The sequence below is a fragment of the Mesorhizobium sp. B2-4-2 genome, assembly GCF_006442845.1.
GTDB lineage: Bacteria > Pseudomonadota > Alphaproteobacteria > Rhizobiales > Rhizobiaceae > Mesorhizobium.
Genome location: NZ_VFVM01000015.1, coordinates 1 through 55023 on the forward strand (window position 1 = coordinate 1; position 55023 = coordinate 55023).

Sequence of the window (55023 nt, forward strand, 5' to 3'; positions counted from 1 at the left end):
TTGTCGCTCTTGATCGTCCTGCTTCAACTCCGGTCGAAGCAGTGCGCCGCTTAGGGCTCGGATTGTTCACGGTCGACTGACCCGCTCTCCCGTTTTTGGGACGAGAAACTTCTAGGTAGTTTTCCTGGAATGGATTTAGGCGGCGGTGGCGAGGAATTCCGGGTTCTGCTTCACCAGCGCCACTTTCAGCTTTTCCATGGCGCGGGCCTCGATCTGGCGCACGCGTTCCTTGGAAATGCCAAGCGTCTCGCCGAGCGCTTCGAGCGTCGCGCCCTCGTCGCTCAGCCGACGCTCCTCGATGATGCGCAGCTCACGCGCGTTGAGTGCGGCAAGCGCCGCCTTCAGCCATATCGAGCGGCGTTCGATATCGATGGTGTCGCTGACGACCTCGTCGGGCAAGGGATCGTCCGACACGAGGAAGTCCATCCGCTCGGTCGCGCCCCCATCGTCGGCAAGCGGGACATTGAGGGAGGAGTCGGGCGCCGAGAGCCGCGAATCCATCAGCGCGACATCGGCTTCGGAGACGCCGAGGGCCGCTGAAACCTCACGGTACAGCGTCCTATTCGACAGCGGCTCCGCGGCGCCGTTCGCCAGCCGGGCGCGCAGGCGCCGCAGGTTGAAGAACAGAGCCTTTTGCGCCGAGCTGGTGCCGCCGCGCACGATCGACCAGTTGCGCAGGATGTAGTCCTGCATCGAGGCCCGGATCCACCAGGTCGCATAGGTCGAAAACCGCACTTCGCGCTCCGGCTCGAAACGGGCCGCAGCCTCGAGCAGGCCGACATGGCCCTCCTGGACCAGATCGCCAAGCGGCAGGCCGTAATGACGGAATTTGGAGGCCATGGAAATGACCAGGCGCATATGCGCCACGGTGATGCTGTGCAGCGCGTTCTGGTCGTTGTCCTTTTTCCAGCGCAGCGCCAGCCGCAACTCCTCGTCGCGTTCGAGATAGGGAGCCCTCATTGCCGCGCGGACCATGATCCGTCCTGCCGTGTCTTCCATCATGAGGCACTCCCTGGCTCTGGCGATACGGATGTCATTTCGAAACCCGGCAGCCGCTCGACTTGAAATGACGGCTTCCTGCCCTACAACGAACGCAAAACGTGCCATGCGCGGGAAAGGTTCCGCCGCCGGCGGCGCGGCGTGGAGGCTGCGCGAAAAAACTCCGGGCGGGTTCGAGGCACCGCCAGAAACGTCAGTGGTAGAATCCGATTCCGAATAATGGATGTTTTTGAAATCTCATTCCTTATTTTTTCAACTCACATCTGTCAATTTCCAGCGCTCACACACCATGCCGGATATCAGGCCAGGACGGGATCACAGAAAAATGAAATGGCTCAAGTCGCTCATCGTCGCCGGAACTTTGCAGGTTCTGGCTGTTACCGCAGGCTATGCCGGCGCCAATCTCGACCAGATCAAGCAGGCCGGCGTCATCAAGGTCGGCACGGAGGGCACCTACGCACCCTTTACCTATCATGATGCCGGCGGAGCGCTGGTCGGCTTCGATGTCGAAATCGCCAAGGCGATCGGCGACAAGCTCGGCGTGAAGGTAGAGTTCCTCGAGGGCAAATGGGACGGGCTGATCGCGGGCCTCGATGCCAACCGCTATGACGCGGTCATCAACGAAGTCGGCATCACCGACGCCCGCAAGGCGAAATACGATTTCTCCGACCCCTACATCGCCTCCAAGGCAGTGCTGATCGTGCGCGGCGACAATACCGACATCAAGAGTTTCGCCGATCTCAAGGGCAAGAAGTCGGCGCAGTCGCTGACTTCGAATTTCGGCAAACTGGCCGAGGCCAACGGCGCCGAACTGGTCGGCACCGACGGGTTCGACCAGTCGATCCAGCTGCTTCTGACCGGCCGCGCCGACGCAACCATCAATGACAGCCTGTCCTTCCTCGACTTCAAGAAGCACAAGCCGGATGCCAATGTGAAGATCGCGGCCCAGGAAGAGAACGCCGACTATTCCGGCGTCATCGTTCGCAAGGGCGACCCGGAACTGGTTGCCGCGATCAACAAGGCGCTGGCCGACATCAAGGCAGACGGCACCTATCAGAAGATCGCAGACAAGTATTTCGGCCAGGACGTTTCGAAGTAATTTACGGCCGGGCCGTTGGCGGCCCGCGCGACATCGCCCGGCGGCGGACCGTTTTGACGGCCCGCCGCCTTTCGCGTGATATACGGCAGTCGCAAGAAGGAGCCTTTCGTGCCGCACTGGCTGCAACTCATGCTGGAATCGCTGCCTTCGCTGCTATGGGCCGCGTTGATCTTCACCGTACCGCTGACGCTCCTGTCCTTTGTGCTTGGCTTGAGCGTCGGTCTCGGAACCGCGCTGATCCGGCTCTTCGGGCCAATGCCCCTGGTCGCGGTGGCGCGCTTCTACGTGTGGATATTCCGCGGCACGCCGCTCCTGGTGCAGCTGTTCCTGATCTTCTACGGCCTGCCCTCGGTCGGCATCCTGCTTGACGCGTTTCCCGCGGCGTTGATCGGCTTCACGCTCAATATCGGCGCCTACTCGTCGGAAATCGTTCGCGCGGCGATAGGCGCGGTGCCAAAGGGGCAATGGGAGGCGGCCTATTCGATCGGCATGACCTGGAGCCAGGCGATGCGCCGCACCATCTTGCCGCAGGCCGGGCGCGTGGCGGTGCCGCCGCTCTCTAACACCTTCATCTCGCTGGTCAAGGACACGTCGCTGGCCGCCGCCATCACCGTGCCGGAAATGTTCCAGGCCGCGCAGCGCATCGTCGCCACCACCTATGAGCCGCTGATCCTCTATGTCGAGGCGGCTATCCTCTATCTGGCGATGAGTTCGGTGCTGTCGGCCTTGCAGACGCGGCTGGAGGCGCGGCTCAATCGCTATGGCGGGTTCCTGGAGGCGCGCTCGTGATCGACCTTGCCAACATCGAAAAGCGCTTCGGGGACAATCTCGTGCTGAAGGGCGTGACGGTTACCATCGCCGAAGGCAGCGTCACCGCGCTGGTCGGTCCTTCGGGTGGTGGCAAAAGTACGCTGCTGCGCTGCATCAACCTGCTTGAGATCCCAACTTCGGGCACAGTGCGTATCGGCGATCAGGCGCTGGAGTTCCATCCGGGAGCGAAGGTGGCGGCCCGGGACATTCAGCGGCTGCGGCTGCAGACCGGCATGGTGTTCCAGAACTTCCAACTGTTCCCGCATCGCACCGCGATCGAGAACGTCATGGAAGGGCTGGTGACGGTGCTGAAGTGGCCCCAGGCACGGGCGCGCGAACGGGCGCTCGCGCTGCTGGAAAAGGTCGGCATGGCGCACAAGGTCGATGCCTGGCCGGCAACGCTGTCGGGCGGCCAGCAGCAGCGGGTAGCGATCGCCCGGGCGCTGGCGCCGTCGCCAAAGGTGCTTTTGTGCGACGAGCCGACCTCCGCGCTCGACCCGGAACTGGCGCAGGAAGTCGTAGACGTGCTCGGCCGGCTCGCCAGCGAGGGGACGACGATGGTGATGGCCACGCACGATCTGCGGCTTGCTTCAAAGATCGCTCGCGAGGTGGTGTTCCTCGAGGCCGGCATTGTCGTCGAAAAGGGCCCCGCGGCGGTGCTGTTCGGCAATCCGGAGCGCGAACGGACAAGACGGTTCATCGCGACGCTAAAGCAGGAAATGGCGGAGAAGGAGGGTGGGGGAGAAGGCGGCAATTTCTCGTCCTAGGCCTGCGCTGCGCTTGCTCCCTGCCGGGCATTTATCCTCGTGAGCCGCCGTCAGGCACGGTGTTTCTATTTCGATGGACGGGCGTGTCCATGCGCTGCAATAGTGGGGCCGATGGTTCGCAACGTTGCTCTTGTTCTCGGTGGTGGCGGGGCCGCCGGAAATGCCTGGCTGATCGGCATCATCGCGGGCCTCGCCGAAGCTGGTGTCGATCTGACCGAGGCCGCCGATCTGGTGATCGGAACCTCGGCAGGCGCCAATGCGGCAGTGCAGGTGCGCAGCGGCATACCGCCGGGCGAGCTGCTGGCGGCGGTGCTGTCCCCGCTGCCGGTTCAACCGGCCGGACCGAGCCGTCAACCGCCATTCCCGTCGATGGATAGTGTGTTCGAGCGGATGCGTTCCATTTCCGCCGCCGCTACCTCGGCAGCCGATCTGCAACGGGCGATGGGCGCATTCGGATTGGAGAGCGATGCCAAATTCGGACCTGAAGTGGCCAAACAGCGGCGCGCGCTGGTCGCCGCCAGATTGCCTCGCCATGAATGGCCGGAAAGGCCGATGATCTTGGTGGCCGTCGACGCGCTTACCGGTGAACTGGCTGCGTTCGACCGCGATTCCGGCGTCGATCTGGTTGACGCGGCCACCGCGAGCACCGCGCTGCCCGGTGCGGGGCCAACGCACAGCATCAATGGCGTCCGCTACATCTCCGGTGGCGTGCGCTCCGCCGATAATGCCGACCTTGCCTCGGGCTATGCGAACGTGATCGTGCTCTCGCCGTTCAGCGGACGGAGCGGGCCGCTACCGGAAGGCCAGTTCGAGGGCCTGCGCAGACCGCCGGGCGCGGACCTTGCAAGCGAGGTCGAAGCCCTGCGCCAGCAGGGCAGCGAGGTGGTGGTGATCACGCCTGACGTCGATTCCCGCGCCGCAATGGGCACCAACCAGATGGATCTGGCGACCCGCATCCCCGCGGCCCGTGCCGGTTTCGCCCAAGGCAAGAAGGAAGCGACCCGCGTAACGTTCCTGTGACGATTGCACGCCGAGGGCGTGCACCAACTTTCCAAATATTGCCTGCAACAAAAAACCCGGCGCAAGACCGGGTTTTTCAAAAACTCAAAAGGCGCAAGGCCTCAAGCAGCTTCTTCCTGCTCGGCTTCCTCATTGTCGGCCTTGGCGCCGCGCTTAGGGCCCTTGTTGAGATTGACCTCGATCAAACGCACGGCTTCGGTTTCCGACATGCGGTTGACAGCGGCGATCTCGCGGGCCATGCGGTCGAGCGCGGCTTCGTAGAGCTGGCGTTCGGAATAGGACTGCTCCGGCTGGTTGTCGGCGCGGTAGAGGTCGCGAACAACTTCCGAGATCGAGATCAGGTCGCCGGAATTGATCTTGGCATCATATTCCTGCGCGCGACGCGACCACATGGTGCGCTTGACGCGGGCGCGGCCTTGCACGACCTTCAGTGCGCGTTCGACATAATCCTCTTCCGACAGCTTGCGCATGCCGATCGAGGTTGCCTTGGCGACCGGCACCTTGAGGCGCATCTTGTCCTTCTGGAAATCGATGACGAACAGTTCCAGCTTGTGCCCGGCCACTTCCTGCTCGTCGATCGAGACGATCTGGCCGACACCATGCGCCGGATAGACGATGTACTCGCCGGTCTTGAAACCGTGACGTGCAGCGGTGGACTTCTTCTGCGGGGTGATCGTTGCCATTACGCCCTGAACTCCTTGTTGTGGGCCGGCGGCGGTGCCGGCTGAACTCGCGCGATCGGGTTACCGATCATTAGCCGCACAACAGATGAACCCACCGGAAAAGCCGGGACCGGCAAACCGCACGATTGCGATCGCCTGGCCCAGATCGCTCTGGTCCGATATGGGATTTTTCACCTTTCAGTGATTTGGGGCGTTAGCGCCATAAATCGACGTTGTGTCACCGGCATGTTTCGCTCATGTAACACAAAAAGTCGGAAGAATCAAGGTTTTGCTGCATAAGCGAAGGCCACAGGTTCACGCCGCCTGTCAAGGCGGTTAATAGGCCGTACCTCTTACGCCGCGTCATGCCGGTTGAAACGGCAGCGCTGTCAGTCGCCTTCTCCGGGTTCAGCCGAGAAATATTTCTCGAACTTGCCGGCCTCGCCATCGAAGGCCTTGGCGTCGGCCGGCGGCTCCTTCTTGGCGGTGATATTAGGCCATTTCTCAGCGTATTCGGTGTTTATCTGCAGCCATTTGTCGAGGCCCGACTCAGTATCGGGCTTGATCGCGTCGGCGGGGCATTCCGGTTCGCAGACACCGCAGTCAATGCACTCGTCGGGATGGATGACGAGCATGTTCTCGCCCTCGTAGAAACAGTCGACCGGACAGACCTCGATGCAGTCCATATATTTGCATTTGATGCAATTGTCGGTCACGACATAGGTCATCGATCTGCTCCGGGACGTCCCGTTTTTGTTGGCTTTTTCCGTGAGGTAACGCCTTTGGCGCTCGCTTGCAAGGGCGGCCATTCCGGCCATGTCCGCATTGCCGGAATGGAATTCCAACGGGTCGGCAATGGCGGGCATCGGTCATGTGCTCGGACCGTTGTGTCGGCGGCGTGGAAGAACATACATGCCTCCGTGCACCGGCGGTCAGTCGTCGCCAAGCAAGCGGTCGGTCTCGCGGCGCTCCTTCTTCGTCGGGCGGCCGCTTCCGGCCTCGCGCAGCCTTGGGATCGCGTCGGGAGGCGCCTCGCCCGTCGGTGCGGCAGGCGGCGACATGTCTTCGTAGAGCGTGCGTGCCTCCACGGCGGGGCCGCGCCGGCTTCCCGCATCGAGCACCTTCCAGATGAAGATGCGCCGCTCCAGCGTGATGGTCAGGACGTCGCCAGGCTTGACCAGGTCGGAGGCCTGCGCTGCTTTGTCGCGATTGATGCGCACCCGGCCGGCCACGACCAGTTTGGCGGCCAGCGAGCGCGATTTCACCGCGCGCGAGAAGAACAGCCATTTGTCGATACGCTGGCGGTCGGTGGCCATCGGGGCGACCATCGGATCCTGTGCGGCTATTTCTTCAGCTGGTCGCGCAACGCGGCGAGCTTGGCGAAGGGAGAGTCGGGATCGAAGCGCGCCGGGCGCTCCTCGCGCGGTTTTGCCTGAAACGAGGGTTTGCCGCCTTGCGGGCCGCCCTTGCCTTCCGGCCTGCCGCCCGGCCGGCCCTCACGGCGGTCAGAACGCTCGCCCTGCGGCTTTCCCTCCCGCCGTTCCCCGCCTTCGCCTTGCGGCCTGGGCTTGAACTTCGAGCGATCGAAACGCGGCTTGCCGGCGCCATCGCGGCGCCCTTCATGGGCGGGCCGGGTGCCGGGCTGGCCGACAGCGGCATCCGCCGGGGCATCGGAGCGCGCCGCCTGGCCGTTGCGCGGCCGGGCGCGGTTCTCGTGGTGACGGTGACGAGGCCGCTGGTCGAAGCGGCCCTGCCGCCACAACAGGATCGGCTTAGGCTCTTCGGCTTCCGCAGCGGGCACGCCGGCTTCATCCTGTCCCTGTTGGGGAGCGTCGGCGCTGTCACCCCCCTCGCTTCGCTCCGCGACCTCCCCCGTCGAGGGGGAGGCGAGAGCGTCGGCGCTTTCGGCGGCAGAAGTCTCAGGCACGGCTTCTGCTACAGGCGCAAGCTCTTGCGTAGCTTCGGCTGGAACTTCGGGTTGTTCTTCCGCAACAGTTTCGGCCGCTTCCGCAATGGGTTCAGCAGGAATTTCGACGGCGGTCTGGGCAGTCGCAGTTTGCGGATCTTCCGCCGATGTCTCCTCAGGCGTGTCCGTCGCAGCCGCCTCCGCCGCCTTGGCCTGCTCGGTGCGCGCGGCCTCTTCCGCTGCCAGCTTGGCCGCCACGGCTTCCCGGGCGGCATTGTCCTGCGCTTCCAGCCGTGCCTTGACTTCGGCCGCCGGCTTCGGCTCGGCACGGTAGCCAAGACCTTTCAGGATTTCTTCCATGTCATCGGCCGTGGCGCCGAGAATCGACATCATCGGCGGCGTCACCATGAAAGACTGGCCGTCATAGGCGCCATCCGGACGCTGGCCGAGGCCGGGCTTCCAGTTGGTCGCCGGGCGGATCAGGTCGGCCAGCCGTTCCAGAATGTCGATGCGCACGGCGCGGCGGCCGAGATTGCGGTAGCCGGCAAGCTTGTAGAAGGCCTTGTCGAAAGCCGGATCGATGACCACCGAGGTGCGGCCCGATGCCAGCGCATGGACGACGTCGCCGAAGCCGGGCTTGTCCTTGCCGTCGTTTTTCAGCGCCCACAGCAACGTCACCAATCCCGCGGGCGCCGGCTTGATCAGCGCCGGCACGAAGACATGATAGGCGCCGAAGCGCACGCCCAGCCGGCGCAATGCCGCGCGGCCTTCCTGGTCGAGCGACTTCATCTCCTCGGCGATGTCGCGGCGATTGATAAGGCCGAAATTCTCGACCAGCTGGAAGGCGATGCCGCGGCCGATACCCGATATCTGCTCGGCATTCTTCAAATCGACCAGCGGCTTCAGCAGGGATTCGATCTGGAAATTGACGAAGCGCTCGGCACGCGCCGCGACCTTGTCACGCGCCGGGCCGGTCAGCTGTTCATCGGCCAAAAGCACCAGGCGCGGCTTCAGCGCGTCCTCGCCGGCAACAAGCGTGCCGATCGGCGCGCCGATCCAGCGCAGCGTGCCGTCGGAACCGAGCGCGATGTCGCCATTGGCGCAGGCGCCGAAGCGTTCGGCGCGTGCCTCGAACTCCGCCGCCAGCGCCTTCTGGGCGGCCGCGCGCACGGCCTTGGCGTCTTCGCCGCCAGCGCTCTGATCGGCGGTGAAACGGAACCCCTGCAACTCGCCGACATGGTGGCCTTCGACGAGGACGGTTCCGGTTGGGCTTATTTCGGCTTCAGGCATGGTATTTTCTCTAAGGCGCCGCATGAGGACGGAAGTCCTGCGGTCTACGAAGCGTTTCGTCAACCGCTCATGCAGCGCATCCGACAATCTGTCTTCGATTTCGCGCGTCTTTTCCTGCCAGTGTGCCTGATCGGCCAGCCAGCCGGGCCGGTTCGACACGAATGTCCAGGTGCGGATCTGGGCGATGCGATGCGACAGCGTATCGATGTCGCCCTCGGTGGTGTCGGCGCGGCGCACCTGCTCGGCCATGTAATTCTCGTCGACATGGCCATGCCTGGCGAGGTCCATGTAGATCGACGCAATGAGGTCGGCGTGCTGGGCCGGCGCTATCTTGCGGTAGTCGGGGAGCGCGCAGGCCTCCCACAGCAGCGCGACGCGCCTTGCGTCGGTGGCGAGCGCCCTGATGTCCTCGTCACGCGACAGGTGCTCGAGCGCCTGCGCATCGACTGCCGGCAGCGCACGGGTCAGGCCCTCCACCGGGGCATTGGTCTCAATCGAGCGCTTCAGCGCGTCGAGGCTGGCGAAATTGAAACGCGCTGTGCGCCATTGCAGAACCTTCACCGGGTCGAAGTCGTGGCTTTCGATCTTCTTGACCAATTCCTCGTCCAGCGGGTCGACCTGGCCGGTGACGCCAAACGTGCCGTCGCGCAGGTGCCGGCCGGCGCGCCCGGCGATCTGGCCAAGTTCGGCCGCCGTCAGGTTGCGATACTGGTAGCCGTCGAACTTGCGGTTCTGGGCGAAGGCGACATGGTCGAGATCGAGGTTAAGGCCCATGCCGATGGCATCGGTGGCGACGAGATAGTCGACGTCGCCCGACTGAAACAGCGCCACCTGGGCGTTGCGGGTGCGGGGCGAGAGCGCGCCAAGCACGACGGCCGCACCGCCCTGCTGGCGGCGGATCAGTTCGGCGATGGCATAAACCTCGTCGGCGGAGAAGGCGACGATCGCTGTGCGCCGGGGCAAGCGGGTCAGCTTCTTCGAACCGGCATAGGCGAGGTGCGACAGCCGCGGCCGCGTCACCACCGAGACGCCTTTCAAAAGGCGCTGCAAGATGCCGTGCATGGTGGCGGCGCCGAGCAGCAGCGTCTCCTGGCGGCCGCGCAGATGCAGGATGCGGTCGGTGAAGATATGGCCGCGCTCGAGATCACCGGCAAGCTGCACCTCGTCGATAGCGACGAAGGCGGCATCGGTCTCGCGCGGCATGGCTTCGACGGTACAGACCGAATATCTGGCGCCTGGCGGCTGGATCTTCTCCTCGCCGGTGATGAGCGCCACCTTGTGGGCACCGACCTTTTCGCAGACGCGGGTGTAGACCTCTCGCGCCAAGAGCCTGAGCGGCAGGCCGATGATGCCGCTTTCATGCGCCACCATGCGCTCGATGGCGAGATGGGTCTTGCCTGTGTTGGTCGGCCCAAGCACGGCAGTCACGTCGCGACCCGATAGGATCAGCGGCTCGGTGGGTTTCGGATGGATGTTCATCGGCTCGGAAATAAGGCTTTCTGGCCTCTCATTGTCGGGAGCACGCCTCGGGTGGCGCGTATGACAGGCGACACATAGGGATTTCAGGCGCGAAGCGAAAGCGGAATGTTCCGCTGGCGGTTCGAAGTCACCTCCGTCGAGCTTCGGTTCGGCTGCTGATTAAGGGTTGGAACGAGTCTGGAACGAATCGGCGACGAATCGCTGACTCGCCCGGATTCAGGTTTTGTTCACGGCTAGATGTGGAGTTTTGGCTGATGATCCTTACCACATGCTGAATCACGGAATTGGCCCGTTTCATGCTAGGCGAGAGCTGCCGTTAACTTTCGCTGGCAAAGCCGTGTGGCAGCCCGCCTTGCTTCATCCAAGCTTATGAAATTGTTGAACTTTCTTAATAGAAATTAACAGTTTGATAGGCGATTGCAACTGCTCTCGTTAACATTGCGGCCAAACATGGAACGAAAGGGCGACGAATCGGCGATGTCGGGATTTTCCCTGTTTGTTCACGACAAGATGTAGTGTTACGCACAGGTTTTCCACCGACAATGCACAGCTTATCCAAGCAGTTTTGCACAATACCCGCTGCCGCGATTAACCTTTGCGTGCCGGATTGGAACAGCAGGCCGACAGCCGTCATCGGACGGCGTCACGGACATCCGAAGCGGATGGCGAACGAGCCCTCCTTCAATCGGCACCGGGAAGCCGGCAGCCCGGCGAGACCTCAGGCGAAGTACTGGCCGCCATTGGCGGTGATGGTCGATCCCGTGATGAAGCCGGCGTCCTCGGAGGCGAGGAAGACGACGCAGCGCGCGATCTCCTCCGGCTCGCCGAGGCGCCCGACCGGGATTAGCGGGATGATGCGTTCGTTGAGCACCTTCTCATCGATCGCCCGGACCATTTCGGTGGCGATATAGCCTGGGCAGATGATGTTGACGGTGATGCCCGCGCGGGCTCCTTCCTGGGCCAGAGCCTTCGAGAAACCGATGTCGCCGGCCTTGGCCGCGGAGTAGTTGACCTGCCCGGCCTGGCCCTTCTGGCCATTGATGGAGGAGATGGTGATGACGCGGCCGAACTTGCGGTCGCGCATGCCGCTCCACAGCGGATGCGTCATGTTGAAAACGCCGGAGAGATTGGTGTCGATGACCTCCTTCCACTGCTCACGCGTCAGCTTGTGGAACATTGCGTCGCGCGTGATGCCGGCATTGTTGACCAGCACCGCGACCGGGCCCAGATCGGCCTCGACCTGCTTGATGCCGGCGGCGCAGGCGTCGTAGTCGGCGACCGACCATTTGTAGGTCTTGATGCCGGTTGTGGCCGTGAACTTGCTCGCCGCCTCATCATTGCCGGCGTAGTTGGCGGCAACCGAATAGCCGGCTTCCTTCAGCGCCATCGATATTGCCGCGCCGATGCCGCGCGATCCGCCCGTGACGATTGCAACCTTGGTCATGCGCTCCCTCCCTTTGGTTGGGAGAGTGAACAGGGAGCAGCGAATAACGAGCAGGGATCAGATATCCCATTGCGCCGACGCCGTTCTTCCCTATTCGCTACTCCCCATTCACTTCTCTTTTAGAGTCTTTTAGAGCGCTTCGACGCACATGGCGACACCCATGCCGCCGCCGATGCACAGGGTGGAGAGACCCTTCTTGGCACCTCTTCGGCGCATCTCGTGGACCAGGGTGTTGAAAATGCGCGCGCCAGAGGCGCCGATCGGATGACCGATGGCGATGGCGCCGCCATTGACGTTGACGATCGAGGGATCCCAGCCCATGTCCTTGTTGACCGCGCAGGCCTGCGCGGCGAAAGCCTCGTTGGCCTCGATCAGGTCGAGATCGCCGACCGACCAGCCGGCCTTTTCCAGCGCTTTTCGCGAGGCGGGAATCGGACCGGTGCCCATGATCGCCGGGTCAACGCCCGCGGTCGCCCAGGAGACGATGCGCGCCAGCGGGGTGATGCCCCGCCTGGCAGCTTCCGCTTCGCTCATCAAAAGCGCGCCGGCGGCGCCGTCGTTGATGCCGGAGGCATTGGCGGCGGTCACAGTGCCGTCCTTGTCGAAGGCCGGCTTCAGTTTGGTCATGGCATCCAGCGTCGCGCCATGGCGGATGTATTCGTCCTGGTCGACAATTGTATCGCCCTTCTTGCCCTTGATGGTGAAGGCGACGATCTCGTCCTTGAACCGGCCGGCCTTCTGCGCGGCCTCGGCCTTGTTCTGCGAGGCCAGCGCGAACTGGTCCTGGTCCTCGCGGGTGATCTGGAACTGGCGGGCGACGTTCTCGGCCGTGTTGCCCATGTGATAGCCATTAAAGGCATCCCACAGTCCATCCTTGATCATGGTGTCGATCATCTTGTAGTCGCCCATCTTGACGCCAGCGCGCAGATGCTGGGCGTGCGGCGACATCGACATCGATTCCTGGCCGCCGGCGACAACCACCTTGGCATCGCCGGTGGCGATCTGCTGCATGCCGAGCGCGATGGCGCGCAGGCCCGAGCCGCACACCTGGTTGAGGCCCCAGGCGGTGGTCTCCCTGGGCAGCCCGGCGAGGATCGAAGCCTGGCGGGCGGGGTTCTGCCCTTGGGCCGCGGTCAGCACCTGGCCAAGAATGACCTCGTCGACTTCGGCCGCCTCGACGCCGGCGCGCGACAACAATTCCCTTACGACGACGGCGCCAAGCTCGTGAGCCGGGGTGGCGGCGAAAGCGCCGTTGAAGGAACCGACCGGTGTGCGCGCCGCGCTGGCGACGACGATGGCATTGGAAGCGGGCATTCTGTTCTCCAAACTTCAAGCTGATGTTCTGTCATTGAAGACTTTTCTTGCCCTTTCCCAACCCCGAGTCAAACCGGAAATCGGCAGGGCACCCATGCGTCGCAAGCAAGCTGCGCATGGCCGCGACATCAAGCTGTCCGCTGCTGCGCAGCATATTTCACCGGCCATGCAGCGATAATTAATCCCGCACTGCACAAACTGCTTGGAATTGTGACGCTTTTGCGCATATCCTTTGAACGGGCGCAATCGTTACCGGCGGCTTACTCAGGCGCGCCGGTGTCCGGGGAGGATGCAGATGGCTGCGAAAGACGATCCGATCGTCATCAAGAAATATGCCAATCGCCGGCTCTACAACACCGGCACCAGCACCTATGTGACGCTCGAGGACCTGGCCGAAATGGTCAAGAAGGGCGAAGAGTTCACGGTGCAGGACGCCAAGACCGGCGACGACATCACGCATCCGGTTCTGACCCAGATCATCTTCGAATTGGAGAACAAGGACGGGCAGAACATGCTGCCGATCCCGTTCCTGCGCCAGTTGATCGCCTTCTACGGCGACCAGATGCAGATGATCGTGCCGAGCTTCCTCGAACAGTCGATGATCGCCTTCTCCAAGGAACAGGAGCGCTTCCGCGAGCAGATGAAGGGCGCCATCGGCAAGTCACCACTCGACATGATGAAGATGGCCACGCCGATCAAGGCGCTGGAGGAGCAGACGCGCCGCAACATGGAAATGTTCCAGAATGCCATGCGGCTGTTCACGCCTTTCCCGCCGGCAGGCTCGGCACCTGCGGCGGCCCCCGCCGAACCGGCCAGGAAGGAAACGCCGGAAAAACCCGACGATCTGCAGCAGTTGAAGGACCAGATCGCGGCCATGCAGCGCAAGCTCGACACCATGTCGTGAGCGCGCAGCGCTTTTCTTCCGATCCTACGGCAATAATCCCTCATAGCGACCGCGCGGCCTGATGCTGCCGCCGCTCATTGCCTGTTCGACCATGTGGGCGGCCCAGCCAACGCTGCGCCCAAGCGCGAACAGCTGGAACGGCGCATCGCGCGGCAGGTCGAGGCTGCGCGTCAGAACGGCCAGGGCAAAGTCGACGTTCGGGCGGGCGCCGGTCGCGGCAATGGCGGCGATTTCCAGCGATCGCAATGTTCTGTCGGTGTTCTCGATGGCCGCCAAAAGCGCCGTGGCGCGGGGATCGCCTTCGGGATAGAGCGGATGGCCAAACGCTGGCAAAGGCCTGTCATGGCCGAGCCAGCGCCGGATCGCCGCATCGGCGCCGTGCCGCGCCGCATCGTCCGCGAGTTGCATCACCGCCTCGCCGGCGCCACCGTGCCGCGGACCGGAAAGTGTCGCCAGACCCGCGAGCAGGCAGGCGGCGGGCGAGGCTCCGGTCGAGGCCGCGACGCGCGCCGCGAAGGTCGATGCGTTGAGTTCGTGATCGGCAAGCAGCACAAGGGCGCGCCGGATAGCCTGCGCCCCGCCTTCATCCACCGACCAGCCTCGCGCCAACCGCATGTGCACCGGATCTGATCCCGCCGAGGCGCCAAGAGCGCCGGCTAGCACGCCGATCGCGCGCGCGGCGTCGGCGCACAGCGAGGCGGCGCCGCGCCCTAGTGAAGGCCGCGCCTGGCCGGCGAGCATGGCAAGTTGCATGAAGGCCGTGGCTCGGCCGAGTTGTTGGGATTGATCCGAGGCCGGAGCCTCGAAACCCACCGGCTCAGGCAGGGCCCACAGCACGGCGGCGGTCTCTTCGAGCGTGGCATGTTCGGACAGCGCAACGGCGTCGCGGCCCCGATAGACAAGGTGGCCGTGCGAAACGGTCGAGATCGAGGTGACGAGCGAGGGTTCGCCCCAGGCGATGGCGCTTTCGGCGATGGCCGATGGGCTGCGTCCGCGCTCTCTTCGCATCATCAGGGCCGCGATATCGTCGACGCGATATTGGCTGCGGCGTGGATCGGCACTGTCCGGGCGCATGCCGATGCGCCCGCGACTGACATAGGCGTAGAGCGTCTGCGGCCGCACCTTGAGCCGTTCCAGTGCCTCGTCCCGCGACAGCCATTCGGACATGTCGGTCCCATATTGATTATGTTGATCAAGATTGATGCGCGTGTTGCCCATCCTTATCCTTAGTGTCGGAAAAGCTCAAGGAGACAAAGCCATGGCGAACGGGCTCGATGATGTGGTGGCGGCGGAAACGGTGCTGTCCGACGTGGATGGGCTGGGCGGCCGCTTGACGATCCGGGGGTACTCCCTGCCGGAACTGGCCGGGCGATGGAACTATCCGCAGGTCGTTCGCCTGCTTCTCGACGGCTTCTTCTACGACCTTCCCGGAGACGCGGAACTGGCCGCGAGACTGGGCCAGGCGCGCGTCGAGGTGTTCGACCGGCTCTTGTCTTGCCTGCCCCTGCTGGCGCCGCTCGACGTCTATAGCGCCATGCGTGCCGGCATGGCGTTGCTGCCTGACGGCGAGACGCTGACGGACGCGCTTGGGCTGATCGCGGCGCCCGCCGTGCTGACGCCGGCGCTGTTGCGCCTGCGGCGCGGCGAGCAGCCGGTCGCGCCGGATGGGAGGGCCGATCATGCCGCCGATATGCTGAGGATGCTCGACGGTTCCGTGCCGACGCCGGCTCTGGCAAGGGCACTCGACACTTACCTCGTGACCGTCTGCGACCACGGCCTCAATGCCTCGACCTTCGCCACGCGCATCGTCGCCTCGACGCAGGCCGGGCTGACATCGTCGGTGCTGGCTGGCCTCGGCGCGCTTAAGGGGCCGCTGCATGGCGGCGCGCCCGGCCCTGTCATCGAGATGCTCGACGCCATCCAGGCGCATGGCGACGCCGCCGGCTGGCTGCGCGGCGAGATCGCGCGTGGTGAACGCATCATGGGCTTCGGCCACCGCATCTACCGCGTGCGCGATCCGCGCGCCGATGTGCTGAAGGCGGTGGTGCGGCAGCTCGGCGGCGAGGGCGAGACCGGTCGCCGGCTGGCCTTCGCCGAGACAGTCGAACAGACGGCGCTCCATGTGCTTCGGATTGCCAAGCCGCAGCGCTCGCTGCAGACCAATGTCGAGTTCTACACCGCGCTGGTGTTGGAAGCGGCGGGTTTTCCCAGCCAAGCCTTCAGCAATGTCTTCGCGGCCGGGCGCGTCGCCGGTTGGGTCGCGCATGCGCGCGAGCAGCAGACGACGGGACGGCTGATCCGGCCGCTGTCGCGCTATGTCGGACCGATGCCGGACCTCGTCGCCTGAGCATCAAACCTGTTTGGAAGATACACCGCGCCCTCCGCCACAAGGCGGAGGGTGTTTCCGCATGATCGAAATTTCATGCGATCACGCGACCGTGCTCGTGTTCTTGCCTTGGTGTGTCCTTATATGCTGCACTGCAACATAGGTCTGCCGTGACGGTGACGCCCCGATTCCCGGGCGCGCGCAATAAGTCAGGCACCGGATCGACAGGAACGCCATGACGAAGAACGGCGAGGCGGAGGAAAAGAAGAAGATCAACATCGCGCTTCAGGGCGGCGGTTCCCACGGGGCTTTTTCCTGGGGCGTGCTCGACCGGCTTCTGGAGGATGGCCGGCTGGAGATCGCAGCGGTGTCCGGCACAAGCGCGGGCGCGATGAACGCGGTGGCGCTGGCCGACGGCTTCGTTCGCGGCGGCGTCGAAGGCGCGCGCAAGAAGCTCGACGACTTCTGGCATGCGGTGGCGGCGAAGGGCCGGTTCAGCCCGGTGCAGCGCATGCCGTGGGACGTCGCCTGGGGCAATTGGTCGATCGAGAACACGCCGGGTTATGTCTTCTTCGACACCATGTCGCGCGTGTTCTCGCCCTATGTCGCCAACCCGCTCGGCCTCAATCCGCTGCGCGACGTCGTTGCGCAGGAGATTGATTTCAAGAATGTGCATGCCTGCAAGTCGATGGAACTGTTCATTTCCGCCACCAATGTCGAGACCGGACAGCTACGGGTGTTTTCCGATGGCGAGATCGACCTCGACACAGTGATGGCCTCGGCCTGCCTGCCGCAACTGTTCCGCGCCGTCGAGATCAAGGGCGTGCCCTATTGGGATGGCGGTTATGGCGGCAATCCGGCGCTCTATCCGTTCTTCAAGACGGCTGCCACCGAGGACGTGCTTTTGGTGCAGATCAATCCGGTCGTGCGCGAGGGAACGCCCAAAAGCGCCAACGAGATCCAGAACCGCATCGACGAGATCACCTTCAACGCCGGGCTGCTGCGCGAATTCCGTTCGATCGCCTTCGTCAAGGAACTGATCGCCGCCGGCCGCCTGCCGCGGGGCGAGTACCGGGACATCCGCATGCACCGCATTGACGCCGATGAGGCCTTCAAGGACCTGTCGGCATCATCGAAGGTCAATGCCGAATGGGCATTCCTGGCCTATCTGCGCGATCTTGGCCGCACCGCTGCCAGCGATTGGCTGGAGGAGAACTACGATGCCGTCGGCAAGCGGCCGACGCTCGACCTCTCCGGCGAGCTCGACGACGGCTTCAAGCCGGTGCGGGGTCCGGCACCTGGCCGACGGGTGAAGGAATTCCTGGCCGCGCGCAAGAACCCCGAAGCGGAGCGTCGCCGGGCCTGAACCCGCATCCGTCACACGGGCGTGATCTGCCGCGCGGTGCCAGCAAGTTCCTTCCGGCGCCAGCAACAACCATCGCGTGTGAGGCGCGCATCATCATGCTGACGCCTGCTGCCAGTGTCGTGCGGGCGCCGCTGTTGGGCGCCATCCCTCGACCGTATCCGGAACGGTGACTGGCGGGCGAGGAATACTGCCACGAACAGCACCAGCAGGCGTTTTGTTCGAGGCTATATCATGTCTCAAGCCTAGACGGCGGAACGCGATGGAGCAGACGCATCGAGGCGACCCGTCCTCGCTCCTGGAGCATCCGGCTTGACCAGGGAACGACGATCTGGATCAGAGTTGAACGGTCCGTTCTTCAAGCAATTCCAGTGTGTTGCGTGAAATGTCGCACGCCGGGATGGTCCGTCAGGCCGAGGTTATCATCGTGCTCGAAACCCGCGCCGGGTTGAAAATCGCTCCGCGCCGGCATCGTGCCTGCGAGAGCGGACGCCGGCCTTGCGGCGTCGGACCTTTCACGGCCGATCATCGGTCGCCAGCAAGCCCGCCAAAGCCGCACCGCCTCTGGGCAAAAAACGTTTCGCGGCACTCACGCCCCGTCCGGCTTCGAAATGCTGCTGCAACTTTCCGACTATATTGCGTTGCAAACTTGATGTAGAAGCGCGCTTCGCCGATCACGGCAATTTGAACACGGCCTGGCGCGCACCCATATCGGCGACGCGCTCCTCGAGGAGGACGCAGTCCCGGCCAAACCCCGCAGTGGAAAAAACGACGATGCCGAAAATCAGGTTTCACAAGCTTGCTGCCATTGTTGTGCTCATCGGTTTCGCCGCCTGGATGGCGACGGGCGAGTTTTCATCCGTTGGCAGTGCCGCCGCCGACGCCCAGAGGGCGGCAGAGGCCGAAAAGGCCAAGACGCCGGAGGCCGGCAAGCCGAACACGGCGCAAGCCGAGCCGAAAGCCGCGCCGCGCACCGTCGCGGTGGTGACGCCGCCGCGCAAGACCTATGCGCGCGCTATCCGCATTTCGGGGTTGACCGAGGCCGACAAGCGGGCGGTGCTAGCAACGCGCGTCGCCGGTGTCATCGACAAACTGCCGGTCAGCCAAGGCCAGCACGTCAAGACGGGCGATCTGGTTCTGATGCTGGCGGCCGAAGAGAAAATCTCGAATGTCGACAACGCCAAGCAGTTGCTGGCGCAACGCAAGGCCGAGCTCGACGCCGCCGAACGGCTGGCCAAGACCGGCAATCTGCCGAAGCTGCAGCTCGACACGGCGCGCTCGAATTTGACCTCGGCGCAATCGATGCTGGAGACCGCGCAGGCTGAGCTCGACCGCAACGAGGTCAAGGCGCCGTTCGACGGCGTCATCGACAGGGTGCCGGTGGAACTCGGCAGCTCGGTCATGCAAGGCGGCGAGGTGGCGACCATCCTCAAGCTCGATCCGGTGATCGCCCGCGGCGAAATCAGCGAACGCGACCTGCGCTACATCAAGATCGGCGAAGAGGCCAATGTGCGCCTGGTCAACGACCAGAAGGTCACCGGCACCGTGCGGTATATCAGCCGCGACGCCTCCTCCCAGACCCGCACCTTCCGTGTCGAAGTGGCGATCCCAAATGCGGATGGCAGCATCCCCGCCGGTATGACGGCCGAGATCACGCTCAGCGCCGAGCCGACCGACGCGGTTCTGCTGCCGCGTTCGGTGGTGACGCTGGGTGACAAGGGCGATCTCGGCATCCGCGCCGTCGGCAGCGACGACAAGGTGGCCTTCTACCCGATCGACCTGGTGGACGACATGCCGAACGGTCTCGTGCTCGGCGGAATTCCGAAAGATGCGCGCATCATTGTCGCCGGCCAGGAACTGGTGAAGGAAGGCGATATCGTCAAGCCCGTCGAGGCCGACCAGGCGACCATCAACAAGCTGATCGGCGAAGCCACCGCCGGTACGCAGTAGCGCAAAGCCCGGCGTCGGGATCTCCGGCGCCTCCCGCCAGTTCGCCGCTTCCGAAGAAACAGCAGGCATCAAGTCATGGATATCGTCAGACTCGCAATCCACAACGCCCGCCTCACAATATCCGCCCTGCTGTTCCTGCTGGCGGCGGGCTGGGTCGCCTATCAGTCGACGCCCAAGGAAGCGGAACCCGACGTTCCGATCCCGATGATGTATATCAGCCTGATCTACCAGGGCATTTCGCCGGAGGATTCGGAACGCCTTCTCCTGCGGCCGATGGAAAGCAAGCTGAAGAGCCTAAAGGGCCTCAAGGAGATGCGCTCGGCCGCCTTCCAGGGCGGCGGCTACGTGCTTGTCGAGTTCCAGCCGCAGACCAATCTGGCCACGGCGCTCCAGGACACGCGCAGCAAGGTGCAGGACGCCAAGGCCGACCTGCCGCAGGCGGCCGAGGAGCCGACGGTCAACGAGGTCAACGTTTCCGAGTTTCCGGTCCTCGTCGTCACTCTGTCGGGCGACGTGCCGGAGCGCGTGCTGACGGCGGCTGCGCGCGAACTGCGCGACCGTATCGAAGAGGTACCGGGCGTGCTGGAAGGCTCGCTGCAGGGCGCGCGCGACGATCTGGTCGAAGTGGTCATCGATCCGGTGAAGCTGTCCTCCTACGGGCTGCAGCTCGACCAGCTGATGCAAGGCGTCGGCGCCTCCAACAGCCTGGTCGCCGCCGGCAATCTCGAAGGCTCGGAAGGCAAATACGCGGTCAAGGTGCCGTCGCTGATCGAGACGCCCGAGGACGTGGCCAACCTGCCGGTCGTCGCCACACCCAACGCCGTGGTGCAGGCCAAGGACATCGCCACCATACGCTCGACCTTCAAGGACGCCGAGACGGTCACTCGCCTCGACGGCAAGCCGGCCATCGCCATCGAGGTGAAGAAGCGCATCGGCGCCAACCTGATCGACACGCTGAACCATGTCAGGGAGGTGTCCGACACCTTCATCAAGACGATGCCCGAAGGCATGCATGTCACCTACACGCAGGACAAGTCGGTCTTCGTCAACCAGCTCTTGGGTGACCTCCAGAACCACGTCATGATCGCCGTGATCCTGGTGTTCATCGTCATTCTCTACGCGCTGTCGGGCCGCGCCTCGCTGCTCATCGGGCTGGCCATACCATCGTCCTTCCTGATCGGCATATTGCTGCTTGCCATGATGGGCTACACGATCAACATGATCGTGCTGTTCAGCCTCATCCTGGCTGTCGGCATGCTGGTCGACGACGCCATCATCGTCACCGAGTTCGCCGAGCGGCGCATGAGCGAAGGCATGCCGAAGGCGGATGCCTTCGCGCTCGCCGCCAAGCGCATGGCCGGCCCGGTCATCGCGGCGACGATGACGCGCATCGCCGCGTTCTCGCCGCTGCTGTTCTGGCCCGGCATCATCGGCGACTTCATGAAATACATGCCGATCACGCTGATCGTCACGCTGTCGGCCTCGATGCTCTATGCGCTGGTGTTCGCGCCGACGCTGGGCGCGATCTTCGCCAAGGCGCCGAAGCATCACGAGGACGACAACCGCGACGGCTGGTACATGGCCATCGTCAAGCAGGCGGTGCGCTTCCCGATCACCGTCCTGGTGCTCACCGTGGCGCTGCTGTTCGGCGTCGGCTACGCCTATTCGAAATACGGCGCCGGCGTCGAGTTCTTCCCCAGCGTCGAGCCGGACTACGGCCTGCTCTACGTGCATGCGCGCGGCAATCTTTCGCTGGCCGAGATGGATGCCGCCACCAGGACGGCGGAGAACAGGCTGCTCGGCTGGCCGGGCGTAAAATCGGTCTATACACGCGCCGGCAAGACTCAGGGCGGCGGCCAGGACATTCCCGAGGACGTCGTCGGCGTGATCCAGTACGAGTTCGTCGACTGGCGCGAGCGCAAATCCGCCAACCAGATCCTCAGCGACCTGCGCGGCGTCATGGCCGGCATTCCCGGCGTCGACGTCGAGGTGCGCGTGCCGGAGGCCGGCCCGCCGACCGGCAAGCCGATCCAGATCAGGCTTTCGGCCGCCGATCCCGCCGGGCTCGACGACAAGGCGCGCGAAGTGGCGGCGCGGATCGCCAAGGTGCCCAACGTCATCGACATTTCGGACGGCCTGCCGCCGCCCGGCGTCGACTGGGCGCTCGAGGTCGACCGCGCCAAGGCCGCCCAATACGGCATCAGCCCGACCTCGGTCGGCACCGTGGTGCAGCTGGTGACCAACGGCTTGAAGCTGTCGGAATACCGGCCGGCGGGCGCGGACGATGCCGTCGACATCCGCCTGCGCCTTCCGGAAGACCGGCGCACGCTGTCGACGCTCGACGAACTCAGGGTGCAGACGTCGCAAGGGTCGGTGCCGATCTCGAACTTCGTCGTGCGCAAGCCCGAGCCGACGGTCGGCATCCTCAACCGCATCGACGGCGCGCGCACCGTCGTGGTGCAGGCCAATGTCGCCGCCGGAGCGCAGGTCGCCGCCGTACAGGAGCAGGTGACCAAGGCGGTCTCGGACATGGATCTCGGCAGCGGCATCCGCTGGAAGCTCGCCGGCTCCAACGAGGACAGCGCGGAAGCGAGCGCCTTCCTCAGCAAGGCCTTCGGCGCGGCGATCTTCCTGATCTTCCTGGTGCTGCTGGCGCAGTTCAACAAGTTCACCAGCGTCTGGCTGGTGCTGTCCTGCGTGGTCATGGCGACGATCGGCGTGTTCCTGGGCCTGCTTCTGACAGGCGAAGCGTTCGGCATCGTCATGTCGGGCATCGGCGTCATCGCGCTGGCCGGCGTGGTGGTCAACAACAATATCGTGCTGATCGACACCTATGACCGGCTGCGCGAGGAGGGCTGGGACAAGATGGAAGCGGTGCTGCAGACCTGCCGCGAGCGTGCCCGCCCGGTGGTGCTGACGGCGGTTTCGGCTATCCTCGGCGTGCTGCCGATCGCCTTCGGCCTCGGCCTCGAGATCTTCCATCATGAGACGACGATCAACGCGCCTTCGACGCAATGGTGGATTTCGCTGTCCTCGGCGATCGTGTTCGGCCTGTCCTTCGCCACCGTGCTGACGCTGGTGGTGACGCCGTCGATGCTGATGGTGTTCACCCGCGCCAAGGTCAAGCCAGGCGCGCGGCGAGGGTGGTTCAGCCGGCTGTTGCGACGCGGCAAGGGAGAGATCTCGCCGCAGGAGCCAGCAGCCGATGGCGACGCCGAGCCGGCAATCGCCTTCCCGAAGGCCGCCGAATAGAGCGGTTTCGCAAGCCAGGTCAAAAGGCAGCCCGGGAACTACCGGGCGGCCTTTTGCATTGTTCCCTCGGATTCAACCAGACGGCGAGGGCTCTAAAATGACGATCAGCACGATTCTCATCATCATCCTGATCCTGATCCTGATTGGCGCGGTGCCGGCATGGCCGCATTCGCGCTCCTGGGGTTACGGGCCGTCGGGCATCGTCGGCGTCGTCCTCGTCGTGGTGCTTATCCTGCTTCTGATGGGCCGGATCTGACCGGCACCGATTTGCGGCCGAGCACGCCGTTGCCGTCTTTTCGGCACGCTCGGCAGTCACGCTGCTTGGTGGGCCGGCCCGACGGCGACGCCGATATCCTGCAACGCTTCATGCACCGCCTGGTCCAGGTGTGTATGCGGGATTTCGCCGATGACCTCGTTCAGTCGCGCCGAGACCAGCCGGTGCGCTTCGAAGCGCAGATAGGACATCGAGACGATCTCGCGCCACATCGCCACGAACGGGCTGCCGGCGCGCAGCACCCACCACGGCATGAAGCTTAGTTTAAGCTTGCGTCCGAGCGCCTTTTCGGCGGCCGCCTTGATCTCGATGTCGGTGACGGCATGGCCCGGAAAATTCAGCGCCTCGTAAGAGCCGAGTTTGTCGAGATTGCGCGCCAGCGCAACGAAACCGACTGCGAAATCCGGCAGATAGGCCCATTCATGCACCAGATCGGCCGGGCCGGGCGCGGTGTAGATGCCCTTGCTCATCTTGGCGGCGACGACGAGGTCGAACCAGGAGCCGCTGCCGGTGCCGCCGAAGAAATCGCCGGCGCGCAGAATGATCGTGCGCACCCGACCCGCCTCAGCTTCACGGCGGAACAGCTCCTCCATGGCGCAGCGGATCCGCCCTTTCTCGGTCGTCGGATGGAACGGCGTGTCTTCCGTGATCACCGCCGGCATCGGCGAGCCATAATTGTAGACGGTGCCGGGGAAGAGATGCAGCGTGCCGTTGGCTCGGCAGGCGGTCATGACATTCTCGGCCATCGGCAGGCACTTGCCCCAGTCGGTGTAGATCGGGTTCAGGCCGTTGAAAATGATGTCGACGCCCTGCGTCGCGCGGATCAGAGACTCGCGGTCCAGCGCATCGCCGGCGACGGCCGTCGCGCCTGCAAGCTCAGCCGGCACCTTGCCGGTGCGGGTGATGGCGCGGACATCATAGCCCGCGTCGATGAAGGCCTTGGCGACCACGCGGCCGAGCCGGCCATTGGCGCCGAGGATTGCAATCTTGGTCATTCTTCGTCTCCTGTTTGCTGTGAAGCGACGGGACAAGCCCACCGCCTTGGGGATATCTCGGCGTCTGTTCAGCGGTTGCCGAAGAGGTCGCGGTTGCTGCCCTGGACGACCGGCTTCCGGATGATTGCATTCGACTTCTCGATCGATGTGGTGATCGTCTTGTCTTTGCTGGCGACAGGCGTCTGGCTGGCATTGTTCGAGCCGAACTTGTCGCTGCTTGCGAAAGCGGCGTTGGCGGCGATGAGGAGGGCAGCGGCGGTGAGTGCAATCTTGGTCATTTGGGTTACTCCTGATTGGCTTGTTGCAGGGCGTATCGATGTTTGCAGGCCGAATATGATTGCCTCACCAATGAATTGAAATTGACCATGTGTGCAGTTCTGATATTCAGTTGTGAATGGCTGATATCGACTGGAACCTGATCAAAAGCTTCGTCACGGTCGCTGAGACCGGCAGCCTGTCGGCCGCGGCGAGAAAGCTGTCGGCAAGTCAGCCGACGCTTGGCCGCCACATCTCGGAACTAGAACAGGCGCTCGGCGTCATCCTTTTCCGGCGCGGGCGAAGCGGCTACGCGCTGACGGAAGCCGGGGCCACTCTGTTAGAGCGCGGCAAGGCGGTGAGCGAGCAGGCGAGCGCTTTTTCACGGCTGGCGCTGGGTTCGGTCGAAGCGATCGAAGGGACGGTGCGCATCGCCGCCAGCGAGGTGGTGGCGGCCTATGTGCTGCCCGACATGATGGCGCGGCTCGGCATCGAGGAGCCCGGCATCGAGGTCGAGATCGTCGCTTCCAACCAGGTCGAGAACCTGCTGCGCCGGGATGCCGACATCGCCATCCGCATGGTCAAGCCGACACAGAACGAGTTGGTGGCGCGCAAGGTCTGCGATATCGCGCTCTGCGCCTGTGCTTCCCTAGCCTATCTCGACCGGTGCGGCCGCCCGCGCGAGCCGGCCGACCTGCTCGACCACGCGCTGATCGGCTTCGACCGGAGCGACGAGATGATCCGAGGCTTTACGCATTTCGGCATATCGGTCACGCGGAACAGTTTTCGCTTCCGGGCCGACAACCAGATCGTGCTTTGGGAGGCGGTGCGGGCGGGAATCGGCATCGGCCTCGGCCAGGAGCCGCTGGCCAAGCGGGACCCCCTGGTGGAGGATGTGCTGCCGGGCCTGCCGCTGCCCAAGCTGCCGGTGTGGCTGGCCATGCATCGCGACGTGCGCACCAGCGTGCGCATCCGACGCGTGGCGGATTTCCTTCACGAGGAACTGAAACGCTATTCGGCCGGCGCCGCGTCGGGAGCGAATTCGGCGCGATGAGCCAATCCGGCCATCAGCAGGACGACGATCAGCAGACCCGACATGGCGATGAAGATCGGGCCGAAGCTGGAATGCTCGGCGACGAAGCCGATCGCCGAGGGCGCCACGAGGATGCCGGAATAGCCCATGGTGGTGACGACGCTCATGCCGGTGCCCGATGACATGCCTTCCTGGTTGCCGCCGGCCGAAAAGATGATCGGCACCATATTGGCGATGCCGAAGCCGCACAGAGCGAAGGCGGAGATGGCAAGCCAGGGTGAGGGCGACAGGCCTGCGATCAGCATGCCGGCGGCAGCGATGATCGCCGAACCGCGCAACGTCGTCACGGCCCCGAAACGATTGCGCACGCCGTCGCCGAAGAAACGCATGATCGCCATGACACCGGAAAAGGCGGCGTAGGCGAGACCGGCAATGGCGAGATCGGCGCCGAGTTCCTGCCTGAGATAAAGCGCTGCCCAGTCGAGTACGGCGCCTTCGGAGACCATCGTCAGCAGCGCCATCAGGCCGACGAAGTAGACCAGCGGGTTTCCCGGCAAGGTGAATTTATGATGCTCCGCAGCCTGCGGCCTGCCCTCGGCGACGATATAGGGCACCGCCGCCGCGATCGCCGCTAAGGCAAGCGCCGTCACCACCGCGGCGTGGGCGAGGTGGCCGTAATTCTGGATGGCAAAGCCGCCAAGGGCACCGCCGGCGAAACCGCCGAGGCTCCAGAAGCCATGCGAGGAGGACATGATCGCGCGCGACAGCCGCCGCTCGACCACCACCGCATTGGCGTTCATGGCGACATCCATGCCGCCGATGGAGCCGCCAAAGATGAACATGGCGACGGCAGCCAGCGGCACGTTGGGCGCCAGCGCCACGACCAGCAGACCGAGGCTGCCGCAGAGGCCAAACCAGCGCAGCACGGTGCGCGAGCCGTGTTTCGAAATCAGGTGACCGCACCAGGTCATGGCGGTGACGGCGCCGGCGCCGAACAGCAGGATCAAAAGCCCCAGAGTGAACTTGGAAATGTCCAGGCGGGTCAGGAACACCGGGATCTGCGGCGCCCAGCTGCCGGTCAGGAAGCCGTTGGCGAGGAAGATGGCCGCCACGGCCCAGCGGCCGCGAATGGCGGTCTGCATTGCATTCGACGCGTTCATAGGCGAATCCGGTCAGAAAGTGGCTTTGCGCGGCAAATTAGATCGATTCAATTTTCAGTCAAGCGCTGCGCTCGGGAAGCATTTGGGCCAAACGAACGCCTAGGGTAATCGAGGACGTGAGAGACCACCTAGTGGTCTCTGGGTCGCCTGGCCTCGAATTCGGCCTTCTTGGCGTCGGAGGTTTCGGTCTGGTGCAGCGCCTGCCATTGCGCGTAAGGCATGCCGTAGACGATCTCGCGCGACTGGTCCTTGCTGAGATCGACGCCTTCGGCTTCCGCGGCCTCGCGATACCAGTTCGACAGGCAGTTGCGGCAGAAGCCGGCGAGGTTCATCAAATCGATGTTCTGCACGTCGCCACGCTCACGCAGATGCGCCACCAGCCGGCGAAAGGCGGCGGCCTCGAAGTCGCGTTTCTGTTCGTCGCTGAGTTCGGTCATCGAAACCTCCTCATAACGGCCCGGTGCGCGAGCCGAACATCTTCACTTGGTGTATATCGGGACGGCGATCGATCGCGTCAACGATCGGCGCCAGACGCTCAGCCCACGAAAGCGCATCCCCGCCGGTCGCGATCAGGTCCTGGCGGATTTCGATCAGCGCGTGGGCATAGCCGTTGACGATGGCGTGCCTGAACATGGTGTCGCCCCGCAGCGCGCCGTCATAGGGCTCGTTGTCGCCGACAACGAGGTTTTTGTCAGCGGCCAACATGTCGATCAGCGGCCGCGCCACGCGGTCGTCGCGGTCCCACAGTACGCCGACATGCCACGGCCGCTGCCTGCCCTGCATGACCGGCGTGAAGGAATGCACGGAGAAGATGAAGGGTGCCTTGCCGGAAGCCTGCGCGACCGAGGCGATCATGGCGCCGACGGCGTCGTGATAGGGCCGGTAGAAGCGGTCAAGCCGCCTTTCGCGCTCCTCCGGGGCGAGGGGATAGTTTCCCGTCACGACCGTGCCGTCATAGAGCTGACGGATCAGCGTCGGATCATCCTCGCCGCGATTGGGATCGATCAGCAGCCGCGAAAAATTGGCGAGCACCGCTGGCACATCGAGCAACGCAGCGAGTTCGCGCGTCACCGCCTCGACGCCGATGTCATAGGCGATGTGGCGGTCGAACGCCGCCGCCGGCAGGCCAAGGCTGCCATAGTCTTCAGGCAGGTCGCGGCGGGCATGGTCGGCCAACAGCACCATGCCCCGCTTGCGGTCGCCCTCGACGACATCGAAAGGCGCGAAAACTGTGGATCGGGTCATTGGCGGGAAATGGTCTGTTCGCTGGCTTCCGGGGAGGATGCTATCGTCTTTCCACGAAGACGACGCGGGCGCAATGCCGTTGTTTGGCCAAGGTTTCCGCTGAAATCTGGCAAGGGGCGACGGATCGCGCGCCGGGAGCCTTCTTAAATCGATTGGAATTGGACAAAACGGCGCGTTGACATGCGCCCGGACTTTTCCGAAAAGGGGCGCAGAGAGATGCTGATGTGGTTCTTGAGGGGTTTCAGGATGAGTTCCGCCGGCGGGCGGCGCGTGCGCTTCGCCTTCGCCATGCCGCTCCTGACGCTCGCCGTGGGTTTGTCCGCGATGGTTGCGGCCTCGCCTGCACGCGCTGATTTCCGCGTCTGCAACGCGACGCAAAACCTGGTCGGCGTCGGCATCGGCTATCGTGCCAAGGCCGGCTGGATCACCGAGGGCTGGTGGCACATCGAAGGATCGAGCTGCAAGACGCTGATCGAAGGGCCGCTGTCATCAAGGTTTTACTATCTTTATGCAGAAGACGCCGAGCGCGGCGGACGCTGGGACGGCCCGATCAACATGTGCGTGGCTGAAAAAGAGTTCAAGATCGCCGGCGTCACCGATTGCGTCGCCCGGGGCTTCCAGCGCGCCGGATTCCAGGAATACGACACGGGCGAGCAGGCAAGCTGGATGGTCCAGCTAACCGACGACCCCGCAACGGGAGGCGCGCCAGCCGCCCCGGGAACAAACAGTCAATGAGACGCAGCCGCAAGGTCAAGATCCTAGCCACCATCGGTCCGGCCTCCTCTTCCGAGGAAATGCTGAAGAAGCTGTTCGAAGCGGGCGCCGATGTGTTCCGCATCAACATGAGCCATACCGATCACGAGTTGATGCGCACGCTCGTCGGACGCATCCGCGCCGTCGAGGAGACGGTCGGAAGGCCGATCGGCATCCTTGCCGACCTGCAAGGACCCAAGCTGCGCGTCGGCAAGTTCGCCAACGGCAAGGAGGTGCTGACCGTCGGCCAGACCTTCACGCTCGACGACAATCCCGAGCCCGGCACCGCGGCCAGGGTCTATCTGCCGCATCCCGAAATCCTGAGTTCGGTCGAGGCCGGCCACCGGCTGCTGATCGACGACGGAAAGCTGGAGCTGAAAGCGGTGAAGGCCAATGGCAAGGCGATCGTCTGCACCGTCGTTGCCGGCACGACGATTTCCGACAGAAAGGGCGTCAGCCTGCCCGATACCGACCTGCCGGTCGGCGCGCTGACCGAGAAGGACCGCAGGGATCTCGACGCGGTGCTCGCCACCGGCGTCGACTGGATAGCGCTGTCCTTCGTGCAGCGGCCGGAGGACCTTGCCGAAGCGCGCAAGATCGCGCGCGGCCGGGCGCTGATCATGGCCAAGATCGAGAAGCCGCAGGCGGTTGCCCGTCTGGCCGAAATCATTGAACTCTCAGACGCGCTGATGGTCGCGCGCGGCGATCTCGGCGTCGAGATGCCGCTGGAAGCAGTGCCCGGGATTCAGAAGCAGATCACGCGCGCAGCGCGCCGCGCCGGCAAGCCGGTGGTGGTCGCCACGCAGATGCTGGAATCGATGATCACCGCGCCCGTGCCGACCCGCGCGGAAGTCTCCGACGTTTCGATCGCCGTCTTCGAAGGCGCCGACGCCATCATGCTTTCGGCCGAATCGGCCGCGGGCGCCTATCCGGTGGAAGCGGTGGCGATGATGAACCGCATCGCCACCAAGGTGGAAACCGATCCGACCTATGCAGGCATCATCAACGCCCAGCGTTCCGAGCCTGAAGCAACCGGCGCCGATGCGATCTCGCTGGCGGCTCGCGAAATCGCCGAGACGCTGAAACTGTCGGCGATCATCACCTACACGGCTTCCGGCACCACGGGCCTGCGCGCCGCGCGCGAGCGCCCGCAGGTGCCGATCGTGGCCCTGTCGCCGATCGTCAACACGGCGCGGCGGCTGTCGCTGCTGTGGGGCACGCACTGCGTCGTCTCCCCCGATGCCACCGATCTCGACGACATGGTCGATCGCGCCTGCCGCATCGCGCTTGAAGAGGAATTCGGCAAGCCCGGCGACCGCGTCATCATCACCGCCGGCGTGCCGCTGAGGACGCCCGGTTCGACCAATATGCTGCGCATCGCCTATGTCGGATCGGACTTGGGCACTCGATAAGCGCCCCGGAGGGCTTCACCGCGTTGCGATCTTGAGAGCTCTTGTTGCCGCTGCGGCGTGGTCAATGCGCTGAAGGAAGCGACGCGCGCGGGTATGGGATCTTGCAGATATTGATCCGGTCCCCGCATCTTTCGCCGATTAAGTTCGGCAGTGTCGAACAGATCGAAATCGACCTTTTCCAGCGTGCAGTGCCAGTCGGCGCTGTGCGAAGCCCATCCTCGTTTGTGGTGTTCCAGAAGCCGTTCGCGGCTGGAATAGCCATGGCAGTCGAAGGCGATCACGCCGTTGGTCACATAGATATGGTTTCCGGAATCGTTCCCGCTTGGAATGATCCGCTCGCCGTAAAATCCGTCCAGGGGAGGATAGCTGAGAAAGACGCCCGCAAGGATGGGGCAGGCGCCGTAACCGAAGAAGATGCGGTCCGGCAGCGCCCAGAATTTTTCGGGATTTTTCTTTATGCCGTGTTTCAGGACGTACATGCCGCTCTGGCCCCGATACCGTTTTTCGACGACCGTTGTCGGAAGACGCACATCAGGTCGGCGCCAACTCCGCTTCGGGTTCCTTGAGGTCGGCGCATTTTCCGGCGCCATAGGCATCGCCGGCGATCCGCGCTTCCACCGCCCTTGCCATCGCCTCCAGATCCACGCTCCTGCCGGCGGCCTTCTCGATAGCGCCAACGACCAGATCAGACGCGATCCAGTCCGGCTTGTGGCCGAGATTGCGCACCCAGACCAGTTCGGCGCCGGCAATGTTGCGCTCGAGGCCGACCGAATGGATATGGGCGTAGACGACCTTGTCTCGATTGCCCGAGATGACCACGGTCGGCGCCTTGATCTCGGCGTAGCGCGGCGCGGCCCCAAGCGCATAGCGGTAGAGGCCGGCGACATCGCTGGCATTTGCGCGGAAGGCCGACGGTCTCAGCACCAGCGGGATCGAGGCCTCGGCGACATAATTGTCCGGCACTTTGTTGGGCGAGAAGACGCAGGTCGTAGCGTCGGCGATCCGCAGCATTCCTGCCGGATAGCTCAGCGTTTCGGAGAACAGCCGGCCGATCACCGGAATGGTGGTCAGGTCGTAGTACCAGGCGGTTGCGCCGCCGGGCCACGGATGGGTTGCCGGTGCCAGGAATACCAGCCCGAGCGTCTTGTCGGCATGCTCGCGGCCGAAGGCGGTCGTCACCGCGCCACCGAAGGAATGGCCGACGATGATAGCCTGCTTCATGCCGAGATGGTCCATCAGCGCGGCGACGGTGTCGGCCTGCGACCACGGATCCTCGTTGTTGCCGGGCCCGCGTCCCGACCAACCGAATCCCGGCCGGTCGAAGAACAGCAATTCGGCGCGCCCTTCGAGCAACGGCCTGAGCGGCAGCATCTGATCCCTGAGATTGGCGCTGGCGCCGTGGATGAAGACAACAGGCGGCAGGTCGGCCTTGGCGTGGCCAGGAACGTGGACATAATGGATGCGCGCGCCATCGATGTCGATGAATTCGCCGACGGCCGGGTTGCGGCGCTCGATCAGCCAGGAGCCGACGCGGGTGATGCCGACAAAGCCAAAGACGAGCGCCAGAAGGAAGGCGAAGACGGCATAGAGCAGGTTCATGTGGGATATACGAGAGGGAGTAGGGGAGTAGGGGAGTAGGGGAGTAGGGGAGTAGGGCAAGTATTTCCGGGCGATCTCTTTCCTACTGCCTTACTGCCCTATTTCCCTACTCCCTTAAAATATCAAATGCCTTCGCCGGCGAGCTCTTCCGAAAGCGTGCCGACTTGATCCTGGGCGCTGCGCAGCATCGGATAGATGGCAAGGACCTTCTGCCAGGCCTCGAGCGCCGATTGCTTGCGTCCGGTCACGGTCATGATCTGCGCCAGGCCCGACAGCGCGCCGAAATGGCGTGGTTCGAGTTGCAACGTATGGTCGATGTCGGACATCGACTTGCCGTAGTTCTTCATCATGAAATGCACCGTGGCGCGCCGGTTCCAGCCCTCGGCATAGGCCGGCTGCAAGGTGACCACCTGGTCGAGGAAATCGAGCGCTACGTCGAATTTCTGGTTCTCGAGCGCCTTCTGCGACCATTGCATCATCAGGTCGATCGAGGCGCTGCCCGACTGGGACCATTCGCTCCAGATGATGCCGGCGATACGCTCTGCCGCCTTTTCGTTGCGCTCGCGCTTGAGATCGGCAAACAGCTTGTCGAGGCGGGCTTCCCTGTTCATTGCGGGAGGCGCGGCTTGCGGCACTGGCTGGGCATCCGGAGGCGCCGGCTCTGGGGCCGCTTGCACGACCGCCCGATCATCGGCCCGCGCCGGCAACGAGATGGCGCTGCAAAAGAGAAGGACCGTCAAAAATGCAAAAAGAATCCGCATCGCCCGAATCTAGTCCCGGGCGGCGGAACGTCAAACTGATTTAGCGTGAACGGCCGGCGGACCGACGATAAACACCAACTGCGGAGGCAAAAGCCTCGCGACGAAGCTCAGCCCTGGCGCGCCTTATAGCGGGGGGCGGTCTTGTTGATGATGTAGACGCGGCCCTTGCGGCGAACCAGACGGTTGTCGCGATGACGCGCCTTCAGCGCCTTGAGCGAATTCTTGATCTTCATGGTCTTGCCTGTCGGTGTGGACCCGGTCCGGGTCGAAATTTTAAGGCGCGCCAGAAGACGCGCCTTTGAACTGTGGGTGGCTCATAAACGAGGAGCCTTGTCCGTGTCAACCGCAAGCATGCCCGGTAGCGGAGATGAATGCCCGGTGTCGTCAAATATCCGCAATCGGCCAATGGCTCGGCACCGGCTGGTATGATGTGGTGGTCGCCACGTGACTTGAGAACGCCATGCGCCGAGTTTTCCTGCCCGGTAGCTCGCGGCGTCGAGATTGCTGTCAGGCGCGGCGGCTGATCCGGGTGAAATGGCCCATCTTGCGGCCGGGCCGCGCTGCGGCCTTGCCGTAGAGATGCAGCATCAGGTCGGGCTCCGCCAGCAATTCCGGAACGCGCGAGATATTGTCGCCGATCAGGTTCTCCATCACGCAGTCGGAATGGTGTCGCGGGTCGCCGAGCGGCAGGCCGGCCACGGCGCGGATATGCTGCTCGAACTGCGAAACGGTGCAGGCGGCTTCCGTCCAGTGGCCTGAATTGTGGACGCGCGGCGCGATCTCGTTGGCCAGCAGCGAGCCATCGGCCAGCACGAAGAACTCGACGCCGATGACGCCGACATAGTCGAGCGCCGACAGGATCTTCACCGCCGCTGTCCGGGCCGCCTCGGCTGTCCGGGGCGCGATCGCGGCCGGCACGGTCGATGTGTGGAGAATGCCGTTGCGGTGGACGTTCTCGGCCGGATCGTAGGCGGCGACGACGCCATCGATGCCGCGCGCGGCGATGACGGAGACTTCGCGCTCAAAGGAAACGAAGGCCTCGAGGACCAGCGGCACGCTGCCCATGGCCTCGCAGGTGCCGGCGAAGCCGCCGGCTTGCATGTCACGGAAGACGCGCTGGCCCTTGCCGTCATAGCCCATGCGCCGCGTCTTCAATATGCCGCTGCCGCCAAAGGATTTCAGCGCTGCGGTCAGCTCGCCGTCATTGTCGACCGCGCGGAAATCCGCCGTGGCAATGCCGATGCCGTTGAGAAATGTCTTTTCGGTCACCCGGTCCTGCGCCACATCAAGCGCGCGCGCAGGCGGATAGACCGGCACCTTTGCGGCGAGCGCCTCGGCGGCGGCAACCGGAACGTTCTCGAATTCATAGGTGACGACGGCACTTGCCTCGGCCAATTCGGCAAGCGCGGCGGGGTCGTCGTAGGCGGCGGTGACCTGACGGTTGGCGACCTGCGCCGCGGGGCAATCCGGCTGCGGCTCCAGCACCACGGTGGGGTAGCCGAGGCGAGCGGCGGCCATTGCCAGCATGCGGCCGAGCTGGCCGCCGCCAATGATGCCGATGGTCGATCCGGCGGGCAGGCTCACGGCGTGTCCGTGGGTTCGGCCGCGACCTTGGCGGTCTGCGAGGCGCGCCAGGCATCGAGCCGCCCGGCAAGCTTGTCGTCGTTGAGCGCCAGCACGGCGGCGGCCAACAGGGCGGCATTGGCCGCACCAGCCTTGCCGATGGCCAGCGTCCCCACCGGGATGCCGGCCGGCATCTGGACGATGGACAGCAGTGAATCCTGTCCCGACAGGGCTTTGGATTCCACCGGCACGCCGAACACCGGCAGCGGTGTCATCGCCGCCGTCATGCCGGGCAGGTGCGCCGCACCGCCCGCACCGGCGATGATGACCTTGTAGCCGGCGGCCTTGGCGCCCTTGGCGAAGTCATAGAGCCGGTCGGGGGTGCGGTGCGCCGAGACGATCAGCCGTTTGTGCGGGATGCCAAGCGCCTCCAGTGTCTCGGCGGCATGGCGCATGGTCGCCCAGTCGGACTGGCTGCCCATGATAATGGCGACGTCGGCGCGTTGATTGTCCAAGCTTCTGCTCCCGGCGACAAAGGCGCGCCTTAGCGGAATTCGGCGGCGGCGGCAAGGATGCGGGGCATTGCCGGCGTCCGGCCGGGAAATCGGCCTATGCCGCAGCCTTGCGGAAGCGGGCGACGAAATCGTCGAGTTCGGGCCGCTCCATGTCGGAGATCGCCCAGTAGGAGAAGGCGCCGTCGCTCCACTGCACCAGCGAAAAGCCGCCCGAGGAAAGATCGTCAGGCTCGCTGACCTTGCCGCCCTGCTGCGGTTCGGCGACCAGCGTGATCAGATGCTCGCGGTGGCGGTAGACAAGTGCCGGCACCGGGCGGCCGGAAATCACCTCGACCCGGCCGCCGATCAGCGCAAAACCGTCCTTGGCAAGATCCGGTGCCGGCGGCGACACGCCGATCCGGGCGTCGAGCCAGGGTTTTACCGTATGGCGATCCGACGAGACGATGTCGATCGGGCTGGCGGCAAGCAGGCTGCGGCGATGGCCGCTGGCGACCGCCGCGGCGAAGCTGTCGGACGCGCCGTTGACCATCACCCATTGCGTTGCCCCGCTGGCCAGCACCGCGCTGATCATGATCGAGGCGGCAAGAGCGCGCCAGTCGAACGAGCCGAAGCGGCGCGCTCGACTTGGTGACAGCCGCGTATCGGCGTTTCGCCTCTGGCCTCCCCCGCCCGGGGCAAGCACCCCCGGGGGCACCGGCGAGCCCTGCTGCGGCTTGGCCGTTCCGCCTGCCGGCTGTGCGGTGGGCGCGGCGCCAATGGCCGCGATGCGCGCGCGAAAGGCGCCGCCGACATCTGGGTGCGGCAGGCGGCTGACCGCGCCCCGCAAGGCCACGATGCGGGCATGCTCTGAGGCAAGCCGCGGATCGGCCGCAATGCGCCGCTCCACCGCAAGCGCGGCCGCTGCATCAAGTTCGCCATCGACGAGGGCGTGGATCATCAGCCTGATGCCTTCCGGATCATTGGGCAGTCCATCGTCATGCATGGTCATGGCGCTCTCCCCAGGTCAGACATAAGCAGGCTCCGCGCGCGGGCCAGCCTGGACATCACCGTGCCCATCGGCACGCCGAGCATGGCCGCTATCTCGCGATAGCTGAGGCCGCTGATGTCGCGCAGCACAAGCGTCTCGCGAAACGGCTGCGGCAGGGCTGCTATCGCCGTTTCAAGCGCCACCGTGTCGGCCTTGGCGATCAGGCTTGCCTCCGGACCATATTCGTCCGGCACGCTGATGCCGTGTGCCGCCGCCATCTCGTCGAGATCGCCGAGATCACCGACGGCCAACATGCCGCGCGGCCGGTTGCGCGACATCCAGGTATAGGCGGTGTTGCGCACGATGGTCAGCAGCCAGGCGCGGGCATTGCCGCCGGCATAGCCTGATATGCCCGCATGCGCCTTTATGCAGGCGTCCTGCACGACGTCCTCGGCATCGGCGCCATTGCCGGTCAACCAGCGGGCAAGCGCCAGCGCGTCACCGAGATGAGGCAGCACCACCTCGCTGAAGCGCTCGGCTCCGGCCTTCTCGCTCAAAGCAGCACCATCCGATACTCCACGAGGAACAGGCCGTGCGCTTTCAAGCAATACCGGCGGTCTCGCCCCGCCCGTGCGGGCGAAACCCTCGGCAACAGGCAAAGCCGCCTGCCGTGGCGAAAGTGAATTCATCTGCGTCACCAGTGTCAAGCGCAATGGGAAAGCCGTGCATCATGGGAGAGAGGCCGGTTGAGGTCATGCGCTCCAGCACATGGCGGCCGACGCCGCGGCCATGTTCGCTGTCGTGTTCATGATGACGGACATGCGGATCTCCTCAACGCCTGTAGCGGCCTATGTCGAGGAGACCCGTTGCGGCCGAGATTTATTCCCGCCGCGTACGCATCCGGCTGTTCACAGTCACGTGATCAGCCGGTGCTTTGGGTTCGTTGGTCCGCTTGGCGCTCAATCCGGCCAGCGCAAGGCGCCGGAAGAGACCTTGCGAGCAATCTTCATGGCGTCGGCGGGCCGGTCCTTCGCGGTCAACAGGGCGCGCAGCCGTTCGGCGACGATTTCCGCCTCTCCGAGATGAAGATTGCAGGGGTCGAGGAAGAAATGGCCGCGTTCGACCTCGTGATTGCGCACGATGATGGGCGGCGATCCACCGGCAAGCGCCGAGGCAAGGCCGGCGGCGGTGAAGCGGCTTTCCGGCAGCACGAAGACCTGCAGGCGGTCGAGCGGGTTGGAGGTCGGGTCGGGAATGATCTCCGCGCCAATGCCCGGGATACCCTGCAGAGCATCCTTCCAAAGGTTGAGGGCGGCCTCTTCGCGCCGGCGGATGCCGGCGTGGTCGCGCTTCTCCCATGCCTCGAGCGCGGCCATGGTGCCGGCGATGCTTTCCTTGCCGACCTTCATGGCGCGGGCGACGCCGCGGTTCTGTAGATAGGCGGCGCGCACCAGATCCTTGCGTCCGGTGACGATGCCGCTGGTCGGGCCGCTCAGGAATTTGTGGCCGCTGTAGATGACGATGTCGGCGCCACGCGCCAGGAAGCCGCGCAGGTCATATTCGGAAGCCGCGTCGACGATCACCGGCACGCCCCTGGGGTGGCAGATTTCGCAGAATTCCTCCAGCGACAGCATGCCGTACTGCACGGTGTGATGCGCGACGACGTAGAGGCCTGCCGCCGTTCGCTCGTTGATCGCGTCGCGGACATGATAGTCCTGCGTGACGCTGACCGTGCCGGCGGGCACCACCTTGGCGCCGGCGACGCGGACCGACTGGTCGATCGGGGCGCCGTAGTTGACGATGTGGCCAAGCTGGATGATCACCTCTGACTTGAGGTCGCCGGTGTCGTCCGGCAGGCGTTCGATGGCGAGCAGGTTGGTTCCCGTCATCGCGCCGGCGATCGCCATGGTGATGCCGCTGGCGCAGCAGGCGGTGATGAAGCCGGCCTCGCCGCCGGTGAGGCGCGCGACGACGGCGTTTGCGGCGCGCTGCAGATCGTCCATCTCCACCCATTGCGATGCCATTTCAGACATCGCGCTGATCGCTTCAGGCACAATGATCGACGCACCGAGCGCCGTCATCGTGCCGGAGACGTTGATGATCGGACGAAGGCCGAGCCGTTCGCGGATCGTCGTGTTGGAGCCGGTGTCGGAATAGGTTTTCATGTGAGCAATCCCGTGGATGACAGATCAGGCAGCGATCTCGACGACCGCTTCGATTTCGACGGTGATGTTTCCGGGCAAGGAGCCGACGCCGATCGCCGAGCGGGCATGCCCGCCGATCGTGGTGAAAACGTCGGCGAAAAGATCGGAGCAGCCATTCACCACTTTGGGGTGGTCGCTGAAAGTCGGCGTGGCATTGACGAAGCCGAGCAGCTTGACGACACGCACGACGCGGCCGAGATCGCCGGCGGCAGCATGCATGACGGCAAGCAGGTTGAGGCCGGTGAGGCGGGCATGCTGATAAGCCTCCTCCACCGTCACATCCTCGCCCACCTTCCCGGTGCAGAGCGAGCCGTCGGCCCGCAGCGGTCCCTGGCCGGACAGGAAGATCAGCCGGCCGCTCTCGGCATGGGTAACGAAGTTGGCGATGGGCGTCGGCGGCTCGGGCAATGTGAGGCCGAGTTCGGCGAGCCTGGTGTAAGGCGTCATGGAAGAAGGCTCCTTGGGATGGTGTCAACCATCCGATGTCAGAAATGCGAGGCGCGGAAGCGCGCCAGGAAATTGCGCAGACGCTCATTCTCGGCGTCTGCTGCGAGAATCTCCTTCGGCGGGCCGACCGCGCCGACGCCGCCATCGGCCATGAAGACGATGCGGCTCGAGGCGTCGCGGGCAAAGGCCATCTCATGCGTGACCATCACCATCGTCATGCCGTCCTCGGCGAGGCTGCGCACCACTTCAAGCACCTCGCCGACGAGTTCCGGATCGAGGGCGGAGGTTATCTCGTCGAGCAGCAGGATTTTCGGCCCCATGGCCACGGCGCGCGCAATTCCGACGCGCTGCTGCTGGCCGCCGGAGAGCTCCGCCGGCAGGCTGTCGGCCTTATGGGCAAGACCGACGCGGCCGAGCCAGTGTTCGGCAATCGTGCGCGCCTCCACGGTGCTTTTGCCGCGCACCTTGGTGAGGCCGAGCATGATGTTGCCGGCGGCGGTGAGATGCGGAAACAGGTTGAAGCTCTGGAACACCATGCCGGTCTCGGCGCGCATCGCGGCAAGGTCGCGTTCGCTGCGGCGCTGGCGGGCTCCGGTTTCTCGGAAGCCGACCTCCTTGCCGTCGATGCGGATGGACCCGCTGTCATAGCTCTCCAGGAAGTTGACGCAGCGCAGCAGCGTGGTCTTGCCGCTGCCCGAGGGCCCGATGACCGTCACCACCTCGCCGCGCGCCACGCGCAGGCTGACCGAGCGCAGGACCTGGACGGCGCCAAAGGATTTGGACACATCGCGGATGTCGAGAAGGGCCGGGGCATCGTTCGAGCTTGTGGACATTGCTATTCCCGGATGAAGGAGAAACGCCGCTCCAGCCGCCTGCTGGCAAGCGAAAGCGCATAGTTGACGGCGAAGTAGATGAGGGCGCCAAGGATGTAGAGCGGCATGGCCTCATAGGTGCGGCCGATGACCTGGTTGATGGCCTGCATGAGATCGGTGATGCCGAGCAGCGAGACCAGCGCGCTGCCCTTGACCGCGTCGGTGACGCCATTGATCCAGGGCGGCAGGAAACGCCTGAACGCTTGCGGAAAGATGACATGGGCCAGCCGCTGGCGGAAGGTCAGGCCGATCGCCATTGCCGCCTCCGATTGTCCCTTCGGGATGGAGCCGACGGCGCCCCGGAGATATTCGACGACCTGGGCTGTCTTGAACAAGGTCAGCGCCAGCACGGCAGCCCAGAAGGACGGCAGGTGAAGCCCGACGGCCGGCATCCCGTAGTAGACGAAGAAGATGAGCACCAGGATCGGTATGCCGCGAATGGTGTCGCTGAAGATGCGCACCGCCCAGCGCGCCGGCGCCGGGCCATAGACCAGGCCGACGCCAAGGACGACACCGGCGACGAGCGAGAACGTCACGACCAGCAGCGACACCCAAAGCGTCAGCGCAAAACCCTGAGCCAGGAAAGGCAAGGCGTAGGCGATCTGGCCAAGCATGCTAGTGCACCACCTTGAACCAGCGTTCGACGAGCCGGAGCGCGTAAAGCAGGGCGTAGCCGGTCAGCAGATACATCGCCGTCACGACGAGATAGACCTCGACGATGCGGAAGGTGTTGAAGTTGATCCATTGCGCGCCGAAGGTCAGTTCGGGCACCGAGATGACCGAAGCGACGGAGGTGTCCTTGAACAGCGATATGAAAGTGTTGGAAAGCGCCGGCAGCGTGATGCGCAGCATGGTCGGCAGGCGCACATGGAGCAGCCTTTGCCAGGGCGTCAGGCCGATCGCCTTGCCGGCGTCTAGCTGGCCGCGCGGCACCGCTTCGAGACCGGAGCGGAACACCTCGACCAGATAGGCGCCGCTGTAGAGCGCCAGCGTGGCGACGAACGAGGTTTGCGCGCTGTAGGCGATGTCGACCACGGTCGGCAGACCGTAGAAGACGAGATAGACGAGCAGGATCAGCGGCACGTTTCGGATGAATTCGACATAGGCGGCAATGATGCCGCGCACCATGCGTCCGGCCGACACGTACCAGACCGCCAGGACCAGGCCGATGACGATGCCGATGGCGATCGAGATGACGGCGAGCTCCAGGCTGAGCAGCAGACCGCCCCACAGCTTGTCGAAATGCCGCCAGATCAGGTTGAAATTGAGCGCATAACCCATGCGTCGGCCTCAGTGCTCCCGATATGACGCAAAGCTGGCCGCGTCGCCAGGAAAAAGGGCGGAAGGGCGCCGGCGGCGCCCTTCCGCCGATGACGTCAGATAACCGGGAAGCCGGGGTGGCGCGCCGGCGGCTCCTGCCCGAAATAGTCCTTGAACGCGGCGTCATAGAGCGCCGTTTCATGGCCGAACATGGCGATGGTGAAGGTCTGGTTGACGAAGGTCAGCCAATCGAGATCGCCTTGCCGGAGCGCCGCGCCATAAAGCATCGAGTACCAGCTCTTGCCGGCATCGAAGTATTTGTCCGGATTGCGCGAGGCGAGCCAGCGCACGGTGGAGAGGTCGACGGCAGCGGCATCGGCACGCTTGGATTCCAATGCCTGCAGCACGTTGGCCTGTGTATCGATCTGCATCACCTGCGCCTCCGGCAAGGCAAAATGCACCGAAGATTCGGCGTCGACATTCTGCAGGATGGAAACGCGCGTCGCGGAGCCTGCGGCAAGCAGCTTGTCGAAGGTCTTGTTCTCGGCGCCGGGCAAAGTCAGCAAGGCGACGCCCTCGACGTAGTAAGGCCTGGAGAAGTTGATCAGCTGCGAGCGCTGCGCGGTCATGGTCATGAACTGGATGGTGATGTCGACCTTGTTCGTCGTCACGTTCGGAATGCGCTGCGCCGGGTCCTGCATGACGAACTCGACATTGGTCGGGTCATCGAACAAGCCCTTTGCCAGGATGCGCCCCATGGTGATGTCCATGCCGACGAGTTCGCCGGCATCGTTCTCGAAATGCCATGGCGCATTGGTGCTTCCGGTGCCGACAATCAATTTGCCGCGCTCCAGCACGGTGCGTAGCAGGCTATCGGGCGCAGCCTGCGCCGTCGCCTTCTGGACGTCGACCGTTGCCGCCGCGCTCATGACGCCGGCCGTTGCCAGTCCGGCCATACCCAGTTTCAGAAAATCACGCCTTTTGGATGTGTCGTCCACAGCGACCTCCTTTCGTGTTGTGTTCCCCTACGCACAGGCAATACGCGCACCCGGATCGTTACAGAAATTGTCTCTTACAAGGGACGAGTGTATCCTGTACAAGACAGATACTAACATCAGGAATCGACAATGCAAGATGGCAGCGCCTTGGCGGTCTCAGCGGACGCAAAGATTTCGGCCTCTCGGGAGAAGGGCCTCAACCGGGTGCTCGAGATTCTGGAGTTCCTTCATTCGACGCAGCGCGCCATCGGCATCGGCGACCTGGCCAAGGGGGTCAACGCGCCGCGTTCGACCACCTACACGCTGGTGCGATCGCTGGTCGATGCCGGCCTCCTGGAAATGGCCGGCGACGGCAACCGCGTCTATTTCGGCAAGAAGCTCTATCTCTATGGAATGGATTATGTGCGCGGCAACGACCTCTTGAGGCGAGGACGCCAGGAGGTCGACAACCTGTCGCGCGAGACCGGCGAGACCTCCGAACTGTGCATGCTGCAGAGCGGCCGCTACACGATCGTGCACTCGAGCCCGGGCACCCGGCCGTTCCGCATCAGCTCCGCCACCGGATTGCAGATCCCGCTGCCCTGGACCGCGTCAGGCAGGCTGCTGCTCGCCGGCCTCGAACAGGCCCGGATCGAGGCCATGATATCGGAAGACGACCTCATCCTGCCCGATGGCCGCAGATTGCAACTGGACGATTTCATCGCCGACATAGCGACGGCGCGCGCCACCGGCTATTGCATCACTTCGGGGCTCGTCGACGCCTATACGAAATGCCTCGCCGCGCCGGTGTTTTCAGCACCCGGCAGCGTCGAGGCGACGATGTGCCTGGTGGTGCCCATCGACACGTCGCAGGAGAAGACAGGCGAACTCCTGGCCCTGTTGCGCGAACGCGCGGCGCGGCTTTCGATCGCGGCCTGGACCTGAAGTCAGGCGATGATGTCCGGGATGATCTTGTCTTCCAGCTTCATCAGCCGATCCTTCAGCGCAAGCTTCTTCTTCTTCATGCGCTGGATCTGCAGCGGGTCGCAGTTCATGGCGATCATCGCATTGATCGCGGCGTCGAAATCGGCGTGTTCCTGCTTCAGCCGGGAAAATTCGAGGCGAATATCGGCCTGTTCCTGATCGGACATTCTCTACCGTCTGCACGTCTGCGGCGCCCAAAGCTGGGCCTGATTGGGCGGGGGGTGGCACTCTCTGCCACCGGCGCGCAGCCCATATCACATTTCACGTTGTCGTGGAATGCTACCACGGATCATTCGACATCGCTGCGCGAAGGTGGCACACTGTCATTGTGCCGTCACAGAGCGAGCCTGCGGTGGACGCGCCTTTGGCGGCTGCAATCGAGGAAATCATGAAAGGGAGAACCAATCATGTCTCTTGCATCCCATCTTGATGAGTTGCAGCGGAAACACGGCGACATCGAACGCGAGCTCGATGACGCGATGAATCACCCGTCGGTGGACGACCTCGAAATCGTGAATCTCAAGCGACGCAAGCTGGCAATCAAGGACGAGATTGAAAAACTGAGGGCCAAACCCACGACGCATTGATGCCCCACTGACATAACCGCTCACCATTCGGGTCTTTCCTGCCGGCGGCAATTGCCGCCGGACTGGTGGTTTTGATCTTCGGTTTCAGGTCGACCATCACAGATATTCGTACCAGGCAGAGGCCTTCCGACTTCCTAGTCCCAGGACGAGCAGGGGCGAAGCTCGTCGCGGCTCCCCTTTGCCGTAACTGACCGAAGAGTGCAGCGGAGCAGAATTCCGCCTTGCCGCGGCGCTCTGAGGTCAGGGCTTGGATTCTGGGACTGCGCTGCGTCGCTCTTCTCCTTGCTCCTCCCCGAAATGACGGACTCGTTCCGGGAAAGACAAAGCGATGGGGCCTGCCAATCGCCAGGTAGCCGATTGGCCGACGCAAGCGAGCGATAAAAGTCGGGCGCCGAGCAACCGGCGGCGGCATCGATTGCGGCCAGTGGCGACCTGTCGCCATTGACAAGCCATCTTTGCTCCTCCACCTCATGCCCGGACTTCAGCGCATCGGCCCGGAGCGCGCTTTTGTGCGTCCAAGTGGACGCGCGGCGCTCCAGAGATTAAAGGCTGCCGGCATGACCGGATATTATTCCTTTCCCTTCCCGCGCCGCACCTCGGTTGGCGTCGATGTGGGCGGCGTGGTGGTTGGCGGCGGTGCTCCCGTCGTCGTGCAGTCGATGACCAATACGGATACCGCCGATGTCGACCAGACGGTCGCCCAGGTGGCGGCGCTGCATCGCGCCGGCTCCGAGATCGTGCGCATCACCGTAGACCGCGATGAAAGCGCCGCCGCCGTGCCGCGCATCCGGGAACGGCTGGCGCGGCTCGGTATCAACGTGCCGATTGTCGGCGACTTCCACTATATTGGCCACAAGCTCCTGGCCGATCATCCGGCCTGCGCCGAGGCGCTGGCCAAATACCGCATCAATCCCGGCAATGTCGGTTTCAAGGACAAGAAGGACCGGCAGTTCGCGGCAATCGTCGAAATGGCGATCAAACATGACAAGCCGGTGCGCATCGGCGTCAACTGGGGTTCGCTCGACCAGGAACTCCTGACCCGGCTGATGGACGACAACCAGGCCCGCGGCTTTCCGTTGACCGCACAGCAAGTGACGCGCGAGGCGATCGTGCAGTCGGCGATCCTCTCGGCCGAGATGGCCGAGGAGATCGGCCTTGGCCGCGACAAGATCATCCTCTCGGCGAAGGTCAGCGGCGTGCAGGACCTGATCGCCGTCTACACCGAGCTCGCCAGCCGTTCCGACCATGCGCTGCATCTCGGCCTCACTGAGGCCGGCATGGGCTCGAAAGGCATCGTCGCCTCATCCGCCGCCATGGGCATACTGTTGCAGCAAGGCATCGGCGACACCATCCGCATATCGCTGACGCCGGAGCCGAATGGCGATCGCACGCGCGAGGTACAGGTGTCGCAAGAATTGCTGCAGACCATGGGTTTCAGGCAATTCGTGCCGATCGTCGCCGCTTGCCCCGGCTGCGGCCGCACAACCTCGACCGTGTTCCAGGAACTGGCCCAGAACATCCAGGCCGATCTCAGGAAGAACATGCCGGCGTGGCGTGAGAAATACCCGGGGGTCGAGAACCTCAAGGTCGCCGTGATGGGCTGCATCGTCAACGGCCCGGGCGAGTCCAAACATGCCGATATCGGCATTTCGCTGCCCGGCACCGGCGAGACGCCGACAGCGCCCGTCTTCGTCGACGGCAAGAAGGCGGCGACGCTGCGCGGACCGTCGATCGCGCAGGATTTCGAAAAGATGGTCGCCGACTATATCGAACAACGATTTGGTCGCGGCAAGGCCGCGGCAGAGTAGGTCGAATGCTGCGCTTCCTCCCGGTTGCGCTGATCCTGCTGTGCGGGTGGCCTACCCTGGTCCAGGCCGATCCGCCGCAATCGGCCAAGCAGCGGCTGATCGACAAGGTCTGCAACCTGATCCAGGCCCATGCCGACCAGAACGGCCTGCCCAGGGATTTCTTCGCCCGGCTGATCTGGAAGGAAAGTCGGTTCGATCCCAACGCCGTCAGTCCGGTCGGCGCCGAAGGAATCGCCCAGTTCATGCCGGGGACCGCCAAGATGCGCGGGCTCGCCAATTCCTTCGACATCAACCAGGCGATCCCGGCCTCGGCGAAATACCTCGCCGAGATGAAGACCAGCTATGGCAATCTCGGCCTGGCGGCCGCCGCCTACAATGCCGGCGAAAACCGGGTCTCGCGCTGGCTGGGCTCGGGCGGCTTCCTGCCGATGGAAACCGAAAGCTATGTCTTCGACATCATGGGCGAGCCGGTCGATAAGTTCGCCGACCGAGCCTATGCCGGAAGCGTGCGACCGCTCGACGCGAAATCCGATTTCGTCGCGGCCTGCCGTAAGCTCCCGGTGATCATGTCGCGCACGGTGGCGATGGCTTCCATCAACATAAAGCCCTGGGGAATCCAGGTGGCCGGCAATTTCCGCCGCAGCGCCGCGATCAACCAGTGGCTCAGGGTGAGAGGCCGCTTCCCGGCCCTGCTAGGCGGGCATGATCCGGTGGTCAGCCGGGTGCGCACGCCGATCGGCCGGCGCGGCATCTACGCGGTCAGGATCGGGGTCGACGACCGTGCCGTCGCCGGCGCTATCTGCCAGAAGTTGCAAAGTGTCGGCGGGGCATGCGTGGTGGTGCGCAACCGATAGCGGGTGTGTCGTTGCGGGTGAAGGGGCGATAAAAATGACGGCCGCGGCTATAGGCCCTGGATTGGCCGGCATTGCCCTGCCTTCAACGAGCAATGAGGGCCGCAGGATGGTCGACGCATATATTATCTGCGGCACGCCCAGGACCGGAAGCACTTTGCTGTGCAAACTCCTGGCCTCCACGAAGGCCGCGGGCGATCCTCATTCGTTCTATCGGCGGCAGGACGTGCCCGAATGGGCCGAAGAGTGGGGGCTGCCCGGCCGCGACACGATGGGCGAACTCGAATTCAATGCCGCCTATCTCAATGCGGCCATCGCCGCCGGCAAGGATGGGACCGGTATTTTCGGCCTGCGCCTGATGCGAGAGAATCTGGATGAGCTTTCAGCGATACTCGACCGGATTTTCCCGGGGCTTGTCTCGGATAAAGCTCGTTTCGAGAGGGCGTTTGGCCGTGTTCTCTACATACATCTGTCACGCGAGGACAAGCTTGCGCAGGCCGTATCGCTGGTCAAGGCGCAGCAAACCGGCCTTTGGCATGTCGCTCCTGATGGAACCGAGCTGGAAAGGGTGGGGCCTCCCCGGGAACCTCAATATGATTTCGGGCGGATCAAGGATGAGGTTGCCGAGCTCGGAGCTTATGACGCTGCCTGGAACATGTGGTTCGCGGAGCAAGAGGTAATCCCGCTGCGGATCGGCTATGAGCGCCTGTCGAGCGATCCGGTTGCAACGTTGGCGTCCGTTTGCGACGCCTTGGGGGTTCAGGCACCGGATGCTGGGGATATAAGACCCGGCGTCGCAAGGCTTGCCGACGAGACAAGCCTCGACTGGATGCGCCGTTATCATCTGGATGCGGCGTCCGAGGCGTCGACGGTATAGCTATGCCGTCTTCGCCACCACCGTTTCGCTGAGCCAGGTGCCGATCTTGGCGCCGAGGCGGTCGGGTGAAACCGGCTTCGGCAGATAATCGTCCATGCCGGCTTCGATGCACTTGTCGCGGTCGCCCTTCAGCGCATGCGCGGTGACGCCGACGATCGGGATGTGGCTGCCATCCGAGGCCTCCGTCGTCCGGATGGCGCGGGTCGCCTCGTAACCGTTCATCTCCGGCATGGAGACGTCCATCAGGATCAGCCTCGGGCGCAACGAGCGGTACATCTCGACCGCCGTGCGGCCGTTGCCGGCTATGCGATAGCTCAAGCCCAACCCGTTGAGGATCTGGCCGAACACCAGCTGGTTCACCTCATTGTCCTCGGCGATGAGGATGTCGATCGGACCGTTCGGCGCGACCGTCGGCTCCGGCACGGGGACGGCCGGCATTGCCGGGCCGCGGATGACGGTAAAGGCGGGCGGCGCCGCCTGCGACGGCGCCGGTACGGGTTCGCGAACGAACTGCGCCCTGCCGACCTGCGAGCGGGCTTTCTGGACGACCGAGATAACGGTGCCGAGCAGGACCGCGGAGCGCGCCGGCTTGGTCAGGTGCGCGGCAATGCCGAAATCGATGATCATCTTGCCGAAATCGACCTGATCGACCGAGGTCAAGAGCACGACCGGTATGGCCGACAGCCGGCTGTCGGCGGCAATGGCTTTCGCGACATCGGCGCCGTTCATACCGGGCATCTGGTAGTCGAGGATGATGCAATCGACGGCGGCCCCCAGATGGCAGGCGCGGTCGAGGAAAGCCAGGCCGACCGCACCGCTTTCGGCGGCGGCGCAGTCGAAGCTCCAGCTCCTGAGCTGTTCGAGCAGGATCTCGCGGTTGACCGGATTGTCGTCGATGACCAGAACGCGGGCGCCGGTGACGTCGACCGGCACGATCTCGTCGCGAGCCTCGGCACGATGCACGGGCAGGGGCACCGCGAACCAGAATACGGAGCCGCGGCCGATCTCGCTCTCGACGCCAATCTTGCCGGCCATCAGGTCGACGAGGCGGGCGGCGATGGCGAGACCAAGGCCGGTGCCCTCGTGACGGCGGGTCGAGGAGCCGTCGACCTGGGCGAATTTTTCGAACACGTTCTGCAACTTTTCGGCCGGGATGCCGATGCCGGTGTCCTCGACGCGCAACTTGAGCTGGACGACGTCATTGACGGTTTCGCCGCCGACGTCGATCAGCACATGGCCCTTCTCGGTGAACTTCACCGCGTTGCCGAGCAGGTTGGTGACAATCTGGCGGAACCGCCCGGCGTCGCCGACGACGTACGCCGGCAGGCGCGGGTCGACGCGCACGATCAGTTCGAGGTTCTTTTCGGCGACATGGGCGGAGACGAGCGTGGCCACATCCTCGACCGCCTCGGCAAGGCGGAACGGCGCCGGGTCGAGCGTGAGCTGGCCGGCATTGATCTTGGAGAAATCGAGGATGTCGTTGATGATGGTGAGCAGCGCATTGCCGGATTTGACGATGACGTCGGTGAAGGTCTTCTGGCGCGCGGTCAGCTCGGTCTTGGCCAGCAGCTCGGCCATGCCGAGCACGCCGTTCATTGGCGTGCGGATTTCGTGGCTCATATTGGCGAGGAATTCCGATTTGGCGCGGTCGGCCGCCTCGGCCTTGAACAGCGACTCGGCGGATTCGGCGAAGGCGCGGCGGATGGCTTGCTCCATCGGCCGGAAGATCCAGAAAGCGGCGATGGAGAGCACCGCGAACAGCAATCCGCTCGCCCACAGCAGCAGCCGGTCACTGGAGGCGTCGGCCAAATGGCGCTCGTCGTCCATGGCGGTGCGGACGCGGACCAGCATCGGCTGGGCAAACAGGTCGTTCTGGTTGCGGATTTCGCGATAGCTCCACTCATCGACCTTCTGCGCCACCGACATCAGGTTGAAGTTTCGAATCATGTCGCGCGGAGACCAGAACAGGTCGCCATTGACCGAAGCGGATTCGAGCTCGTTGATCGTCTTTGTCGACAGGCGTGGACGCAATGCGGCGATCTGGGCCGCAAGCGTCCCAATCTCGCTGGTCAGGCGTTCCGAATGGCCGCGCGCCGACGCGGTCAGCGCATCGCGCGTCTCCGCTCGCCAGGCGGTTCCCGTCGTCTCGGCGAAGCTGGTCGCGTTGCGCAGATCGCGGGTAAAGATGACAAGGTTGCTGCTCAGGGCATCGATCTGGTGGCGGAAGGAATTGACGCGATCAAGTGCGAGCATGATCGCGAGCGAAGCCAACGCGAAGATCAGCAATCCCGAGAGATAACGGCTCCGGATGGACCGTATGAAGGAAGAATATTCCGGCATGCGCAACCCCAACACATACGCATTATTTTAACGGTCGGGATTACGCTTGATTTACATTAAGATTTCGTTCTGGCGACCGAGAATTTCGGATTCCCGCAGCCTCCCATGTAGCCTGCCGGCTGCGCCGAGATGAAGGGCCGCGGCCACTTCAAGGGACGGTCAAGCTTCGGATATTATTTCAATCCGCGGGCCGTTTGTGATGCCGGGATTCCTGGTTCGAGCCGCGAAGCATTTCACGGTCATCGGCATCGACCAGATCGACGTCGCCGCCCCTGAGCGACTGGCCCTGCTGGCGAGCCGTTCTTTCCTGCTTCGACCGCTTCAGTTCGTCCTCGGCGTTGAAATTCTTGTCCGCATTCTTGGTGTTCACCCGCTCCTCGATGATTTGCACCTGCTGTTCGTGGGTCTTCTTGCCGGTCATGGGATATCTCCCTCTATTTGTTCGTCCGGCCGGTCTGGTCGGGGTTCACACCGCCTTGCGGGGTGGTGTCGTTCTCGACATCGCCCCGAAAAGTATTTTCGCCATCGAGTTCCTCGTCGTCGTCAAGAATGTCGCCACCCTTGATGGTGCCTTTGGATGCGCCGATGCCGGGATCGTTGCGCAAGTCGCGATCGCTTGGCCTCGGCTGTTTGCGATGCTTGTTGTCGTTCATGGGTTGCCTCCTGCTTCTGGTCCCGAACGTCGCGACGGGTGCAATTGTTCCCGAAACGCAAGGTCCCCAAACGCTCTGGCCGGGAGTGAGACCACCGCAGCCGCGTATCTTCGAACAGCGGAATGCTGCCACGAGTGATGTCAGCTCCGCGTCAACCGGTTATCGATCGGGCAGCATTTGGCGCGCCTGCCTGTTCGGCGCGGCGGATCAGATCGACGCTGTGATGCCGCCGTCCACATAGAGAATATGGCCGTTTACGAAAGAGGAGGCATCGCTGGCCAGGAAGACGCAGGCGCCGACCAGTTCCTCGACCTTTCCCCAGCGGCCGGCTGGCGTGCGCTTTTGCAGCCAGGTGCTGAACGCAGGGTCGGCGACAAGGGCAGCGTTGAGCGGCGTATCGAAATAGCCGGGTGCAACGGCATTGCATTGCAGGCCATGTTTGGCCCAATCCGTAGCCATGCCCTTGGTCAGGTTGCCGACCGCGCCTTTCGTTGCCGTGTAGGGCGCGATGCCCGGACGGGCGAGCGCGGTCTGCACGCTGGCGATGTTGATGATCTTGCCGCGACCGCGCCTGATCATATGGCGCGCCACGGCTTGGCCGACATGGAAGACGCTGGCGACGTTGGTCTGCAGCAGGCGCTCGAACGCATCGGCGGGAAACTCCTCGAGCGGCGCGCGGAATTGCATGCCGGCATTGTTCACCAAAATGTCGATCGCTCCGCCGTCCAGTTCGAAACCGTCGACCGCCGAGCGAACCGCTTCATGATCGGTAGCATCGAAGGCCAGCTTTTCCGCTCCGGGAATCTGCCTGATCGCGGTGGCGAGCCTTGCCTCGTCACGGCCGTTGAGGATCACCCTGGCGCCGGCTTCGGCCAAACCCTTGGCCAAGGCGAAGCCTATGCCTTGCGAGGAGCCGGTTACGAGGGCGGTGCGCCCGCTGAGATCGAACAATTTGGTCGACATCGAACCTGATCCTCCCGATTGGCCCGTTAAACAGAGACCTTTACGCCAAGCCCCGGGTTCTGCCCGATCTCAATTGTTGCGCGTCGCCACGAAGGTCGCGGCTGCCTTCAGCAGGCCGGCCTGCTCGCCATAGGGTTCGAGCAGCGCATGCGCCTGATGGACAAGGCCATGCAACTGGGCGCGTGCCCATGCCTCCCCGTGCAGCGCCACCAGCGTTGCCTTGCCGGCGGCGGCGTCCTTGCCCGTCGCCTTGCCCATCTGTGCGGCATCCGCGGTCAAATCGAGAAGATCGTCGGCAAGCTGGAAGGCAAGCCCGATCGCCGAGCCGAACTCGGCCAGTCTTTCGCGATCCCCGGCAGGCACGCCGGCGACGACCGCGCCCGCCTCGCAGGCAAAGCGGATCAGCGCACCGGTCTTCATCGCCTGCAGCCGGATGATCCCGGCCTCGTCCGGCGCGATGCGCTCGGCCTCGAGGTCCAGCGTCTGGCCGCCGACCATGCCGCCGGCCCCGGCGGCGCGGGCGAGCGCCAGCACAAGGGCGGCCCGCCGCTCCGCCGGCAGCGCCGTAGTCTCGTCGGCGAGGATGTCGAAGGCAAGCGTCAGCAGGGCGTCGCCGGCGAGGATGGCAGTCGCCTCGTCGAAGGCCCTGTGCACGGTAGGCTGGCCGCGGCGCAGATCGTCGTCGTCCATCGCCGGCAGGTCGTCATGGATCAGCGAATAGCAGTGCACGCATTCCAGTGCGGCCGCCACGCGCAGTGCCGCTTCGCCGTCGGCGGAAAACAGGGCCGCGCTTTCCATCACCAGAAAGGGGCGCAGGCGCTTGCCGCCGTTGAGCACGCCGTGCCGCATCGCCGCCATAAGGCGCCCGGGCCGCGCGATCTCGCCCGTGAGCGCGCGGTCGTCGAGCAATCGCCGCAGCAACGTCTCGACGGCGGCGGCCCGTGCGACGAGCGCCGTTTCGAACGCCATTTCATCGTCATTCGTCATGGCCCGGACCGGTAGCCGACACTCAGACGTTGCGCAAGAAGACAAGCGCCATTATGCCGGGGGAGGGAGAGACACGGGTTGGGCGACTTGGCGGAACCGATCGTCGATCATGAAACCGAAAAGCTGGACATGGCGACGAGATCCCGTGGCGTGAACCGTCGTGCTCTCAAACGCTGGGTCCGGCGCGGTATCGTCGTGGCTGCCGTGCTGGCGCTTATCCCTACGGTGCTGACCTTTCTCTATCTGCCGTCTTTCGTGCATCCGGTGTCGACGCTGATGCTGAAGGATCTTGCCACCTTCTCCGGCTATGACCGCCGCTGGGTGTCGATCGACGACGTGGCACCGGTGCTGGCCAATTCGGTGATCATGTCGGAGGACGGACAGTTCTGTTTCCATCGCGGCGTCGACCTCGGCGAATTGCGGGGTGTCGTCGACGACGCGCTGGCCGGCGAGGGGACGCGCGGCGCCTCGACCATCACCATGCAGACGGTGAAGAACCTGTTTTTGTGGTCTCGTCCGCTGGGCACGGTTCGTAAAGTGGTCGAGTTGCCGCTGGCCGTGTATCTCGACGCGGTGATGTCGAAGCGGCGCATCATGGAAATCTACCTCAACATCGCCGAGTGGGGGCCGGGCATATACGGCATCGAGGCGGCGGCGCGGCACCATTTCGGTATTTCGGCAAAACAGCTGTCGCGCCGTCAGGCCGCGCTGCTTGCCGTCAGCTTGCCAAATCCGATCGCCCGCAACCCGGCCAAGCCCGGGCCGGGGCTGAGGAGGCTGGCCAACCTGATCGAGCGGCGCGCCGGCCGATCCGGCGCTTATGTCGGCTGCCTCCAGTAGCCGACATAAAAAAATTCGCGGGCAGCGCTGGCCAAAACGGCACCGGGCGTGTATAGGCACCCGACTTTCTCAGATTCCGGCCCCTGACACGGCCCTTTCACGAGGGCGGGCGGGGCTTTTGACCATGTAGTGGAGCATATCCATGGCCGTTCCAAAACGAAAAACCTCTCCGTCCAAGCGCGGCATGCGCCGCTCGGCAGACGCCCTCAAGGCCCCGACCTATGTCGAGGACAAGAACTCCGGCGAAATGCGCCGCCCGCACCATATCGACCTGAAGACCGGCATGTATCGCGGCCGCCAGGTGCTGACGCCCAAGGAAAGCTGAGACCAGCTTTCCTGATGTTTGAGCTAAAAAGACCGGCCGCTGGCCGGTCTTTTTGCGTCTGGCGGGACCGACGACCGACAGCGTAGCTGCGTCTCCAGGCCTTGATCTCCGATCGGCCCGGACGCCGCCTCATCGTGCATCCTCGAGGCATGGCCGATTGCATACCGCACATCGCCTTCGACTCGGTCGACACGACTTTTCCCAATGATCGAACCGTGAGCCCGATGCGCGGCAATCGCCGGAGGAAGCGTCGCTGGTGTTTTTCGCAATCTGTGGGATTGCCATAGACGGTTTCTTATGCGATTTTTGAATTTATAGTCGGAAATCGACACAGATTGGGAATTCGATGTGGGATTTCGTCAGCACAAGTGATCTCGACGATACCGAGCAGGCCGTCCTTTCCCAACTCAAAGTCGATGGGCGGATGTCGAGTGTGGATATCGCCAAGCGCATCGGCGTCACCGAAGCGACGGTGCGGCGGAAAATGGCCCGTGTGCTCGAGGACCCGGATATCTGCATCCAGGCGGTCGTGCGCCCTTTGCGCAGCGATGTCGGCATTGCGGCCATTGTCGGGCTCGACGTCGACCGCGAGCACATCATCAGCGTTGCTCGAAAACTGTCGGAATACTCGTTCGTCGACAGCGTTTACGCCATGACCGGGCCGTTCGACATCATCATCCAGCTCACTTTGCCATCCACGACCAGCCTGCACGATTTCCTCGTCAGTGAACTGGCCAACGTTCCCGGGATCAAGGATTCCGAGAGCTACATGATCGGTCGCGTCTTCAAGCATAGCGGCCGGGCTTACCAGCACAGCAAAACCGAAGAAAAAAGAGGGTAACAATGGGTGAGTTTCTTTCCGCTTCGCGCCGCCGCGTCCTGACCCTTCTTGCCGCCGCGCCGCTCCTCCTGCCGTTCACTGCCACCGCCCATGCCAATGGGCTGGTCGACCAAATCAAGCAGCGCGGCACCATCCTTGTCGGAACCGAGGCCGCGTTCGAGCCGTTCGAATTCGTCCGCGACGGCCAGATCGTCGGCTATAACAAGGACATTCTCGACTATGTGGTCAGCCAACTCGGCGTGAAGCTCGACCAGCTCAACCTGCCTTTCCAAGGCTTGCTGCCAGGGCTGCTGGCCAAGAAGTTCGACCTGATGGCGACCTCGACCGGCATCAACGCCGAGCGGGCGGCGAAATACGCCTACACGCGGCCAACCGGTTCGTTCGAGAACGTCGTCGTCGTGCGCGTCGACGAGGAGCGCATCAAGAAGCCGGAGGACATCAACGGCATGGTGGTGGCCACGCAACTCGCCTCCTCCGTGCAGCCCATCATCGAGGCCTATGACAAGGAGCTCAAGGATAAGGGCGGCAAGGGTGTCGGCGAGATGAAGCTGTTCACCTCCTTCCCCGAGACCCATGTCGCTCTGGCCTCCGGCCAGGTCGACGCCATCGTCATCGCCTCGCCTTCGGCGGCCGTTCTGATGAAGAACGTTCCCGATACCTACAAGGTCGTCGGCTCGATCGGCGAATTCTCCTATCTCTCCTGGGTGGTGCGGCCGGAGGACAAGGATCTGCGCGCCTTCATCAACGCCAAAATCGGCGACTTGAAGGACAGCGGCAAGCTGAAGGAGCTTCAGCTCAAATGGTTCGGGTTCGAGATGAAGACGCCCGACGAGGGTTATCTGCCGCCTGGCGCGCTCTAAGCCCCCAACCAGGCGCCCGGCGCTGCCGGACCGGTGGTTCCAGTCATTGGACGCGCCGGTCTCGGATGGCCCGGACGTCCAGGGATCATTCGAGCTGAAAAATGTTCCATTTTTCAAAGACGCTGACCTTCCTGCCGGAATTCCTGGCCGGCGCCGGCATCACGCTGAGCGTCTCGGCGCTGGGGTTTCTGGTGGGCACATTGATCGGCTTCGGCCTGCTCGCATGTGGCAGGTCGCGCTGGCGCGTGATCCGCTGGATCGGCGCGGTCTACACCAGCTTCATCCGAGGCACGCCGCTGATCGTGCAGATCTTCATGGTCTACTACGTGCTGCCGGGCCTCGTCGGTATCGACCTGCCGCCGCTCCTGGCCGGCGTGCTGGCGCTCAGCTTCAACAGCGCGGCCTTCGTCGCCGAAATCCTGCGCGCCGGGCTGACGCGCATTCCCGCCGGCCAGTACGAGGCGGCCAAGGCGCTCGGGCTGAAGCCTGCCGTGACCTGGTTCAAGGTCATCCTGCCGCAGCTCTTCCGCGCCATTATCCCACCGATGGTCAACGAGTTCACCATGCTGGTGAAGGCATCCTCGATCCTGTCGGTGATCGCGGTGGTGGAACTGACCCGCACCGCGCAGAACATCATGAACGTCACCTACCGGCCGGTCGAGGCCTTCTGCATCGCGGCGGTGCTGTATTTCGTCGTGCTGCTCTCATGCAGCGTGCTGACCAAGCGCCTGGAACGCAAGGCGCAAGGCGTACGCGCATGAGCTTCGATTTTTCCGTCATAGCGGACAACTGGCAGATCCTCGCCAAGGGCTTCGGCAACACGGTGCTGATGTGCGCTGTCGCATTGCCGTTCGGCTTCGCGCTCGGCACCGTGCTGGCGCTTATCCGGCTGCGCGGCGGACGGGTGCCGACGGCGATCGTCTCAGCCTATGTCGAAATATTCCGCAATATCCCGTTCCTGATCCAGATATTCCTTTTGTTCTACGCCTTGCCGATGTTCGGTGTCAGGCTCTCGCCCGTGGTCGTTTCGATCGGCGCGCTGTCAGCCTATGCCAGCGCCTATTCGGCCGAGATCATCAGGGGCGCGATCCAGTCGATTTCGTACGGCCAGGTCGAGGCCGGCTACGCGCTGGGGCTGCGCTACCTGACTATCTTCCGCAAGATCCTGGTGCCGCAGGTGCTCGGCTACATCCTGCCCGCGGCCACCAATCTCACCATTACGCTGATCAA

Annotated in this window: 57 protein-coding genes and 1 pseudogene (1 of these 58 only partly in view); 25 read left to right on the forward strand and 33 right to left on the reverse strand. The window is 64.0% G+C overall.

Going from position 1 to position 55023, the window contains the following annotated elements:
- Positions 1–135: 135 nt before the first annotated feature.
- Positions 136–1002, reverse strand: coding sequence for an RNA polymerase factor sigma-32 (locus tag FJ942_RS25135; RefSeq protein ID WP_140493315.1), 867 nt, complete (start codon positions 1000–1002; stop codon positions 136–138).
- 322 nt (positions 1003–1324) lie between these two features.
- Here FJ942_RS25135 and FJ942_RS25140 point away from each other — a divergent pair, with 322 nt between their 5' ends.
- From FJ942_RS25140 to FJ942_RS25155, 4 genes are all read left to right on the forward strand, one after another.
- Positions 1325–2098, forward strand: coding sequence for an amino acid ABC transporter substrate-binding protein (locus FJ942_RS25140; RefSeq protein WP_140493318.1), 774 nt, complete (start codon positions 1325–1327; stop codon positions 2096–2098).
- A 108-nt stretch (positions 2099–2206) separates the two neighbouring features.
- Complete coding sequence (locus FJ942_RS25145) at positions 2207–2887, forward strand: ABC transporter permease subunit (protein WP_140550874.1); 681 nt, start codon at positions 2207–2209, stop codon at positions 2885–2887.
- Positions 2884–3675, forward strand: a complete 792-nt coding sequence (locus FJ942_RS25150) for an amino acid ABC transporter ATP-binding protein (protein ID WP_140554933.1) — start codon at positions 2884–2886, stop codon at positions 3673–3675. The genes FJ942_RS25145 and FJ942_RS25150 overlap by 4 nt, the downstream gene beginning before the upstream one ends.
- Before the next feature lie 111 nt (positions 3676–3786).
- The gene (locus FJ942_RS25155; protein ID WP_140554971.1) at positions 3787–4695 is read left to right on the forward strand and encodes a patatin-like phospholipase family protein; all 909 of its coding nucleotides are present in this window, start codon (positions 3787–3789) and stop codon (positions 4693–4695) included.
- Positions 4696–4796: 101 nt separating this feature from the next.
- On the opposite strand, the gene FJ942_RS25160 is transcribed toward FJ942_RS25155, so the two are convergent.
- From FJ942_RS25160 to FJ942_RS25185, 6 genes are all read right to left on the reverse strand, one after another.
- Entirely contained in the window at positions 4797–5378 is a 582-nt protein-coding gene (locus tag FJ942_RS25160) for a CarD family transcriptional regulator (protein WP_006327799.1), read from the reverse strand.
- A gap of 368 nt (positions 5379–5746) precedes the next feature.
- Positions 5747–6085 carry a ferredoxin FdxA gene (fdxA, locus tag FJ942_RS25165; RefSeq protein WP_140493333.1) on the reverse strand — a complete coding sequence of 113 codons (339 nt, stop codon included), beginning with the start codon at positions 6083–6085 and terminating at the stop codon, positions 5747–5749.
- A gap of 204 nt (positions 6086–6289) precedes the next feature.
- Positions 6290–6673 (reverse strand): RNA-binding S4 domain-containing protein, encoded by a 384-nt coding sequence (locus FJ942_RS25170; RefSeq protein WP_140899304.1) that lies wholly within the window; start codon positions 6671–6673, stop codon positions 6290–6292.
- 26 nt (positions 6674–6699) lie between these two features.
- A complete protein-coding gene (locus tag FJ942_RS25175) occupies positions 6700–10032 on the reverse strand; it encodes a helicase-related protein (protein ID WP_140899306.1) in 3333 nt (1110 codons plus the stop codon).
- Positions 10033–10750: 718 nt separating this feature from the next.
- Positions 10751–11476, reverse strand: a complete 726-nt coding sequence (gene phbB / locus FJ942_RS25180) for an acetoacetyl-CoA reductase (protein ID WP_140493339.1) — start codon at positions 11474–11476, stop codon at positions 10751–10753.
- A gap of 129 nt (positions 11477–11605) precedes the next feature.
- Positions 11606–12790 (reverse strand): acetyl-CoA C-acetyltransferase, encoded by a 1185-nt coding sequence (locus FJ942_RS25185; protein WP_140493342.1) that lies wholly within the window; start codon positions 12788–12790, stop codon positions 11606–11608.
- Between FJ942_RS25185 and FJ942_RS25190 the strand changes: the two genes are divergently transcribed.
- Both FJ942_RS25190 and phaR read left to right on the forward strand, forming a co-directional pair.
- A complete protein-coding gene (locus tag FJ942_RS25190) occupies positions 12771–12968 on the forward strand; it encodes a hypothetical protein (protein ID WP_140493345.1) in 198 nt (65 codons plus the stop codon). The genes FJ942_RS25185 and FJ942_RS25190 overlap by 20 nt on opposite strands.
- 117 nt (positions 12969–13085) lie before the next feature.
- Positions 13086–13694: a polyhydroxyalkanoate synthesis repressor PhaR gene (gene phaR / locus FJ942_RS25195; protein WP_140493348.1), complete on the forward strand. Its 609-nt coding sequence runs from the start codon at positions 13086–13088 to the stop codon at positions 13692–13694.
- Positions 13695–13718: 24 nt separating this feature from the next.
- Here phaR and FJ942_RS25200 read toward each other — a convergent pair whose 3' ends face one another.
- Entirely contained in the window at positions 13719–14861 is a 1143-nt protein-coding gene (locus FJ942_RS25200) for a citrate synthase (protein ID WP_140662894.1), read from the reverse strand.
- Positions 14862–14952: 91 nt separating this feature from the next.
- Between FJ942_RS25200 and FJ942_RS25205 the strand changes: the two genes are divergently transcribed.
- From FJ942_RS25205 to FJ942_RS25225, 5 genes are all read left to right on the forward strand, one after another.
- Positions 14953–16041: a citrate synthase/methylcitrate synthase gene (locus FJ942_RS25205; protein WP_140493354.1), complete on the forward strand. Its 1089-nt coding sequence runs from the start codon at positions 14953–14955 to the stop codon at positions 16039–16041.
- A 214-nt stretch (positions 16042–16255) separates the two neighbouring features.
- Positions 16256–17386 (forward strand): patatin-like phospholipase family protein, encoded by a 1131-nt coding sequence (locus FJ942_RS25210; protein ID WP_140627973.1) that lies wholly within the window; start codon positions 16256–16258, stop codon positions 17384–17386.
- Between the two features lie 771 nt (positions 17387–18157).
- On the forward strand, positions 18158–19333 hold the full coding sequence (locus tag FJ942_RS25215) for an efflux RND transporter periplasmic adaptor subunit (RefSeq protein ID WP_140662900.1): 1176 nt from the start codon (positions 18158–18160) through the stop codon (positions 19331–19333).
- Between the two features lie 75 nt (positions 19334–19408).
- Positions 19409–22585: an efflux RND transporter permease subunit gene (locus FJ942_RS25220; protein ID WP_140517580.1), complete on the forward strand. Its 3177-nt coding sequence runs from the start codon at positions 19409–19411 to the stop codon at positions 22583–22585.
- A gap of 97 nt (positions 22586–22682) precedes the next feature.
- A complete protein-coding gene (locus FJ942_RS25225; protein ID WP_140493366.1) occupies positions 22683–22841 on the forward strand; it encodes a DUF3309 family protein in 159 nt (52 codons plus the stop codon).
- Between the two features lie 56 nt (positions 22842–22897).
- On the opposite strand, the gene FJ942_RS25230 is transcribed toward FJ942_RS25225, so the two are convergent.
- Positions 22898–23854 carry an SDR family oxidoreductase gene (locus tag FJ942_RS25230; protein ID WP_140566906.1) on the reverse strand — a complete coding sequence of 319 codons (957 nt, stop codon included), beginning with the start codon at positions 23852–23854 and terminating at the stop codon, positions 22898–22900.
- Positions 23855–23922: 68 nt separating this feature from the next.
- Positions 23923–24132 carry a DUF680 domain-containing protein gene (locus FJ942_RS25235; protein WP_140493372.1) on the reverse strand — a complete coding sequence of 70 codons (210 nt, stop codon included), beginning with the start codon at positions 24130–24132 and terminating at the stop codon, positions 23923–23925.
- Between the two features lie 116 nt (positions 24133–24248).
- Here FJ942_RS25235 and FJ942_RS25240 point away from each other — a divergent pair, with 116 nt between their 5' ends.
- Positions 24249–25163: a LysR family transcriptional regulator gene (locus FJ942_RS25240; protein ID WP_140566909.1), complete on the forward strand. Its 915-nt coding sequence runs from the start codon at positions 24249–24251 to the stop codon at positions 25161–25163.
- Here the strand turns inward: FJ942_RS25240 and FJ942_RS25245 are convergent.
- The 3 genes from FJ942_RS25245 to FJ942_RS25255 all read right to left on the reverse strand — a co-directional run bounded on the left by FJ942_RS25245 (position 25121) and on the right by FJ942_RS25255 (position 27547).
- Complete coding sequence (locus FJ942_RS25245) at positions 25121–26302, reverse strand: MFS transporter (protein WP_140625000.1); 1182 nt, start codon at positions 26300–26302, stop codon at positions 25121–25123. The genes FJ942_RS25240 and FJ942_RS25245 overlap by 43 nt on opposite strands.
- 128 nt (positions 26303–26430) lie before the next feature.
- Positions 26431–26739 carry a DUF1244 domain-containing protein gene (locus tag FJ942_RS25250; RefSeq protein ID WP_140493382.1) on the reverse strand — a complete coding sequence of 103 codons (309 nt, stop codon included), beginning with the start codon at positions 26737–26739 and terminating at the stop codon, positions 26431–26433.
- A 10-nt stretch (positions 26740–26749) separates the two neighbouring features.
- Positions 26750–27547, reverse strand: coding sequence for an N-formylglutamate amidohydrolase (locus tag FJ942_RS25255; RefSeq protein WP_140493385.1), 798 nt, complete (start codon positions 27545–27547; stop codon positions 26750–26752).
- A 246-nt stretch (positions 27548–27793) separates the two neighbouring features.
- Here FJ942_RS25255 and FJ942_RS25260 point away from each other — a divergent pair, with 246 nt between their 5' ends.
- Both FJ942_RS25260 and pyk read left to right on the forward strand, forming a co-directional pair.
- Complete coding sequence (locus FJ942_RS25260; protein ID WP_140493388.1) at positions 27794–28282, forward strand: DUF1036 domain-containing protein; 489 nt, start codon at positions 27794–27796, stop codon at positions 28280–28282.
- Positions 28279–29712, forward strand: a complete 1434-nt coding sequence (gene pyk / locus FJ942_RS25265) for a pyruvate kinase (RefSeq protein ID WP_140493391.1) — start codon at positions 28279–28281, stop codon at positions 29710–29712. Before FJ942_RS25260 ends, pyk begins: the two co-directional genes overlap by 4 nt.
- 15 nt (positions 29713–29727) lie before the next feature.
- On the opposite strand, the pseudogene FJ942_RS25270 reads toward pyk, so the two are convergent.
- The 14 genes and pseudogenes from FJ942_RS25270 to FJ942_RS25335 all read right to left on the reverse strand — a co-directional run bounded on the left by FJ942_RS25270 (position 29728) and on the right by FJ942_RS25335 (position 40898).
- A pseudogene (locus tag FJ942_RS25270) lies at positions 29728–30191 on the reverse strand (hypothetical protein).
- Positions 30192–30243: 52 nt separating this feature from the next.
- Positions 30244–31311, reverse strand: a complete 1068-nt coding sequence (locus tag FJ942_RS25275) for an alpha/beta hydrolase (protein ID WP_140816255.1) — start codon at positions 31309–31311, stop codon at positions 30244–30246.
- Positions 31312–31433: 122 nt separating this feature from the next.
- Positions 31434–32072, reverse strand: coding sequence for a hypothetical protein (locus FJ942_RS25280; protein ID WP_140500468.1), 639 nt, complete (start codon positions 32070–32072; stop codon positions 31434–31436).
- A 107-nt stretch (positions 32073–32179) separates the two neighbouring features.
- A complete protein-coding gene (ykgO, locus tag FJ942_RS25285; RefSeq protein ID WP_125004464.1) occupies positions 32180–32305 on the reverse strand; it encodes a type B 50S ribosomal protein L36 in 126 nt (41 codons plus the stop codon).
- A gap of 274 nt (positions 32306–32579) precedes the next feature.
- The gene (locus tag FJ942_RS25290) at positions 32580–33656 is read right to left on the reverse strand and encodes a 5-(carboxyamino)imidazole ribonucleotide synthase (protein WP_140899309.1); all 1077 of its coding nucleotides are present in this window, start codon (positions 33654–33656) and stop codon (positions 32580–32582) included.
- Positions 33653–34150: a 5-(carboxyamino)imidazole ribonucleotide mutase gene (gene purE / locus FJ942_RS25295; RefSeq protein ID WP_140740647.1), complete on the reverse strand. Its 498-nt coding sequence runs from the start codon at positions 34148–34150 to the stop codon at positions 33653–33655. The genes FJ942_RS25290 and purE overlap by 4 nt, the downstream gene beginning before the upstream one ends.
- Positions 34151–34244: 94 nt before the next feature.
- Positions 34245–35138: an anti-sigma factor gene (locus FJ942_RS25300; protein WP_140899311.1), complete on the reverse strand. Its 894-nt coding sequence runs from the start codon at positions 35136–35138 to the stop codon at positions 34245–34247.
- The gene (locus FJ942_RS25305) at positions 35135–35674 is read right to left on the reverse strand and encodes a sigma-70 family RNA polymerase sigma factor (RefSeq protein WP_140500476.1); all 540 of its coding nucleotides are present in this window, start codon (positions 35672–35674) and stop codon (positions 35135–35137) included. The genes FJ942_RS25300 and FJ942_RS25305 overlap by 4 nt, the downstream gene beginning before the upstream one ends.
- Before the next feature lie 402 nt (positions 35675–36076).
- Positions 36077–37282 (reverse strand): aminotransferase class V-fold PLP-dependent enzyme, encoded by a 1206-nt coding sequence (locus tag FJ942_RS25310; RefSeq protein WP_140899313.1) that lies wholly within the window; start codon positions 37280–37282, stop codon positions 36077–36079.
- 24 nt (positions 37283–37306) lie between these two features.
- Positions 37307–37768, reverse strand: a complete 462-nt coding sequence (locus tag FJ942_RS25315) for a RidA family protein (protein ID WP_140500480.1) — start codon at positions 37766–37768, stop codon at positions 37307–37309.
- 38 nt (positions 37769–37806) lie between these two features.
- Complete coding sequence (locus FJ942_RS25320; protein ID WP_140517594.1) at positions 37807–38601, reverse strand: amino acid ABC transporter ATP-binding protein; 795 nt, start codon at positions 38599–38601, stop codon at positions 37807–37809.
- A 2-nt stretch (positions 38602–38603) separates the two neighbouring features.
- Positions 38604–39254, reverse strand: a complete 651-nt coding sequence (locus tag FJ942_RS25325; protein WP_140500483.1) for an amino acid ABC transporter permease — start codon at positions 39252–39254, stop codon at positions 38604–38606.
- A gap of 1 nt (position 39255) precedes the next feature.
- A complete protein-coding gene (locus FJ942_RS25330) occupies positions 39256–39921 on the reverse strand; it encodes an amino acid ABC transporter permease (protein ID WP_140500485.1) in 666 nt (221 codons plus the stop codon).
- A gap of 95 nt (positions 39922–40016) precedes the next feature.
- Complete coding sequence (locus tag FJ942_RS25335) at positions 40017–40898, reverse strand: transporter substrate-binding domain-containing protein (RefSeq protein WP_140899315.1); 882 nt, start codon at positions 40896–40898, stop codon at positions 40017–40019.
- Positions 40899–41027: 129 nt separating this feature from the next.
- Here FJ942_RS25335 and FJ942_RS25340 point away from each other — a divergent pair, with 129 nt between their 5' ends.
- Positions 41028–41822 carry an IclR family transcriptional regulator gene (locus FJ942_RS25340; protein ID WP_140899318.1) on the forward strand — a complete coding sequence of 265 codons (795 nt, stop codon included), beginning with the start codon at positions 41028–41030 and terminating at the stop codon, positions 41820–41822.
- 2 nt (positions 41823–41824) lie between these two features.
- On the opposite strand, the gene FJ942_RS25345 is transcribed toward FJ942_RS25340, so the two are convergent.
- On the reverse strand, positions 41825–42028 hold the full coding sequence (locus tag FJ942_RS25345; RefSeq protein WP_140550905.1) for a YdcH family protein: 204 nt from the start codon (positions 42026–42028) through the stop codon (positions 41825–41827).
- Between the two features lie 240 nt (positions 42029–42268).
- On the opposite strand from FJ942_RS25345, the gene FJ942_RS25350 reads away from it, so the two are divergent.
- The 4 genes from FJ942_RS25350 to FJ942_RS25365 all read left to right on the forward strand — a co-directional run bounded on the left by FJ942_RS25350 (position 42269) and on the right by FJ942_RS25365 (position 45984).
- Positions 42269–42448, forward strand: coding sequence for a YdcH family protein (locus FJ942_RS25350; protein ID WP_097571999.1), 180 nt, complete (start codon positions 42269–42271; stop codon positions 42446–42448).
- 557 nt (positions 42449–43005) lie between these two features.
- On the forward strand, positions 43006–44256 hold the full coding sequence (gene ispG / locus FJ942_RS25355; RefSeq protein ID WP_140517596.1) for a flavodoxin-dependent (E)-4-hydroxy-3-methylbut-2-enyl-diphosphate synthase: 1251 nt from the start codon (positions 43006–43008) through the stop codon (positions 44254–44256).
- A gap of 5 nt (positions 44257–44261) precedes the next feature.
- Entirely contained in the window at positions 44262–45110 is an 849-nt protein-coding gene (locus tag FJ942_RS25360; RefSeq protein WP_140899320.1) for a lytic transglycosylase domain-containing protein, read from the forward strand.
- A 34-nt stretch (positions 45111–45144) separates the two neighbouring features.
- On the forward strand, positions 45145–45984 hold the full coding sequence (locus tag FJ942_RS25365; RefSeq protein ID WP_224671103.1) for a Stf0 family sulfotransferase: 840 nt from the start codon (positions 45145–45147) through the stop codon (positions 45982–45984).
- Here FJ942_RS25365 and FJ942_RS25370 read toward each other — a convergent pair whose 3' ends face one another.
- The 5 genes from FJ942_RS25370 to FJ942_RS25390 form a co-directional block, all read right to left on the reverse strand.
- Positions 45985–48324, reverse strand: a complete 2340-nt coding sequence (locus tag FJ942_RS25370; protein ID WP_140899322.1) for a response regulator — start codon at positions 48322–48324, stop codon at positions 45985–45987.
- Positions 48325–48502: 178 nt separating this feature from the next.
- Positions 48503–48745 (reverse strand): hypothetical protein, encoded by a 243-nt coding sequence (locus FJ942_RS25375; protein ID WP_140500496.1) that lies wholly within the window; start codon positions 48743–48745, stop codon positions 48503–48505.
- A gap of 13 nt (positions 48746–48758) precedes the next feature.
- Complete coding sequence (locus FJ942_RS25380) at positions 48759–48977, reverse strand: hypothetical protein (RefSeq protein WP_140517598.1); 219 nt, start codon at positions 48975–48977, stop codon at positions 48759–48761.
- A 207-nt stretch (positions 48978–49184) separates the two neighbouring features.
- Positions 49185–49940, reverse strand: a complete 756-nt coding sequence (locus FJ942_RS25385) for an SDR family oxidoreductase (protein ID WP_140899325.1) — start codon at positions 49938–49940, stop codon at positions 49185–49187.
- A gap of 69 nt (positions 49941–50009) precedes the next feature.
- On the reverse strand, positions 50010–50927 hold the full coding sequence (locus tag FJ942_RS25390) for a polyprenyl synthetase family protein (protein ID WP_140625011.1): 918 nt from the start codon (positions 50925–50927) through the stop codon (positions 50010–50012).
- A gap of 78 nt (positions 50928–51005) precedes the next feature.
- Between FJ942_RS25390 and FJ942_RS25395 the strand changes: the two genes are divergently transcribed.
- The 6 genes from FJ942_RS25395 to FJ942_RS25420 form a co-directional block, all read left to right on the forward strand.
- Complete coding sequence (locus tag FJ942_RS25395; protein WP_140500502.1) at positions 51006–51767, forward strand: transglycosylase domain-containing protein; 762 nt, start codon at positions 51006–51008, stop codon at positions 51765–51767.
- Between the two features lie 142 nt (positions 51768–51909).
- Positions 51910–52092: a 50S ribosomal protein L32 gene (gene rpmF, locus FJ942_RS25400; protein WP_008834724.1), complete on the forward strand. Its 183-nt coding sequence runs from the start codon at positions 51910–51912 to the stop codon at positions 52090–52092.
- Positions 52093–52438: 346 nt separating this feature from the next.
- Positions 52439–52933, forward strand: a complete 495-nt coding sequence (locus tag FJ942_RS25405; protein ID WP_140500504.1) for an Lrp/AsnC family transcriptional regulator — start codon at positions 52439–52441, stop codon at positions 52931–52933.
- A gap of 2 nt (positions 52934–52935) precedes the next feature.
- Entirely contained in the window at positions 52936–53793 is an 858-nt protein-coding gene (locus FJ942_RS25410) for a transporter substrate-binding domain-containing protein (protein WP_140500505.1), read from the forward strand.
- Positions 53794–53894: 101 nt separating this feature from the next.
- Entirely contained in the window at positions 53895–54554 is a 660-nt protein-coding gene (locus FJ942_RS25415; protein WP_140568180.1) for an amino acid ABC transporter permease, read from the forward strand.
- Positions 54551–55023: the 5' portion of an amino acid ABC transporter permease gene (locus FJ942_RS25420; protein ID WP_140658565.1), read on the forward strand. 202 nt of this gene lie beyond the right edge of the window; only the first 473 of its 675 coding nucleotides appear in the window; its start codon is at positions 54551–54553; its stop codon lies beyond the right edge, outside the window. The genes FJ942_RS25415 and FJ942_RS25420 overlap by 4 nt, the downstream gene beginning before the upstream one ends.

What these genes read in the sequence shown, in the direction of transcription:
- FJ942_RS25135 (WP_140493315.1), bottom strand. Translation starts at nt 1,002, where the DNA reads ATGATGGAAGACACGGCAGGACGGATCATGGTCCGCGCGGCAATGAGG.
- FJ942_RS25140 (WP_140493318.1), top strand. Translation starts at nt 1,325, where the DNA reads ATGAAATGGCTCAAGTCGCTCATCGTCGCCGGAACTTTGCAGGTTCTG.
- FJ942_RS25155 (WP_140554971.1), top strand. Translation starts at nt 3,787, where the DNA reads ATGGTTCGCAACGTTGCTCTTGTTCTCGGTGGTGGCGGGGCCGCCGGA.
- FJ942_RS25160 (WP_006327799.1), bottom strand. Translation starts at nt 5,378, where the DNA reads ATGGCAACGATCACCCCGCAGAAGAAGTCCACCGCTGCACGTCACGGT.
- fdxA (WP_140493333.1), bottom strand. Translation starts at nt 6,085, where the DNA reads ATGACCTATGTCGTGACCGACAATTGCATCAAATGCAAATATATGGAC.
- FJ942_RS25170 (WP_140899304.1), bottom strand. Translation starts at nt 6,673, where the DNA reads ATGGCCACCGACCGCCAGCGTATCGACAAATGGCTGTTCTTCTCGCGC.
- FJ942_RS25175 (WP_140899306.1), bottom strand. Translation starts at nt 10,032, where the DNA reads ATGAACATCCATCCGAAACCCACCGAGCCGCTGATCCTATCGGGTCGC.
- phbB (WP_140493339.1), bottom strand. Translation starts at nt 11,476, where the DNA reads ATGACCAAGGTTGCAATCGTCACGGGCGGATCGCGCGGCATCGGCGCG.
- FJ942_RS25190 (WP_140493345.1), top strand. Translation starts at nt 12,771, where the DNA reads ATGGCATTGGAAGCGGGCATTCTGTTCTCCAAACTTCAAGCTGATGTT.
- FJ942_RS25185 (WP_140493342.1), bottom strand. Translation starts at nt 12,790, where the DNA reads ATGCCCGCTTCCAATGCCATCGTCGTCGCCAGCGCGGCGCGCACACCG.
- phaR (WP_140493348.1), top strand. Translation starts at nt 13,086, where the DNA reads ATGGCTGCGAAAGACGATCCGATCGTCATCAAGAAATATGCCAATCGC.
- FJ942_RS25200 (WP_140662894.1), bottom strand. Translation starts at nt 14,861, where the DNA reads ATGTCCGAATGGCTGTCGCGGGACGAGGCACTGGAACGGCTCAAGGTG.
- FJ942_RS25205 (WP_140493354.1), top strand. Translation starts at nt 14,953, where the DNA reads ATGGCGAACGGGCTCGATGATGTGGTGGCGGCGGAAACGGTGCTGTCC.
- FJ942_RS25210 (WP_140627973.1), top strand. Translation starts at nt 16,256, where the DNA reads ATGACGAAGAACGGCGAGGCGGAGGAAAAGAAGAAGATCAACATCGCG.
- FJ942_RS25215 (WP_140662900.1), top strand. Translation starts at nt 18,158, where the DNA reads ATGCCGAAAATCAGGTTTCACAAGCTTGCTGCCATTGTTGTGCTCATC.
- FJ942_RS25220 (WP_140517580.1), top strand. Translation starts at nt 19,409, where the DNA reads ATGGATATCGTCAGACTCGCAATCCACAACGCCCGCCTCACAATATCC.
- FJ942_RS25225 (WP_140493366.1), top strand. Translation starts at nt 22,683, where the DNA reads ATGACGATCAGCACGATTCTCATCATCATCCTGATCCTGATCCTGATT.
- FJ942_RS25230 (WP_140566906.1), bottom strand. Translation starts at nt 23,854, where the DNA reads ATGACCAAGATTGCAATCCTCGGCGCCAATGGCCGGCTCGGCCGCGTG.
- FJ942_RS25235 (WP_140493372.1), bottom strand. Translation starts at nt 24,132, where the DNA reads ATGACCAAGATTGCACTCACCGCCGCTGCCCTCCTCATCGCCGCCAAC.
- FJ942_RS25240 (WP_140566909.1), top strand. Translation starts at nt 24,249, where the DNA reads ATGGCTGATATCGACTGGAACCTGATCAAAAGCTTCGTCACGGTCGCT.
- FJ942_RS25245 (WP_140625000.1), bottom strand. Translation starts at nt 26,302, where the DNA reads ATGAACGCGTCGAATGCAATGCAGACCGCCATTCGCGGCCGCTGGGCC.
- FJ942_RS25250 (WP_140493382.1), bottom strand. Translation starts at nt 26,739, where the DNA reads ATGACCGAACTCAGCGACGAACAGAAACGCGACTTCGAGGCCGCCGCC.
- FJ942_RS25255 (WP_140493385.1), bottom strand. Translation starts at nt 27,547, where the DNA reads ATGACCCGATCCACAGTTTTCGCGCCTTTCGATGTCGTCGAGGGCGAC.
- FJ942_RS25260 (WP_140493388.1), top strand. Translation starts at nt 27,794, where the DNA reads ATGAGTTCCGCCGGCGGGCGGCGCGTGCGCTTCGCCTTCGCCATGCCG.
- pyk (WP_140493391.1), top strand. Translation starts at nt 28,279, where the DNA reads ATGAGACGCAGCCGCAAGGTCAAGATCCTAGCCACCATCGGTCCGGCC.
- FJ942_RS25275 (WP_140816255.1), bottom strand. Translation starts at nt 31,311, where the DNA reads ATGAACCTGCTCTATGCCGTCTTCGCCTTCCTTCTGGCGCTCGTCTTT.
- FJ942_RS25280 (WP_140500468.1), bottom strand. Translation starts at nt 32,072, where the DNA reads ATGCGGATTCTTTTTGCATTTTTGACGGTCCTTCTCTTTTGCAGCGCC.
- ykgO (WP_125004464.1), bottom strand. Translation starts at nt 32,305, where the DNA reads ATGAAGATCAAGAATTCGCTCAAGGCGCTGAAGGCGCGTCATCGCGAC.
- FJ942_RS25300 (WP_140899311.1), bottom strand. Translation starts at nt 35,138, where the DNA reads ATGACCATGCATGACGATGGACTGCCCAATGATCCGGAAGGCATCAGG.
- FJ942_RS25310 (WP_140899313.1), bottom strand. Translation starts at nt 37,282, where the DNA reads ATGAAAACCTATTCCGACACCGGCTCCAACACGACGATCCGCGAACGG.
- FJ942_RS25315 (WP_140500480.1), bottom strand. Translation starts at nt 37,768, where the DNA reads ATGACGCCTTACACCAGGCTCGCCGAACTCGGCCTCACATTGCCCGAG.
- FJ942_RS25320 (WP_140517594.1), bottom strand. Translation starts at nt 38,601, where the DNA reads ATGTCCACAAGCTCGAACGATGCCCCGGCCCTTCTCGACATCCGCGAT.
- FJ942_RS25325 (WP_140500483.1), bottom strand. Translation starts at nt 39,254, where the DNA reads ATGCTTGGCCAGATCGCCTACGCCTTGCCTTTCCTGGCTCAGGGTTTT.
- FJ942_RS25330 (WP_140500485.1), bottom strand. Translation starts at nt 39,921, where the DNA reads ATGGGTTATGCGCTCAATTTCAACCTGATCTGGCGGCATTTCGACAAG.
- FJ942_RS25340 (WP_140899318.1), top strand. Translation starts at nt 41,028, where the DNA reads ATGCAAGATGGCAGCGCCTTGGCGGTCTCAGCGGACGCAAAGATTTCG.
- FJ942_RS25345 (WP_140550905.1), bottom strand. Translation starts at nt 42,028, where the DNA reads ATGTCCGATCAGGAACAGGCCGATATTCGCCTCGAATTTTCCCGGCTG.
- FJ942_RS25350 (WP_097571999.1), top strand. Translation starts at nt 42,269, where the DNA reads ATGTCTCTTGCATCCCATCTTGATGAGTTGCAGCGGAAACACGGCGAC.
- ispG (WP_140517596.1), top strand. Translation starts at nt 43,006, where the DNA reads ATGACCGGATATTATTCCTTTCCCTTCCCGCGCCGCACCTCGGTTGGC.
- FJ942_RS25360 (WP_140899320.1), top strand. Translation starts at nt 44,262, where the DNA reads ATGCTGCGCTTCCTCCCGGTTGCGCTGATCCTGCTGTGCGGGTGGCCT.
- FJ942_RS25365 (WP_224671103.1), top strand. Translation starts at nt 45,145, where the DNA reads ATGACGGCCGCGGCTATAGGCCCTGGATTGGCCGGCATTGCCCTGCCT.
- FJ942_RS25370 (WP_140899322.1), bottom strand. Translation starts at nt 48,324, where the DNA reads ATGCCGGAATATTCTTCCTTCATACGGTCCATCCGGAGCCGTTATCTC.
- FJ942_RS25375 (WP_140500496.1), bottom strand. Translation starts at nt 48,745, where the DNA reads ATGACCGGCAAGAAGACCCACGAACAGCAGGTGCAAATCATCGAGGAG.
- FJ942_RS25380 (WP_140517598.1), bottom strand. Translation starts at nt 48,977, where the DNA reads ATGAACGACAACAAGCATCGCAAACAGCCGAGGCCAAGCGATCGCGAC.
- FJ942_RS25385 (WP_140899325.1), bottom strand. Translation starts at nt 49,940, where the DNA reads ATGTCGACCAAATTGTTCGATCTCAGCGGGCGCACCGCCCTCGTAACC.
- FJ942_RS25390 (WP_140625011.1), bottom strand. Translation starts at nt 50,927, where the DNA reads ATGACGAATGACGATGAAATGGCGTTCGAAACGGCGCTCGTCGCACGG.
- rpmF (WP_008834724.1), top strand. Translation starts at nt 51,910, where the DNA reads ATGGCCGTTCCAAAACGAAAAACCTCTCCGTCCAAGCGCGGCATGCGC.
- FJ942_RS25405 (WP_140500504.1), top strand. Translation starts at nt 52,439, where the DNA reads ATGTGGGATTTCGTCAGCACAAGTGATCTCGACGATACCGAGCAGGCC.
- FJ942_RS25410 (WP_140500505.1), top strand. Translation starts at nt 52,936, where the DNA reads ATGGGTGAGTTTCTTTCCGCTTCGCGCCGCCGCGTCCTGACCCTTCTT.
- FJ942_RS25415 (WP_140568180.1), top strand. Translation starts at nt 53,895, where the DNA reads ATGTTCCATTTTTCAAAGACGCTGACCTTCCTGCCGGAATTCCTGGCC.